The organism is Streptomyces sp. NPDC057638 (assembly GCF_042800315.1).
Lineage (GTDB): Bacteria > Actinomycetota > Actinomycetes > Streptomycetales > Streptomycetaceae > Streptomyces.
Genome location: NZ_JBHVHF010000037.1, coordinates 1 through 40788, shown reverse-complemented (window position 1 = coordinate 40788; position 40788 = coordinate 1). Strand labels below are relative to the sequence as shown.

General features: G+C 75.0%; 4 protein-coding genes. All 4 read left to right on the top strand.

All coding sequences use genetic code 11. The features are described 5' to 3' along the window. The first annotated feature begins 48 nt into the window (after window positions 1-48). Complete coding sequence (locus ACFVIM_RS08190) at window positions 49-12441, top strand: type I polyketide synthase (protein ID WP_384299839.1); 12393 nt, start codon at window positions 49-51, stop codon at window positions 12439-12441. Between the two features lie 13 nt (window positions 12442-12454). Next, on the top strand, window positions 12455-23155 hold the full coding sequence (locus ACFVIM_RS08185) for an SDR family NAD(P)-dependent oxidoreductase (RefSeq protein WP_384299838.1): 10701 nt from the start codon (window positions 12455-12457) through the stop codon (window positions 23153-23155). Window position 23156: 1 nt separating this feature from the next. Continuing rightward, window positions 23157-37418 carry a type I polyketide synthase gene (locus ACFVIM_RS08180; protein WP_384299837.1) on the top strand — a complete coding sequence of 4754 codons (14262 nt, stop codon included), beginning with the start codon at window positions 23157-23159 and terminating at the stop codon, window positions 37416-37418. Between the two features lie 74 nt (window positions 37419-37492). Beyond that, a partial coding sequence (locus ACFVIM_RS08175; protein ID WP_384299836.1) for a type I polyketide synthase occupies window positions 37493-40788 on the top strand: 3296 nt, incomplete at its 3' end.

Here is a 40788-nt window from a genome sequence, read left to right as displayed (position 1 = left end):
GGTCTGGACCGCTTCCTGGCCAGCGCCGCCGAGCTGTGGGTCCATGGCGTGGACGTCGACTGGTCCGCCGCGTTCCCGGACCCGCGACCGGAGCTGGTCGACCTCCCCACGTACGCCTTCCAGCGCCAGCGCTACTGGCTTCAGGACCAGAGTCCCGACACCGGGACCGCCGCCGACCCGGTCGACGCCGAACTCTGGGCGGCTGTCGGCAGTGGTGACCCGCAGGCGTTCGCCGAGGCCCTCCAGGTCACCCAGGAGGCGCCGCTGAGCGAGGTCCTGCCCGCCCTCGGCGAGTGGCGGGAGCGACAGCGCGGGCGGTCCGCGCTCGCGTCCTGGCGGTACCGGGTCGACTGGATCCCCGGCCCGGACGGCGCGCCGGCCACGCTCGGCGGACGGTGGCTGCTGGTCAGCGGCCAGGCCCCGCACGAGGACCCGGCCGTCGCGGCGGTGCGGGACGGCCTCACCGCGAGCGGCGCCGACGTGGCCGAACTGGTGCTGGCCGCCGGGTCCGACCGCGCCGACGTCGCCGCGCTGCTGGCCGGACACGGCGAGCTGGCCGGGGTTCTCTCCACCCTCGCGTACGACGAGAGCCCGCATCCGGACCACCCCGCCCTCACCACCGGACTCGCGCTGAACCTGCTGCTCACCCAGGCCCTCACCGAGCGCGACACCCCCGTACCCCTGTGGCTGTGCACCCGGGACGCCGTCTCCACCGGGAGCGGGGACCGCCTCACCCACCCCGTACAGAGCGGCACCTGGGGCCTGGGGCTCGTCTTCGGTCTGGAGCACCCGGACCGCTGGGGCGGTCTGGTCGACCTCCCGGAGACCGTCACGGCCGCCGACACCGCGCGCCTCGCCGCCGTCCTGGCGGCCGGGGGCGCCGAGGACCAGTTCGCCGTCCGCGCGGGCCGCGCCCTGCTGCGCAGGCTGCGCCGGGCCCCGGTGACACCGTCCGCCCGGCCCTGGCGCACCAGCGGAACCGCGCTGATCACCGGCGGTACGGGAGGACTGGGCGCGCACACCGCCCGCTGGCTGGTCGCGGCGGGCGCCGAACACCTCGTCCTCGTCGGCCGCCGGGGTCTGGAGACACCGGGCGCCGACGACCTGGTCCGCGAGTTCACCGAGCTGGGCGTCAGGGTCACGGTCGCCGCCTGCGATGTCTCCGACCATGACGCGCTCGCCGACCTGGTCGCGCGGGTGGAGGCCGACGGGCCCGCGATCAGGACCGTCGTCCACAGCGCTGGCGTCGGCCTGCTGGCGCCGCTCGCGGCGACGGACCTGACCGAGTTCGAGGCCGGGGCCGAGGTGAAGCTCGCCGGTACCCGCAACCTGGACCGGGTCTTCGACCGGGACGGCCTCGACGCGTTCGTGCTGTACTCCTCCGTCGCCGCCGTCTGGGGCGCGGGCGACCACGCCTCGTACTCCTCCGGCAACGCCTACCTCGAAGCGGTCGCGCGCTCCCGGCGCGCCCGGGGCCTGGCCGGTACCACCATCGCCTGGGGCATCTGGGCGGCCGACGACGAACGCGGCGGCATGGCCAACGACATCATCGCCACCCAGCTCAAGTGGCGCGGCATCCCCTTCATGGACCCCCGCGTCGCGATCGGCGGACTGGGGCAGGCGCTCGACGCCGACGCCGACTTCCTCGCCGTCGGCGATGTCGACTGGGAGCGTTTCGTCCCCGTCTTCACCGCCGCCCGCGAACGCCCCCTGCTCGGTGAGATCCCGGAGATCCGCGCCATCCTCGACCGCGACCGCCGGGACGCCCCGGCCGCCGGTGGTACGGGGGAGAACGGCGCGAACGCCCTGGCCGAACGGCTCGCGCCGCTCCCGGGGCAGGAACGCGACCTGGAGCTGCGCGCCCTGGTGCGCAAGCATGTCGCCGCCGTCCTCGGGCACGAGAACCCGGACGGTGTCGAGGACGCCCGCCCCTTCCGCGACCTCGGGTTCGACTCCCTGCTCGCCGTGGCGCTGCGCAATGCCCTGAACACCGCGACCGGGCTGCGGCTGGCGACCACGCTCGTCTTCGACTACCCGACGGTGACGAAGCTGGCGCGGCACCTCCGTACGACGCTCTTCGGCGACGAGGCGGCGGCCGTGGCGACCGTCGCGACCATCAACAAGGCCGTGGCCGCCACCGCCGACGAGCCGATCGCGATCGTCGGCATGGGCTGCCGCTTCCCCGGTGACATCGGCGGACCCGACGACCTGTGGCGGCTCGTCGCCGAGGGCGGCGAGGCCATCGGCGACCTGCCGCGCGACCGTGGCTGGGACCTGGAGCGGCTCTACAGCCCCGACCCGGACGAGGAGGGCCGCACCTACGCCCGCACGGGCGGGTTCGTCGCCGACGCCGGGCACTTCGACGCCGCCTTCTTCGGGATCAGCCCGCGTGAGGCCATCGCCATGGACCCACAGCAGCGACTCCTGCTGGAGACCGCGTGGGAGGCCGTCGAACAGGGCCGGATCGACCCGCACAGCCTGCGGGGCGGGGACTGCGGTGTCTTCGTCGGCGCCGCGCACGGCGGCTACGGCAGCCGGATGCGCACCCTGCCGCCGGGCGTCGAGGGCCATCTCCTCACCGGCACCGTGACCAGCATCGCCTCCGGCCGGATCTCCTACACCCTCGGACTTGAGGGGCCCGCCGTCACCCTCGACACGGGATGCTCCTCCGCGCTCGTCGCCCTGCACCTCGCCGTGCGGGCGCTGCGCGGCGGTGAGTGCTCGCTGGCGCTGGCGGGTGGCGCGTCGATCATCTCCGAGCCGATCGGCCTGGTCGGCTTCAGCCGTCAGCGCGGACTCTCCCTGGACGGCCGGTGCAAGGCGTTCTCGGACGAAGCGGACGGGATGGGCTTCGCCGAGGGCGCCGGGATGGTGCTGCTGGAGCGGCTGTCCGACGCGCAGCGCAACGGGCACCGGGTGCTGGCGGTGATCCGGGGCACGGCGGTCAACCAGGACGGCGCCTCCAACGGCCTGACCGCGCCCAACGGCCCCTCGCAGCAGCGGGTGATCCGGGACGCGCTCGCCGACGCCGGTGTGGCCGCCGGTGAGGTGGATGTGGTCGAGGCGCACGGCACGGGCACCTCGCTCGGCGACCCGATCGAGGCCCAGGCGCTGCTGGCGAGCTACGGCAGTGACCCGGCGCGGGACCGGCCGCTGTGGCTGGGGTCGATCAAGTCGAACATCGGTCACACCCAGGCCGCGGCCGGTGTCGCCGGACTGATCAAGATGGTGCAGGCGATGCGGCACGGTGTGCTGCCGAAGACGCTGCACGCGCAGACCCCGTCCACGCGGGTGGACTGGTCGGCCGGTGCGGTGGAGCTGCTGGCGCGGGAGCGGGAGTGGCCGTCGTCGGCGGACCGGCCGCGCCGGGCGGGCGTCTCGTCGTTCGGTGTGAGCGGCACCAACGCGCATGTGGTGCTGGAGGAGGCCCCGGCCGCTCCGGTGGCCCCGGAGAGCGCTCCCGCACCCGCCGTCGTGCCATGGGTGGTGTCGGCACGGAGTGCGGCGGCGCTGCGGGGTCAGGCCGCCGCGCTGGGCGCGGTGGGTGACCTTGATCCGGGCGCGGTGGGCTGGTCGTTGCTGTCGTCGCGTGGGCGGTTCGAGCACCGCGCGGTGGTCCTCGGTGCCTACGGTGCCGGGCTGACCGCCCTGGCCGGTGGCGAGCCCGCCGACCACGTGGTGCGGGGCGAGGCGGCTACTCCGGGCCGGACGGTGCTGGTCTTCCCGGGTCAGGGTGCCCAGTGGGTGGGGATGGCGGTGCGGCTGGTGGAGGAGTCGCCGGTGTTCGCGGCGCGGTGGGCGGAGTGTGAGGCGGCGCTGTCGGGCTTTGTGGACTGGTCGTTGAGTGAGGTCGTCCGGGATCCGGTCGCGCTGGAGCGGGTGGATGTGGTGCAGCCCGCGTCGTTCGCGGTGATGGTGTCGCTGGCGGCGTTGTGGGAGTCGTACGGGGTCACCCCGTCGGCGGTGGTGGGTCATTCGCAGGGTGAGATCGCGGCCGCGTGTGTGGCGGGTGTGCTGTCGCTGGAGGACGCGGCGCGGATCGTGTGTGTACGGAGCCGGGCCATCGGGGCTGTGGCCAGTGGGGTGGGGACGATGGCGTCCCTCCGCGTCTCCGCTGCCCGCGCTGAGGAACTGCTGCCCGAGGGTGTGTCGATCGCGGCGGTCAACGGCCCCTCCCAGGTCGTCGTGTCGGGTGCGGTCGGTGCGGTGGACGCGCTGGTCGCCGCGTGTGAGCGCGAGGGTGTCCGGGCCCGCCGGATCGCCGTGGACTACGCCTCGCACTCGCCCGCGATGGACGCCCTGCGGGACGAACTGCTGGGGGCCCTGGACGGTCTGACCCCGCGTGAGGGCCGCCTCCCGCTGTTCTCCACCGTCACCGGGGAGTTCGTGGACCCGCTGAGCATGGACGCGGGGTACTGGTTCCGTAATCTGCGCCAGCCGGTCCGGTTCGCCGACGCGGTCGAGGCGCTCGCCGCCGGAGGCTATGGCGCCTTCGTCGAAGCCTCCTCGCACCCCGTGCTGACCGCGGCCATCGAGGAGACCCTGGAGTCGTCGCGGGAAGCGGTCGTCACCGGTTCGCTGCGCCGGGACGACGGCGGTCTGGGCCGGTTCCTCGCCAGCGCCGCCGAGCTGTGGGTCCATGGCGTGGACGTCGACTGGTCCGCCGCGTTCCCGGACCCGCGACCGGAACTGGTCGACCTCCCCACGTACGCCTTCCAGCGCGAGCGCTACTGGCTTCAGGACCAGACCCCCGAGACCGAGACCGTCACCGACCCCGCCGACGCCGCCTTCTGGGCCGCCGTCGAGGGCGAGGACGCGGGTGCCGTCGCCGCCGCGCTGGCGGCCGAAGGAGTCGAGGACGAGCTGCGTTCGGTGCTGCCCGCGCTGTCGGGCTGGCGTCGGCGGCGCAGGCGGGACTCCGCGGTCGACTCCTGGCGGTACGGGGTCACCTGGAAGCCCCTGGGGGCGGTCGCGGGAACGCGGCGGCTCGACGGGGAGCGGTGGACGCTGCTGGTGCCCGGCACCCCGGGCGGGGACCCCGTGGGAACTGTCGCGTGGGCCGGGCTCATCCAGGGCGCCCTGGAGTCCCGTGGCGCCGAGACCCGGAGCGTGGAGGTCCACGGCTCCGGCCGGGAGGAACTGACCCATCTCTTCCGTGAGCTGACCGACGCGACCGCCGTCGTCTCGCTGCTGGCGCTCGCGCCCCACGACGGGCGGGCCCTGTTCGAGCGGGGTACGGCCGTCACCCAGGCGCTCGGCGACGCCGGGATCGGCGCCCGCCTGTGGACGGTGACCCGGGGCGCGGTCTCCGTCGGCGCCGCCGATCCGGCGCCCGACCCGGACCAGGCGCAGCTGTGGGGGCTGGGGCGGATCGCCGCCCTGGAACACCCCGGCCGCACCGGCGGACTGCTCGATCTGCCGCCGCACGCCGACGAACGCGCGGCCCAGCGGCTGGTGACCGCGCTCACCGAGCTGGACGGCGAGGACCAGACCGCGCTCCGCGCCACCGGCCTGTTCACCCGCCGGCTGGCGCGCACGCCGATGACCGGCGCCACCGCCGTACGGAACTGGCGCCCCGACGGCACCGTACTGATCACCGGGGGTACCGGTGGTGTCGGCGCCCAGGTGGCGCTCTGGCTGGCCCGCGAGGGCGCCCGGCATCTGCTGCTCACCAGCAGGCGCGGACAGAGCGCCCCGGGCGCGGCCGACCTGGCCGAGCGGCTGTCCGCGCTCGGCGCGACCGTCACCGTCGCCGCCTGTGACGCGGCGGACCGCGAGGCGCTGGCGCTGCTGCTGGAGACCTCCGTACCGCCGGAGCACCCGCTCACCACGGTCGTGCACGCGGCCGCCGCGCTGGACGACTGCCTGATCGACGCGCTCACCCCCGACCGCGCGGACACGGTGCTGCGGGCCAAGGTGGACGCCGCCCGTCATCTGGACGAGCTGACCCGGGACCGGGAGCTGGACGCCTTCGTCCTCTTCTCCTCGCTCGCGGGCACCCTGGGCGGCGCCGGTCAGGCCAGTTACGCGGCGGGCAACGCCTATCTCGACGCCCTCGCCGCCCGGCGGCGCGCCGAGGGGCTGCCCGCGACCTCCGTCGCCTGGGGCGCCTGGGACGGCGGCGGCCTCGCCAGCGGTGAGCTGGCCGACTCCCTGCGCCGCTCCGGGATGGGCCTGATGGCGCCCGACACGGCACTGGCCGCCCTCCAGCACGCCCTCGACCACGAACTGGCCTATGTGGCCGTCGCGGACGTCGACTGGTCACGGTTCGCGGCCAGCTGCACCCCGGACGGGTCCGGGCGGGTGCTCGACGACCTGACCGGCACCACCGAGCGGCGGCCGGAGACCGGGGACGGGGCGTCCGCCGGGAGCCCCGCCCCTGAGGGCTTCGCCGCCACTCTCGCCGACCGTTCGGCACCGGAGCGCGAACAGGCCCTGGTCGCCCTCGTCCGCGCCCAGGCCGCCGCGGTGCTGGGGCTCCCCGGAGCCGACGACGTCGCCGCCGACCGGGCCCTGAGGGACCTCGGCTTCGACTCCCTCACCGCCGTCGAACTGCGCAACCGCCTCAACGAGATCACCGGGCTGCGGCTGCCGGTCACCGTCGTCTTCGACCACTCGACGGCGCTGCGGCTCGCCCGCCACCTGGCGTCGAAGCTGTTCACCGAGGAGCCGCGCGAGGATGCCGACCAGTCCGCACGGGTCCCGGCGGTGGCCGGGGAGAGCGCCGACGACCCGGTCGCCATCGTCGCCATGAGCTGCCGTCTCCCCGGCGGTGTCAGCACCCCGGACCAGCTCTGGCGGCTGCTCGCCGACGGCGCCGACGCCATCGCGCCGCTCCCCGGCGACCGTGGCTGGGACCTGGAGTCCCTCTACGACCCGGACCCCGCGCGCCGGGGCACCTTCTACACCCGTGGCGGCGGCTTCCTGGAGGGAGTCGGCCTCTTCGACGCGCCGTTCTTCGGCATCTCGCCCCGGACCGCACCCGCCATCGACCCCCAGCACCGGCTGCTGCTGGAGACGGCCTGGGAGGCGTTCGAGCACGCCGGGATCGACCCGGAGACCGTGAAGGGCACCCCGGTCGGCGTCTACGTCGGCTCCAACTACGCCGACTACGGCTCCCGTGCCGCCGACGCCCCCGGAGAGTACGAGGGGCAGCTCGCCACCGGCAGCGCCAGCAGCGTCGCCTCCGGGCGGATCTCCTACACCTTCGGCCTGGAGGGGCCCGCCGTCACCGTCGACACCGCCTGCTCCTCCGCGCTGGTCGCCCTGCACATGGCGGCGCGGGCGGTGCGGGCGGGCGAGTGCGACATGGCGCTCGCGGGCGGTGTCACCGTCATCGCCAAACCCGATGTCTTCGTGGAGTTCAGCAGGCAGGGTGTGCTCTCCCCGGACGGACGCTGCAAGGCGTTCTCCGCCGACGCGGACGGCGCGGGCTGGTCCGAGGGCGTGGGCCTGCTGCTGGTCGAGCGGCTCTCCGAGGCCCGCCGCAAGGGCCATCCGGTCCTCGCCGTCGTCCGGGGCTCCGCCATCAACCAGGACGGCGCCTCCAACGGCCTGACCGCCCCCAACGGCCTCGCCCAGCAGCGCCTGATCCGCCAGGCCCTCGCCAGCGGCGGGCTCGGCGCCGCCGACGTCGACATGGTCGAGGCCCACGGCACCGGCACGGCCCTCGGCGACCCCATCGAGGCGGAGGCCCTGCTCGCCACCTACGGCCAGGGGCACTCCACCGAACGGCCGCTCTGGCTCGGCTCGGTGAAGTCCAACATCGGTCACACCCAGGCCGCGTCCGGCGCGGCCGGGGTGATCAAGGCGGTCCTCTCGATGCGGCACGGCACCATGCCGAGGACCCTGCACGCCGACGAGCCGTCGCCGCACGTCGACTGGTCGGCGGGGACGGTACGGCTGCTCACCGAGGAACGGGCGTGGCCGCGCGGTGAGCGGCCGTTGCGGGTGGGTGTCTCCTCGTTCGGGGTGAGCGGGACCAATGTGCACATGATCCTGGAGGAGGCGCCGCGCGACCTGGCCCCGGCGCGCGAGGAGACGGCGGCCGCGCCCGGCGGGACGCTCCTGGAGAGCGCCCCCGCCACCGGAGACGCGGCCGTCGCCCAGGCCGACGCCACCGCCGCCCGGGTCCCCTGGATCCTCTCCGCCCAGACCCCCGCCGCCCTCGCGGCGCAGGCCCGTCAGCTCCTCACCACCCTCACCGAGCGCCCCGGGCTCGACCCCGCCGACATCGGCCACAGCCTCGCCCGGCGCACCCGCTTCACCCACCGCGCCCTCCTGTGGGGCGCCGACGGTGACGAACTGCGGCGGCGGCTCTCCGCGTTGGCCACCCAGGAGCGGCTCACCGCGCCCTCGGTGACCGGCGCGGTCAGCGGCGGACGTACCGCGTTCCTCTTCTCCGGACAGGGTGCGCAGCGGCCCGGCATGGGCCGGGAGCTGTACGAGGCGTTTCCCGTCTACGCCGACGCCTTCGACGAGGTCTGCGCCCATCTCGACCAGCATCTCGACCGCCCGCTGCGCGATGTGGTCTTCGCGGCCGAGGCCCCCGAGCGCCCCGAGAGCCCCGAGAGCCCCGAGAGCACCGACAGCGCCGCGCCCGCCGGGGCCGCGCCGCTCGACCGCACCGAGTACACCCAGCCCGCGCTCTTCGCCGTCGAGGTCGCCCTCTTCCGGCTGCTGGAGTCCTGGGGCGTCACCGCCGATCTGCTGATCGGGCACTCGGTCGGTGAGATCGCCGCCGCGCATGTCGCCGGGGTGTTCGACCTCGCCGACGCCTGCGCGCTGGTCGCCACCCGGGGACGGCTGATGGGCCAGCTCCCGCCCGGTGGCGCGATGGTCGCCGTCGCCGCCACCGAGGACGAGGTGCTGCCCCTGCTGACCGACCGGATCGGCCTGGCCGCCGTCAACGGCCCGCGCGCGGTCGTCGTCTCCGGTGACACGGACGAGGCCGACCGGATCGCCGCCCACTTCGCGGCGGCCGGGCGCAAGACCAAGAAGCTGAAGGTCAGTCATGCCTTCCACTCCGCGCACATGGACCCGGCGCTGGACGCGTTCGCGGCGGCGGTCGCCGGGCTCAGCCCCGCCGAGCCGCGGATCCCGGTGGTCTCCGGTGTCACCGGCCGCGCCGCCACGGCGCGCGAGCTGAGCACACCCGCGTACTGGGTCTCCCAGCTCCGTGAGCCGGTGCGGTTCGCCGACGGTGTCGGCTTCCTCGGCGCGCAGGGCGTCACCCGGTTCCTGGAAGTGGGCCCGGACGCCGTCCTCGCCGCGCTGGTCGCCGACTGCCGTGACGACGACACATCCGGTACGGGGGAGGGGGACGCCCCCGGTGTGGTCGTCTCCACCCTGCGGCGCGGCCGGGGCGAGACCGAGGCACTGCTCACGGCCGTGAGCCGGATCCACGCCGACGGCGGCACCCTGGACCTCGCCGCCTTCCACCCCGGTGGCGCGCTGGTGCCGCTGCCGACCTACCCCTTCGACCGCCAGCGGTACTGGCTGGAGTCCACCGCCCGGCAGGGCGACGTACGCTCCGCCGGGCTGGAGGAGGTGGGGCATCCACTGCTCGGCGCGGCCGTCCCGCTCGCCGACGGCGGACTCCTGCTCACCGCCCGGCTCTCCCGGCGGAGCCACCCCTGGCTCTCCGGGCACTCCATCGGCGGGGCCGTGGTGCTGCCGGGTACCGCCTTCCTCGAACTCGCCGTCCAGGCCGGGGACCGCGTCGGCCGGGGCACCGTCGGTGAACTCACCCTGCACAGCCCGCTCGTCCTCCCCGAACACGGCGCCGTCAGCGTCCAGGTGCGGGTCGGCGCCGCCACCACCACCACCGACGACACCACCGGCCCCCGTGCCCTGACCGTCGCCTCCCGTGCGGACGGCGCCACCGACGACACCCCGTGGCGGACCCACGCCGAGGGCGCCCTGCTGCCCGACGCGCCGCCCATGGCGCCCGCGCCCGGGACCTGGCCGCCCGAGGGCGCCGTCCCCGTCGACCTCGACGGCTTCTACGACCGCCTCGCCGGGGCCGGGGCCGCGTACGGGCCCGCCTTCCAGGGGCTGACCGCCGTCTGGCGCCACGACGGCGAGATCCTCGCCGAGGCCGAACTCACCGAGGACGCCACCGGCTACGGACTCCACCCCGCCCTCCTGGACGCCGCCCTCCACACCATCGCCCACACCTCCACGGGCGAGCGGGGCCGGGGCGTGATGCCCTTCTCCTGGCGCGATGTGGTCCTCCACAGCGCCGGGGCGACCCGGCTGCGGATCGCGGTCACCGAGACCGGCGACCACGCGGTCTCCGTACACGCCTGGGACCCCACCGGACGCCCCGTCATCTCCGTCGCCTCCCTGGCGGTCCGGCCCGTGAGCGGCGCCGACGCGGGTGCCCTGACCGTCCCCGTACACGAGGCTCTCTTCCGTACGGAGTGGGTCCCGGCCCCGCGCACCCCCGTGGCCCCCGGCACCCGCTGGGCGCTCATCGGGCCCGCCGGGCGGCTCGCCGCCACCCTGGACGGCACCGCGCACCTCACCACCCACGCCACGGTGGCGGAGCTGCTCGCGGAGGTCGCGGCGGGCGCCCCGGTGCCCGACCGGGTGATCGTCGCCGATCCGCCCGCCACCGGGGAGCCGGACCGGGCCGCCCGTGAGGCCACCGGCCGGGCGCTGGAGCACGTCCAGACCTGGCTCGCCGACGAGCGGGTGGCGCGCTCCACGCTGGTCCTCCTCACCGAGGGCGCCCTCGCGGTCGACGCCGACAGCGAACTGACCGACCTCCCCGGCGCCGCCGTCCACGGCCTGGTCCGCGCCGCCGCCTCCGAGAACCCCGGCCGGCTCCTCCTCATCGACACCGACCCGGGCCCGGACTCGGCCGCCGCGCTGCCCTGGGCGCTGACCGTGGACGAACCCCGCGCGGTGGTACGGGAAGGGACGGTCCGGCTGGCCCGGCTGGCCCGGGTCGAGGCTGCCGCCAACGCCAACGCCCATGCCAACGCCAACGGCGATGCCAAGGCCGAGACTGACGTCGCCGACACCGAGGCCGGTCCGTACCCGGCGGAGACGGATCCCGCCACGGCCGCGTCCGCTGACGGCGTCACCTCGACGGACCCCATCTGGGACCACACCGGCACCACCCTGATCACCGGTGGCACCGGCACGCTCGGCGCGCTCGTCGCCCGGCACCTGGTCACCCGGCACGGTGTGCGCGCGCTGCTGCTCGTCAGCCGCCGCGGGCCCGCCGCCGACGGGGCGTCCGCGCTGCGGGACGAACTCACCGCGCTCGGCGCCCAGGTCGAGATCGCCGCCTGTGACGCCGGTGACCGGCGTGACCTCGCCCGGCTGCTCGACGGGATCGACCCGGCGCGCCCGCTGACCGGAGTGGTCCACGCGGCGGGCGTCGTCGACGACGGGCTGGTCACCTCCCTCAGCCCCGAACGGATCGACGGCGTCCTCGCGGCCAAGGCCGACGCCGCGCTCCATCTGCATGAGCTGACCCGGCCGCTCGGTATCACCTCCTTCGTGATGTTCTCCTCGCTCGCCGCCGTCTTCGGTGGCGGCGGGCAGGGCGCCTACGCGGCCGCCAACGCCTTCCTCGACGCGCTCGCCAGCCGTCGGCGCGCCGAGGGGCTGCCCGCCGTCTCCCTCAACTGGGGACCCTGGGCCGACCTCAGCACCATGACCGGCAAACTCGGCGCCGCCGACCAGGCGCGGATCGCACGCGGCGGAGTCCTGCCCCTGACCGCCGCCGACGGGCTCGATCTGCTCGACCTCGGCCGGGCGGCCGACGAGGCCGCCCTCGTACCCGTCCGGCTGGCGCTCGGCGAGTTCGGCGACCGGGACCGCGCCGACGTGCCGTTCCTGCTGCGTGGACTCGTCCGGGGCCGCCCCCGGCCCACCGCGGCCACCGGCGCCCCGGCCCGGACCGCCAGCACGGCCGCCGACCGGCTCGGCGCCCTGCCCGCCGCCGAGCGCTCCCGCGCCCTGCTGGAGCTGGTACGGGCCGAGGCGGCGCTCGTCCTCGCCTACGAGGGACCCGAACACGTCGACGTGGGCAAGGGCTTCCTCGCGATGGGCTTCGACTCGCTCAGCGCCGTGGAACTGCGCAACCGGCTCAGCCGGCAGACCGGGCTGCACCTCCCGGCCACCGTCCTGTTCGACTACCCCACCCCCGCCGCGCTCGCCGGACGGCTCGGCGAGATCCTCCCCTCCGACGAGGAGCGCGTCCTCGACCCCATCCTCGTCGAGCTGGACAAGCTCGGCGCCAACCTGCCCGGCACGGTCGCCGACAGCGCCCTCCGCGACCGGGTCGAACACCGCCTCCGCGAGCTGCTCACCACGCTCGCCGCCACCCCCGCCGACACCGTGACCACCTCCGTGGTCGAGGACTTCGAGGCGGCGACCGATGACGAGATCTTCCAGTTCCTCGACAGCGAGCTGGACACCTGAGGAGGGGGCGACCTTGACCGCGAGGACCGCCATGAACGAAGAACGGCTCCGCGACTATCTGAAGCGGGCCAGTGCCGATCTGCACCGGACCCGGCAGAAGCTCCAGACACTGGAGGCCAGGAGCACCGAGCCGATCGCCATCGTCGGCATGAGCTGCCGGCTGCCCGGGGGTGTCACCTCGCCCGAGGAGCTGTGGCGCCTCCTGGACGACGGCACCGACGCCGTCACCGGCTTCCCCACCGACCGGGGCTGGGACCTGGAGTCCCTCTACGATCCCGACCCCGACCGGCCCGGCACCTGCTACGCCACCGAAGGCGGCTTCCTGCACGACGCGGCCGACTTCGACGCCGAGCAGTTCGGGATGAGCCCCCGCGAGGCCCTCGCCACCGACCCCCAGCAGCGGCTCCTCCTGGAGGCCGCGTGGGAGGCGCTGGAGCGCGGCGGCATCAGCCCCGACTCCGTACGCGGCAGCCGCACCGGGGTCTATGTCGGCATCATGTACAACGACTACGCCACCCGGATCACCCGGCCGCCGCAGGGCATGGAGGGTCACCTCGGCAACGGCAGCGCGCCCAGCATCGCCTCCGGGCGGATCGCCTACACCCTCGGCCTCGAGGGGCCCGCCGTCACCCTCGACACCGCCTGCTCCTCCTCCCTGGTCTCGGTGCACCTCGCCAGTCAGGCGCTGCGCTCGGGGGAGTGCTCGCTGGCGCTGGCGGGCGGGGTGACGGTGATGTCGACCCCGGTCACCTTCGTCCAGTTCAGCCGTCACCGGGGGCTGTCGCCCGACGGCCGCTGCAAGTCCTTCGCCGACGCCGCCGACGGCACCGGCTGGTCCGAGGGGGTGGGCCTGCTGCTGCTGGAGCGGCTCTCCGACGCCCGCCGCCACGGCCACCATGTCCTCGGGCTCATCCGGGGCACCGCCGTCAACCAGGACGGCGCCAGCAGCGGGCTCACCGCGCCCAACGGCCCGTCCCAGCAGCGGGTGATCCGCGCGGCGCTGGCCAGCGCGGGGCTCACCGCCGCCGAGGTGGACGCGGTGGAGGCGCATGGCACCGGCACCACCCTGGGCGACCCCATCGAGGCCCAGGCCCTCATCGCCACCTACGGCGCCGACCGGCCCCAGGGCCGTGCCCTCCTCCTCGGGTCGCTCAAGTCCAACGTCGGCCACACCCAGGCCGCCGCCGGGGTCGCCGGGATCATCAAGACCGTGCTCGCCATGCGGCACGGCACCCTGCCCAAGACCCTCCATGTCGACACCCCGTCACGCCATGTCGACTGGGCGGGCGGCGGGGTGGAACTGCTCACCGAGGCCCGGCCGTGGCCGGAGACCGGGCGCCCGCGGCGCGCGGGCGTCTCCGCCTTCGGTGTCAGCGGCACCAACGCGCATGTCATCGTGGAACAGGCCCCGGACGTAGCAGCGGCCCCGGTGGACCCAGCGGGCCCGTCGGCGACCGGGTCCGGTCTCCGGATCCCCGTCCAGCCCCAGCGGGCGGGCGGCGCCTCCGCCGCCGGAACCGACGCGGCGACCGGCCCGGACTCCTCCGGCACCCCCGCGCCCCACGGCGACGCCCCGGCGGGACCCCCCGCGCACCCGGCGCGGCCTCCCCGTACCCTTCCCGCCGTCCTGTGGCCCGTCTCCGCGCGGACGGCCGACGGGCTCGCCGCGCAGGCCGCGCGGCTGCTCACCGGCGTCGCGGGACACCCCGCCGCCGACATCGGTCTCTCGCTGGCCACCACCCGGGCCGCGCTCGAACACCGCGCCGTCGCCGTCGGTGCCGACGACAGCGAGCTGTGCGCCGGGCTCACCGCCATCGCCGACGGCGACGGCGGCGAGCCCGGCGAGAACACAGTGCGCGGACGCGTCCTCGGCGGGCCGCTGGCCTTCATGTTCAGCGGGCAGGGCGCCCAGCGGGCCGGTATGGGACGGGAACTGTACGCCGCGTACCCGGTCTTCGCCCGCGCCCTCGACGAGATCTGCGACCACTTCGGCGGCGCCTCGGGGCCCGCGCTGCGCACCGCCATGTTCGACGACGAGGGGCCGCTCGACCGCACCGAGTACACCCAGCCCGCGCTCTTCGCCCTCGAAGTCGCCCTGTACCGGCTCCTCGCATCCTGGGGTGTCACCCCGGACCACCTCATCGGCCACTCGGTCGGTGAACTGGCCGCCGCCCATGTCGCGGGCGTGCTCACCCTCCCCGACGCCTGCCGGCTGGTCGCCGCCCGCGCCCGGCTGATGCAGGCGCTGCCCGGCCAGGGCGCGATGGTCGCCCTGCGGGCCACCGAGGAGGAGGTGACACCGCTGCTCGGCGACGGGGTGTCGATCGCCGCGATCAACGCCTCCGGCTCCCTGGTCATCTCCGGCGACGAGGGCGCCGTGCTGCGCGTCGCCGCCCGCTTCACCCAGGCCGGAACCCGGCGGCTCAGCGTCAGTCACGCCTTCCACTCGCACCAGATGGACCCGATGCTCGCCGAGTTCCGGGCCGTCGCCGAGAGCGTCGACCACCACAAGCCCCGGATTCCCGTGGTCTCCAATCTGACCGGCCAGGTGATGGAGGAGTTCACCGCCGAACACTGGGTGCGGCACGTCCGCGACACCGTGCGCTTCGCCGACGGCATCGCCACCCTCCGGGGGCTCGGCACCGCCCGGTTCGTGGAGGTCGGCCCGGACGGTCCGCTCTCGGCCGCCGTCGGCGACGACGTGCCCGCGCACTGCCTCGTCCAGCCCCTGCTGCGCCGGTCCGGGTCCGAGACCGCGCACCTGACCCGCGCCCTCGCCCTGCTGTGGGCGCACGGCGCCCCCCTCGACTGGGCCGCCTTCCACGACGGCACCGGCGCCCGCCCGGTCGAGCTGCCGACCTTCGCCTTCCAGCGCCGCCGCTACTGGCTCGACGCGCCCGTCTCCCGGCAGGGCCTGGCCGCCGCCGACCACGCCGTCCTCGCGGTGCGTCTGGACCGCGCCGACGCCGACGGCCACAGCTTCGGCGGCGAACTCTCGCTGCGCACCCACCCCTGGATCGCCGACCACCGCGTCGGCGACCAGATCCTCGTCCCCGGCACCGCCTTCCTCGAACTCGCCCTGAGGGCCGGGGCCCAGACCGGCCACCCCCGGGTCGAGGAACTCGTCATCACCGAGCCGCTGGTGCTCGGCGCCCGCGACCACCGTGCTATCCAGATCGTCGTCGGCCCCGCTGACACGGGCGGCGCCCGGACGGTGACCGGGTACGCGCGGGACACCGAGCGCGGCGACGACGCGCCCTGGACCGAGCACTTCACGGGCACCCTCACCCAGGAGCCGCAGACCGCCCCCGGCGGGGACCTCCCGGCGGACACCGCGTGGCCGCCGCCCGGTGCCGTCGCCATCGACACGGCCTCCCTCTACGGTGAACTCGCCGCCTCCGGCCTCCACTACGGCCCGCTGTTCCAGCGGCTGCGCGCCGCCTGGCGGCTCGGGGACCGGATCCTCGCCGAGGCCGACCTCCCCGAGAGCCACCACCTCGACGCCGAACGGTACGGACTCCACCCCGCCCTCCTGGACGCGGCCCTGCACACCGCCGCCCTGGACGGCGGCCCCGACGAGGGCGCGATCCCCTTCAGCTGGGCCGGGGTCTCGCTCCGCTCCAGCGGCGCCACCGCCCTGCGGGTCACCCTCACCCGGCCCACCCCGCGCACGCTCTCGCTCACCGCCACCGACCCGTACGGCGCCCCCGTCATCTCCGTGGACTCCCTGCTGGTGCGCCCGCTGCCGACGGGGACGGCCACCCCCGGGCGCGACGCCCTGTTCCGCGTCGAGTGGCGCGAACTGCCGCCGCTTGAGGCCGAGTCGCAGGCCGCCCCGCTGGAGATCGTGGACCTGCCCGGCGGCGGCCCCCTGCCCGCCGCCGTGGACGAGGCGGTACGCGTGGCCCTGCACCGCACCCTGCGGGTGCTCCAGGAGCGTCTGGACACCCCCGGGGACGACGACACCCGGGTGGTGCTGCGCACCCGGGGCGCGGTCCGGCTGCCGGGCGAGGAGGCCGGGACCGACCCGGTCGCCGCGGCCGTCCAGGGGCTCGTCCGCTCGGCGCAGTCCGAGAACCCCGATCGCTTCCTGCTGATCGACACAGATGACACAGACGAGCCCACCGCCGACGCCGCGCTGTCCGCCGCGCTCCTCGCGTACGACGAGCGCCAGCTCACCCTCAGGGACGGACGCTGGTACGGCCCCCGGCTCACCCGGGTCCCGGTGACCGACGAAGCGGCGACCGGGGGAGCGGACCGCGCCGGGGCCGCCGTCAGCGCCCTCCCGGCCGCCCCGGACGGAACGTCCACCACCGGGCCGGACGCGGCCCCCTCCAGCGACGGCCCCGCGCCCCGCGCCCGTACCGGCTCCGGGTCCTTCGACCCCGACGGAACCGTCCTCGTCACCGGAGCCACCGGCCAGCTCGGCCGGGCCCTGTGCCGCCATCTCGTCACCGCGCACGGCGTACGGCACCTGCTGCTCACCAGCCGCAGCGGCCCCCGGGCCGAGGCCGCCGCCGAACTCCTCGCGCTGGACGCCGAGGTCACCCTCGTCGCCGCCGACGCCGCCGACCGGGGCGCGCTCGCCGACGCCCTCGCGGCCATCCCCGAGGAACATCCGCTCACCGCCGTCGTCCATCTCGCCGGGGCGCTCGACGACGGGATCATCCAGTCGCTGACCCCCGAGCGGATCGACACCGTCCTCGACGCCAAGGTCAGCGGCGCGCTCCACCTCCATGAACTGACCCAGGGCATGGACCTGTCCGCGTTCGTGCTCTTCGCCTCCGCCGCCGGGACCTTCGGCGGCCCGGGACAGGGCAACTACGCCGCCGCCAACGCCTACCTCGACGCCCTCGCCGCCGAGCGCCGCCGGGCCGGGCTCCCCGCCCAGTCGCTCTCCTGGGGCCTCTGGGAGGGCCGGGACGGCATGATCGGCGGTCTCAGCGACGCCGACCTCGCGCGCGCCGGGTCGATCGGTGTGCTCAGTCTGAGCGACACCGAGGGCCTCGCCCTGTTCGACGCCGCGCTCGCCCGGCCCGAGCCCAACCTCGTCTGCGCCGCCCTGGACTTCGCCGTGCTGCGCCGCCAGCCCGCCCATCTGCTCCCCGCGCTGCTGCGCGGCCTCGTCCGGCCCGCCGCCGCAGCCCCCTCCCGTACCGCTCCCGCCGCCACCGCCCGGCCCCACGCCATGATCGATCTGGTACGGGCGCGGGTGGCGGCCGTGCTGCGGTACGGCTCGCCGGGCGCGGTCGACACCGAGCGGGCCTTCTCCGAACTCGGCTTCGACTCCCTGATGGCCGTCGAACTCCGTAACCGGCTCAGCGAGGAGACCGGGGTCAGACTGCCCGCCTCCGCGATCTTCGACCATCCCACCCCCGCCGCGCTCGCCCGGCACCTCCAGGAGCGCGCCGACGCGCGGACGGCCCCCGCGCCGCCCCCCGCGACCACCCCGGCACGCGCCGTCACCACCGACGAACCCATCGCCATCGTCGGCATGGCCTGTCGGCTGCCGGGGGGTGTCACCTCGCCCGAGGAGCTGTGGGAGCTGGTGGAGCGCGGCGCCGACGCCGTCGTGCCGATGCCCGACGACCGTGGCTGGGACCTCGCCCAGCTCCTGCACCCCGACCCCGAGCGCCCCGGCACCAGCTACGCGGGCGAGGGCGGCTTCCTCGACGGCGCCGACCGCTTCGACCCCACCCTCTTCGGTGTCTCACCGCGCGAGGCGCTCGCCATGGACCCCCAGCAGCGGCTGCTGCTGGAGTCCTCCTGGGAGCTGTTCGAACGCGCCGGGATCCCGCCGCGCTCCCTCAAGGGCAGCAGCACGGGTGTCTTCGTCGGCCTGATGTACACCGACTACCCCATGCTGGTCCACGGCCGTGACCACGAGCTCGAAGGCCATCTCGGCAACGGCACGGCGGCCTCCATCGCCTCCGGCCGGATCGCCTACACCTACGGCCTGGAAGGCCCCGCCGTCACCGTCGACACCGCCTGCTCCTCCTCGCTGGTGGCGCTGCACTGGGCCGTCGGCGCGCTGCGCTCCGGCGAGTGCTCGCTGGCGGTGGCGGGCGGCGCGACCGTGATGTCCACCCCCACCGTCTTCCAGGAGTTCAGCCGCCAGCGCGGGCTCGCGTCCGACGGCCGCTGCAAGCCGTTCGCGGACGGGGCCGACGGCACCGGCTGGGGCGAGGGGGTGGGCCTGCTGCTGCTGGAGCGGCTCTCCGACGCCCGCCGCCACGGCCATCGCGTCCTCGGGCTCGTCCGGGGCTCGGCGGTCAACTCCGACGGCGCCTCCAACGGCCTCACCGCGCCCAACGGCCCGTCCCAGCAGCGGGTGATCCGCGCGGCGCTGGCCAGCGCGGGGCTCACCGCCGCCGAGGTGGACGCGGTGGAGGCGCATGGCACCGGCACCCCGCTCGGCGACCCGATCGAGGCCCAGGCCCTGCTCGACACCTACGGCCAGGAGCGGCCCGCCGACACCCCGCTGCTCGTCGGCGCGCTGAAGTCCAACATCGGCCACACCCAGGCCGCCGCCGGGGTCGCCGGGGTCATCAAGACCGTGATGGCGATGCGCCGGGGCGTCCTGCCGGGGATCCTCCATCTGGACGCCCCCTCGTCCCGGGTGGACTGGGAGACGGGCGCGGTCCGGCTGCTGGAGCACAACCGCGCCTGGCCCACCACGGACCATCCGCGCCGCGCGGCCGTCTCCTCCTTCGGGATCAGCGGCACCAACGCGCATGTGATCCTGGAACAGCCGCCCCAGGAGCCGGACGAGCACCAGGGCCACCAGCGGGGCCAGGCCCCGGCGGCGGACTCCGGCGCGGATGCCCTGACGGCGCCGACCATCGAGACGGCTCCCGGCGCCAGCGGGGCCGGGACATCCGCGGCGACGGCCCCCGGCACCACGGGGGCCGGGGCGCTCTCCGAGCCCGCCCCCCTGGTCGCGTGGCCGCTCTCCGAGCCCGCCCCCCTGGTCGCGTGGCCGCTCTCCGCGCCCTCGCCGCTCGCCCTGCGCGCCCAGGCGGAACGGCTGCTGCGCCACCTGGAGACCCCCGGCGACACCCCGGCCGACGGCACGGATCCGGCGACGGCACCCGGCCTCGCAGGGGCTACGGAGTCGGTGAGCGTCCTCGTGACGGCCACCGGCCCCGCCGGGGGTACGGAGTCGGCGGGCGACCCGCTGACCGCCTCCGCGAACGCCCCGGCGACGGCCCGCCCCGGTGCCGGACCCCGTCCCACCCCCGCCGACATCGGCCACTCCCTCGTCACCACCCGCTCCTCCTTCGACCACCGGGCCGTCGTCGTCGGCGCCGACCCCGGGGAACTGCTCGCCGGAGTGCGCGCGCTCGCCGCGGGCGAACCCGGGGCCTCCGTGGTGGAGGGCGTGGCCCGGCCCGGGGCCAAACCCGTCTTCGTCTTCCCCGGGCAGGGCTCCCAGTGGGCCGGGATGGCCGCCGGGCTCCTCGACACCTCCCCGGTCTTCGCCGCCGAGATAGCGCGCTGCGAGGCCGCGCTCGGTGTGTACCTGGACTGGTCCCTGACCGATGTCCTGCGCGGCGCCCCCGGCGCCCCCGGCCTGGACGGCGATGACGTGGTCCAGCCCGCCACCTTCGCCGTCACCCTCGCGCTCGCCGCGCTCTGGCGGTCCTACGGTGTCGAACCCGCCGCCGTCGTGGGCCACTCCCAGGGCGAGATGGCCGCCGCCTGCTTCTCCGGCGCGCTGTCGCTGAGTGATGCCGCCCGGGTGGTGTGCCTGCGCGGACGCGAGGTCACCGCGCTCGCCGGACGCGGTGGACTGCTCTCCGTCGAGGCCACCCCCGAACGGGTGACGGAACTCCTGGAGCCCTACGCCGGACGGCTCTGCCACGGCGCGGTCAACAGCCCCCGCGCCGTGGTGGTCTCCGGCGACGAGGACGCCCTCGGGGAACTGGCCGCCGAGTGCCGCGCGAGCGGGCTGCGGGTCAAGCGCGTCCCCATCAACTACGCCTCCCACTCGGCCCACGCCGACGCGCTGGAGGACCGGCTGATGGAGGTGCTCGGCCCGGTCCGGCCCACCCTGCCCACGGTGCCGTTCCTCTCCACGGTGACGGTCGACTGGGCCGATGAGGACCTGCCGCTCGACGCGGGGTACTGGTTCCAGAACCTGCGCCGGACCGTCCGCTTCGCCGACGCCGTACGCTCCCTCGCCGACCAGGGATTCGGACCGATGATCGAGGTCAGCGCCCACCCGGTGCTCACCTCGGCGGTCCTGGAGACCCTCGCCGACCGGGACGGCGCCGCCGCCGTCGGCACCCTGCGGCGCGGGGACGGCGGACCGCGCCGCTTCCTGCGCTCGCTGGCCGAGGCCCACACCGCCGGGGCCCCCGTCGACTGGACACCCCTGTTCGCGCCCACCGGGGCGCGGCGGGTCGATCTGCCCCCGTACGCCTTCCAGCGCCGCCGGTTCTGGCCCGACACCGCCGCCACGGCGACGGCGGCCGTCACCGACCCGCAGGAGGCCGAGTTCTGGAGCGCGGTACGGCGCCAGGACGCGGAGGCGGTCGCCGCCCGGGTCGGTGCCGACGCCGGTGACCTCGCCTCCGTCCTGCCCGCGCTCTCCCGCTGGCACGGTGAGCGCACCACCCGCGCCACGCTCGACCGCTGGCGCTACCGCACCACCTGGGTGCCCGTCCGCCCGGCCCGCACCCCCGAACTGACGGGCCGCTGGCTGCTGCTGCACTCCGGAGACGGCCCGCACGCCCCGCTCGGGGACGAGATCGCCGACGCGTTGACGGCCGGGGGCGCCGACATCGTCCGGCTGGCCCTGACGGAGCCGCTCACCGATGCCACCGCCACGGCCGTCGCCGACCGGATCCGCGCCGCCACCGGACCCGGTGCCCCGCTCGCCGGAGTGCTCTGCCTCACCGGCCTGGACGAGACCCCCGACCCCGCGCACCCCGCGCTCACCCAGGGGCTGGGACAGTGGCTGACCACCGTCAGGGCACTGGCCGCGCTCGACAGCGGCCTCCCCCTGTGGACGGTGACCGTCCGGGCCGTCGGCACCGGCCCCGACGATCCGCCCGCCCATCCGGCGCAGGCCCTGCTGTGGGGCGCCGGCGCCGTCCTCGGCCTGGAACTGCCCCACTGCACCGGCGGGCTGATCGACCTGCCCGGCCCGCTCGGCCCGGAAGGCGCCGCACTGCTCCGTACCGTCCTCAGCGGAGTCACCGAGGAGGAGCACCTCGCGATCCGCTCCACCGGCCTCATGGCACGGCGGCTGGTGCGCGCCCCCGCCGGGGGACCGGCGACACCGTGGCGGCCCCGGGGGACCGTACTGATCACCGGAGGCACCGGGGCCATCGGCGGGCATGTCGCCCGCTGGGCCGCACGGTCGGGTGCCGAACGGATCGTGCTGGTCAGCAGGCGCGGCGAGGCCGCCGAGGGCATGCCAGAACTGCGGGCGGAACTCCTCGCGTCCGGCGCCGAGACCATCGCCGCCGCCTGCGACCTCACCGACCGGGAGGCCCTCGCCACCCTCATCGCCAAACTGGAGGTGGACGGCCCCCCGATCCGGGCGATCCTGCACGCGGCCGGGACCAACGGCGCCGAGCGCCCGCTCGGCCTGCTCACCCCCGGTGACCTGGCCACCGTCCTCGGCCCGAAGGTCGAAGGCGCCCGCCATCTCGCCGCGCTCGCCGGGGAACACGCCCTCGACCTCGACGCCTTCGTCCTCTTCTCCTCGCTCACCGGAACCCTCGGCGACACCGGGCGCGCCCCCTACGCCGCCGCCAACGCCTTCCTGGACTCCTTCGCCGCCGAGCGGCGCGCCGCCGGTCTCCCGGCGCTCTCCCTCGCCTGGGGCACCTGGGACGGCGGCGGCATGGCGGAACACAGCTCGGCCACCGTCCTGCGCCAGCTCGGCTTCCACCATATGGACCCCGAACTCGCCGTCGGCGCCCTCGCCGACGCCGCCGGGACCCCCGACGGGGACCTGATCGTCGCCGACATCGGCTGGCGCTCCTTCGCCCCCGCCTACACCGCCGCCCGGCACCGGCCGCTGATCGACGGCGTCGCCGACGCCCGCCAGGCGCTCGCCGTACCGACCCCGTCCACGACCGCCGAGGAGGACGGCGACCTCGCCTTCGTACGGGAGCTGGGAGCGGCCGAACCCGCCGAACGTCAGCGGCTGCTGGTCGACCGGGTCCAGCGGGAGGCCGCCGTCGCCCTCGGCCACACCTCCGCCGCCGAGATGCGGATCGACCGGCCGTTCAAGGAACTCGGCTTCGACTCCCTCACCGTCATCACCCTGCGCAACCGGCTCGCCGCCGTCACCGGGCTGACCCTGCCCACCACCCTCGTCTACGACCACCCCACCTTCGACTCCCTGGCCCGCCATCTGACGGCCGAACTGTTCGGGACCGACGGCACGGGCGCGGGCCGCGACACCGCGCCGCAGAGCGCCGAGGAGGCGGCGACCTGGGCCACCCTGCGCACCATCCCGCTGCGCCGGATGCGCGAGACCGGCCTCCTCGACGCCCTGCTCGCCCTCGCCTCCGACCCCGGGCACCCCGATCAGTCCGGCGCCCCCGGTCCGGCCGCCGGGTCCACCGGCGGCGCCGACGACACCACGGACACCGACCAGTTCGACGACATGGACCTCTCCGACCTCGTCGCCCTCGCCCTGGGCGACGCCACCGACACGGGCAGCGGCACTGACCACCTCTCACGGGAAAGCTGACATGACGGCACCTTCCGACAAGATCGTCGACGCGCTGCGCACGGCGCTCCGTGACAACGAACGCCTCAAGCAGCACAACCAGCGTCTCGAAGCGGTCGCGCGCGAACCCATCGCCATCGTCGGCATGGCCTGCCGCCTCCCCGGAGGGGCCGACACCCCCGAGAAGTTCTGGCGGCTGCTCGCCGACGGCGTGGACGCCGTCGGCGACTTCCCCGACCGGCCCGGCTGGGACCTGGCGACCCTCGTCGACCCCGACCCGGACCGGCGCGGCACCACCTATGTCAGCCAGGGCGGCTTCCTCCACGACGCCGACCGCTTCGACGCCGGTTTCTTCGGGATCAACCCCCGTGAGGCGCTCGCCATGGAACCCCAGCAGCGGCTGCTGCTGGAGACCGCCTGGGAGGCCCTCGAACGCGCCCGTATCCCCGCCGCCTCGCTCCGCTCCACCGCCACCGGCGTCTTCGTCGGCGCCACCGGCCAGGACTACGCGCCACTGGTCCACCAGTCCGGGGTGGAGACCGAGGGCTATATGGCCACCGGCACCCACTCCAGCGTCGCCTCCGGACGCATCTCGTACACCCTCGGTCTCGAAGGCCCGGCCGTCACCGTCGACACCGCCTGCTCCACCTCCCTCGTCACGCTCCACCTCGCCGCCCAGTCCCTGCGCAACGGCGAGTGCTCCCTCGCCCTCGCGGGCGGCGCCACCCTGATGGCGAGCCCCGCCACCTTCCTGGAGTTCAGCCGCCAGCGCGGCCTCGCCGTCGACGGCCGCTGCAAGGCGTTCTCCGACAGCGCCGACGGGACCGGCTGGGCCGAGGGCGTCGGCATGCTGCTGCTGGAGCGGCTCTCCGACGCCCGCCGCAACGGCCGCCGGATCCTCGCCGTCATCCGGGGCTCCGCCGTCAACCAGGACGGCGCCTCCAACGGACTGACCGCGCCCAACGGCCCCTCCCAGCGCCGTGTCATCCGCGAGGCCCTCGCCAGCGCCGGGCTCACCCCCGGTGAGATCGACGCGGTCGAGGCCCACGGCACGGGAACGACCCTGGGCGACCCCATCGAGGCCCAGGCGCTGCTCGCGAGCTACGGCAAGGATCGGGAACGGCCGCTCTGGCTGGGGTCGGTGAAGTCGAACATCGGCCACACCCAGGCCGCCGCCGGGGTCGCCGGGCTGATGAAGATGGTCCTGGCCATGCGGAACGACCTGCTCCCCAAGACCCTGCACGTGACGACTCCCTCGTCCCATGTCAGCTGGTCGTCCGGGGCCGTCGAACTGCTCACCGAGGCCCGGCCCTGGCCCGCCTCGGCCGACCGGCCGCGCCGCGCGGGCATCTCCTCCTTCGGCATGAGCGGCACCAACGCCCACGTCATCATCGAGGAGGCCCCGGCCCCCGCCGAAGCCCCGTCCCCGGGCCCCGCCCCGGACGTCCTGCCCTGGCTGCTCTCCGGCCGCACCGCCGCCGCCCTGCGCGCCCAGGCCGGTGCCCTCACCCCGCTGCTCCCCGGCGCCGACCCGGCCGCCCTCGGCTGGTCCCTGGCCGCCTCCCGCGCCCGCTTCGAACACCGCGCCGTCGTCCTGCCCCCGTACGGTCCGGGTCTGGGCGCCCTCGCCGCGGACACCCTCACCGCCGGTGTCGTCCGGGGCCAGTCGGGCCCGGTCGGCCGGACCGTCCTCGTCTTCCCCGGGCAGGGCGCCCAGTGGGCCGGGATGGGCGGCGAACTGCTCGACACCTCGCCCGTGTTCGCGGCCGTCGTGGCCGAGTGCGAGAAGATCCTGGACGGTCTGGAGGGGCCGGACACGGTCGACTGGTCCCTCACCGACGCCCTGCGGGACGGCACCGGCCTGGACCGGGTCGATGTCGTCCAGCCCGCCTCCTTCGTGGTCATGGTGGCGCTGGCGGCCCTGTGGGAGTCCTACGGCATCACCCCGGCCGCCGTCGTGGGCCACTCCCAGGGCGAGGTCGCCGCCGCCCATGTGGCGGGCGTGCTCTCCCTGCACGACGCGCTGCGCGTGGTCGTCGCCCGCTCCGCGGCCATCGCCTCCCTCGGCGGGACCGGCGCGGTCGCCTCGCTGCGCGCCCCGGCCGCACGCGTGCGGGCGCTGCTGCCCGACGGTGTCTCCATCGCCGCCGTCAACGCGCCCGAACAGCTCGTCGTCTCCGCGACCGCGCCCCTGATCGAGCGGGTCCTCGCCGGGTGCGAGCGCGAGGGCGTGCCCGCCCGCCGGGTCGCCATGGACTTCGCGTCCCACTCGCCCGCGATGGAGCCGCTGCGGGAGCGCCTGCTGGACGCGCTGGAGGGCATCACCCCCCGCGCCGGGCGGATCCCGTTCCTCTCCACCGTCACCGGGGAGTTCACCGACCCGCTGACCATGGACGCCGACTACTGGTACCGCAACCTGCGCGAGCCCGTACGGTTCGCGGACGCGGTGGAGCGGCTCGCCGCCGACGGCTACGGCGTCTTCGTGGAGGCGTCCTCCCACCCCGTACTGACGGCCGCCGTCGAGGAGACCCTGGAGCGGTGGGAGCACGCCGCGGAGCCGGGGACGCCCTCCGCCGCGCCCGCGTCGGCGGCCGCCGGACCCGGCGCCGCCGACGACCAGCAGCGCGTCATCACCGGCACCCTGCGCCGCGCGGACGGGGGCCTGGCCCGCTTCCTCGCCAGCGCCGCCGAGCTGTGGACGCGGGGCGTGGACGTCGACTGGTCCGCCGCCTATCCGCAGCCCCGCCCCCAGCTGGTCGACCTCCCCACGTACGCCTTCCAGCGCCGCCGCTACTGGCCGGAACCCGCGCCCGTGGCAGCGGAGACATCCGCCGCCGACCCCGCCGACAGCGCGTTCTGGACCGCCGTGGAGAGCGCGGACACCGACGCCCTGGCCGCCGCGCTCGGCACCGACACCGCCCTGCTCGACCCCGTCCTGCCCGCGCTCGGGACGTGGCGCCGCCGTCGGCGCGAGCAGCACACCGCCGACGGCTGGCGCTACGAGGTGGTGTGGCGGCCCCGGCCCACGGGCACGCCCGGCACCTCCGCCACATCGGGCACCTCCGCCACATCCGGCACCTTCGTGGGCACGGCACCCGAGCCCGACGCCACCACGCCCCCCGCCCCCGGCCGTCTCGGCGGCACCTGGCTGGTCCTCGTGGGCCAGGCGGACGCCGAAGGCGCGACGGCGACCGCCGTCACCACCGCCCTCGGCGAACGGGGCGCCACCGTCCACACCCTCGTGGTCGGCGACACCGACGGCGACCGGGAGACACTGGCCGTACGGCTGCGGGAGAGCGCGCCGGAAGCGGCGGGCGTGCTGAGCCTGCTCGCGCTCGACGAGCGGCCGGACCCGCGCCACCCCGCCCTCACCCGTGGTCTGGCCACCACCATGGCGCTCACCCAGGCCCTGGGCGACGCGGGGATCACCGCTCCCCTGTGGATCGCCACCCAGGGTGCCGTCTCCATCGGCCGCTCCGACCCCCTGCGCACCCGCCACCAGGCGATGGTCTGGGGATTCGGCCGGGTCGTGGGCCTGGAACACCCCGACCGCTGGGGCGGGCTGCTCGATCTGCCCGCCACCCTGGTCGCGCGCGACGCCGAACGCCTGGCCGCCACCCTCGCCGACGGAGCCGAGGACCAAGTGGCGCTGCGCGGTTCGGGAGCCTTCGTACGGCGCCTGATCCGGGCCACGCCGGGGCGGCCCGAGCGCCGGACCTGGCAGCCGCACGGCACGGCCCTGATCACCGGCGGAACCGGAGGCATCGGTTCGGCACTGGCCCGCTGGTTCGCCACCCACGGCATCGACCACCTCGTCCTCACCGGACGCCGGGGCGCCGACGCGCCCGGTGCCACCGCACTCCGCGACGAACTCACCGCACTCGGCGTCGGTGTCACCCTCGCCGCCTGCGACACGGCCGACCGAGACGCCCTGGCCCGCGTCCTCGACCTCGTCCCGGACGCGCACCCGCTCACCACGGTGGTGCACGCGGCGGGCGTCGGCCAGTTCCAGGAACTGGCCGACAGCACACCCGAAGACCTCGCCGACGTCCTGGCGGCCAAGGTTCTCGGCGCCGCCCACCTCGACGACCTCCTCGGCGACCGCCCGCTCGACGCGTTCGTCCTCTTCTCCTCCATCGCCGCCACCTGGGGCAGCGGCGGCCAGAGCGGCTACGCCGCCGCCAACGCCCACCTCGACGCCCTCGCCGAGCACCGCCGCGCGCGCGGAGCGACGGCCACCTCCATCGCCTGGGGCGCCTGGGGCGGCGCCGGTCTCGCCACCGACGCGGGCATGGCACGCCACCTCCAGGCCCGGGGCATCGGCGCCATGGACCCCGCGCTCGCCATCGCCGCGCTGCGCGCCGCCGTCGAACGCGACGAGACCCTCGCCGTCGTCGCGGACATGGACTGGGAACGCTTCGCGCCCCCCTTCGCGGCGGCCCGCCCCCGGCCCCTGCTGGACGAACTCCCCGAGGTGCGCGAGGCCCTGGCGCCCGGCGCCCAGAGCGGCCAGGACACCGAGGCGGACACCCTGCGCCGCCGCCTCGCCGTCCTCTCCCCGGCCGAGCGGCTCCGTGAACTCCTCGACCTCGTCCGGGTCCACGCCGCCGGAGTCCTCGGCCACGACGACGGCCCGGCGGCCATCGAGGCGGGACGCGCCTTCCGCGACCTCGGCTTCGACTCCCTCACCGCCGTCGAACTCCGCAACCGGCTGGCCTCCGTCACCGGTCTCACCCTGCCCGCCACCCTGGTCTTCGACCACGCCCAGCCCCGGCCGCTCGCGCGCCATCTGCACCAGCTGCTCTTCGGCGACCAGGAACCGGCCGCCGACGGTGACGGTACGGACGGCCGCGCCCGGCCCGTGGACGACGAGCCCATCGCCATCATCGGTATGAGCTGCCGACTGCCCGGCGGCGTCAGCTCACCGGACGACCTGTGGCGGCTGCTCGCCAGCGGCAGCGACGCGCTCTCCCCCTTCCCCACCGACCGCCACTGGTCCCTGGAGGGCCACCCGGCGGGCGTCGGCGGCTTCGTCCACGACGCGGCCGGGTTCGACGCGGGCTTCTTCGGCATCTCGCCGCGCGAGGCCCTCGCCATGGACCCGCAGCAGCGGATCCTTCTGGAGGCGGCCTGGGAAGCCCTCGAACACGCCGGGATCGCCCCGGACTCCACCCGTGGCTCGCGCACCGGGGTCTTCGTCGGCTGCACCGGCCAGGGATACGGAACCGGCTCCGCCGTCCCCGACGAGGTCAAGGGCCATCTGCTGGTCGGCAACTCCACCAGCGTGGTCTCCGGCCGGGTCGCCTACGCGCTGGGCCTGGAGGGCCCGGCGATCACCCTGGACACGGCCTGCTCCTCCTCCCTGGTCGCCCTCCACTGGGCCGGCCGCTCGCTGCGCTCCGGCGAGTCGTCGCTGGCGCTGGCGGGCGGCGTCACGGTCATGGCGACGCCCGGCGCCTTCGCCGAGTTCGAGCGCCAGGGCGGCCTCGCGTCCGACGGCCGCTGCAAGGCGTTCTCGGATGACGCGGACGGTACGGGCTGGGCCGAGGGCGTGGGCCTGCTGGTGCTGGAACGGCTCTCCGACGCGCGGCGCAACGGGCATCGGGTGCTCGCTGTCGTACGGGGCTCCGCGGTCAACCAGGACGGCGCCTCCAACGGCCTGAGCGCCCCGAACGGCCCGTCGCAGCAGCGGGTGATCCGCGACGCGCTGGCGAGTGCCGGTGTGACCGCCGCTGAGGTGGACGTGGTCGAGGCCCACGGCACGGGCACCTCCCTCGGTGACCCGATCGAGGCGCAGGCCCTGCTGGCGAGCTACGGCAGTGACCCGGCGCGTGAGCGCCCGCTGTGGCTGGGCTCGGTGAAGTCCAACATCGGTCATACGCAGGCGGCGGCCGGTGTCGCGGGCGTGATGAAGATGGTCCTCGCCCTCCAGCGGGAGTCGCTGCCGAAGACGCTGCACGTGGGTACGCCGTCCTCGCATGTGGACTGGTCCGCGGGCGCGGTCGAGCTGCTGACGGAGGCCCGTCAGTGGCCGGTGTCGCCGGACCGGCCCCGCCGGGCCGGAGTGTCCTCGTTCGGCGTGAGCGGGACGAACGCGCATGTGATCGTCGAGGAGGCTCCGGCGTTCGCCCCGGCGGAACCGGAGCCCACGCCCGCCCCGGATACTCCGCGGCTGCCGGTGGTGCCATGGCTGCTGTCGGCGAAGTCCGCCGACGCCGTGGCCGCGCAGGCGGCCCGGCTGCGCTCCGCCCTGGGCGGGAACCCGCTGGATGTGGGGCTCTCGCTCGCGGTGACACGGACGGCGCTGGACCACCGGTCGTTCGTCGTCGGAGCCGACGGGGATGAGCTGGCTACCGGCCTGGACGCGCTGGCGTCGGGCCGGGTACGCGCCTCCGCCGCCGGATCCGGTCTGACGGGTGTGGTGTTCTCCGGTCAGGGCGGTCAGCGGGTGGGGATGGGCCGTGAACTGGCCTCCGTCTTCCCCGTCTTCGCCGAGGTACTGGAGGAGGTGTGCGCCCAGTTCGATGTGGTCCTGGACCGTCCGCTGAAGGAGATCGTCTTTGACGACACGGAGGGTGTTCTGGGTCTGACGGGGTGGGCGCAGCCCGCGCTGTTCGCCGTCGAGGTGGCGCTGTATCGCCTGACCGAGTCGTGGGGTGTACGCCCGGACTATCTGGTCGGGCACTCGGTCGGCGAACTGGCCGCCGCTTACGTGTCCGGGGTGGTGTCGCTGGAGGACGCGTGCCGTCTGGTGGCGGCCCGCGCAAGTCTGATGCAGGCCCTGCCGACCGGTGGCGCCATGTGGGCGGTCCGCGCGTCCCTGGACGAGGTCACCCCGCATCTGGTCGACGGCGTCTCCGTCGCGGCGGTCAATGCTCCCGGTCAGGTGGTCCTCTCCGGCACCCGTACGGCGGTCGAGCAGGTCTCGGCGGCGCTCACCGACCGTCAGGGCCGCTGGCTTGAGGTCAGCCATGCCTTCCACTCGGACCTGATGGACCCGATGCTCGACGCCTTCCGCGACATCGCGTCGACCATCGCCTACGACCGCCCGCGCATCCCGATCGTCTCCACGTTGACCGGCGAGCCGGTCACCGCGTTCACGGCGGACTACTGGGTGGACCAGGTCCGTGGCACGGTCCGGTTCGCGGACGCCATCACCCGCCTCACCGGCCTCGGCGTCACCCGGTTCCTGGAGCTGGGCCCGGACGCGAGTCTGGTCGGCGCCATCAGCGAGACCGCCGACGAGGCCCTGGCCGTCGGACTTCTCTCCCGTAAGCGTGCGGAGCCGGTCACGGCTGTCACCACCCTGGCCCGGCTCTGGGCCGATGGCGGGACGGTCGACTGGGCCGCCTTCTACGCCCCCACTGCCGCACAGACCACCGACCTCCCCACCTACCCCTTCCAGCACCAGCGCTACTGGCTCAACGGCAACCCCGCCGAGCTGATGGACCCGGCCGACCGCTGGAGCTATCAGGTCGACTGGCGCGCCATGGACCTTCCCCCGTCGGGACGGCTCCCGGGGCGGTGGCTGGTGGTCACTCGGAGCACCGGGGCGGAGACCGGGGCGGACGACCCGCTGGCGCCGAGGGTGGTGGACGCGCTGCGCGCCGCCGGTGCCGAGCCCCTGACCCTGGCCGTCGGACCGGACACCGACCGTGCCACGCTCGCCGGAGCACTGCGGGAGCACCAGGGCGCCGCCGGAGTGGTCACCCTGATCGCCTCCGGCGCGCACCACGGGCCGGGCGCGGAGGCGGTCGCCGCGACCGCCACCCTGGTCCAGGCCCTCGGTGACGCCGGGGTCCCCGGCCGCCTCTGGGCCGTCACGACCGGCGCCGTCTCCATCGGCGCCCTGGACACCCCCGCGCGCCCGGAGGCGGCGGCCGTCTGGGGGCTCGGCCGGGTCGCGGCCCTGGAGCACCCGGACCGCTGGGGCGGTCTGGTGGATCTGCCGCCGGTGCCGGGGGACCACGAGGTCAGCGGGCTGATCGGGCTGCTGGCGGGAGCGTCCCCGGAGGATCAGGTCGCGCTCCGGCCGGGCGGGTCCTTCGCCCGCCGGCTGGTCCGGGCCCGCGTACCCCGCCCCGCCGACGGCCAGAACGGAGCCCTCACCGGCACCGTCCTGGTGACCGGCGGTACCGGCGCCCTGGGCGCGCATGTCTCCCGCTGGCTGGTGGACCAGGGAGCCGACACCCTCGTCCTGGTGAGCCGCCGGGGCCCGGACGCGCCCGGCGCGGAGGCGCTCCGGGCCGAACTGGCCGAACGCGGGGCCACGGTCGTCCTCGCGGCCTGTGACACCTCGGACCGTGACGCGCTGGCCCGGCTCCTCGACGGCCTGGACGCCGACGGCGTCCGTATCGACGCGGTCATCCACGCGGCGGGCGTCGTCGACGACGGACTGCTGCACACCCTGAGCCCGCGTCAGCTCGAAGCCGTCTGGGACGCCAAGGCCACCGCCGCCCACCACCTCCATGAGCTGCTGGCCGACCGCGAACTGTCCGCCTTCGTCCTGTTCTCCTCCTTCTCCGGCACGTTCGGCGCCGTCGGCCAGGCCGGATACGCGGCCGCCAACGCCTATCTCGACGCGCTCGCCGAGTTCCGTACCGCCGCCGGACTGCCCGCGCTCTCCGTGGCCTGGGGCCCGTGGGCGGGCGGTGGCATGGCCGCGGACGCGGCCCTCACCGAGCGGATGGTGCGCAGCGGTCTGCGGCCGATGGACTCCGCGCCCGCCCTGGACACCCTCGCCCGCGTCGTCACCGGCCCCGCGCCCACGGCGGTCGTCGCCGACGTCGACTGGGCCAGGCTCGGCGCCGAACGCGCCACCGGGGAGCGGCTCCCGCTGATCGCCGAACTCGTCCCGGCCACGGAACCGGCCCGCGCGTCCGTGATCCCCGGCGCCGAGCCCGCGCTCTCCCGCGAGGTGCGGACGCTGCCCCCGGCCGCCCGGCACGCCGCCGTCCTCGAAACGGTCCGCGCCCAGGCCGCCGACGTCCTCGGCCATCCCGGCATCGAACCCGTCGCCCCCACCGCGTCCTTCGCGGAGCTGGGCTTCGACTCGCTGCTCGCCATGGACCTGCGCACCCGGCTCAAGGCGCTGACCGGGCTCGCGCTGCCCGCGACCCTGCTCTACGACCAGCCCACCGCCGACGCCCTCGCCACCCATCTGGCCGAGCGCCTCTCGGGCGGCGGCACCGGACCCGCCACCGCGACCACCGCCGGGGCCGTGGTCGCGGACGGCGAACCGATCGCCATCGTCGGCATGAGCTGCCGCTTCCCCGGCGGCGTGGACACCCCCGAGGACCTGTGGCGGCTCCTCACCGACGGCGCGGACGCCATGACCGCCTTCCCTGAGGACCGGGGCTGGGACCTCGCCTCCCTCTACCACCCGGACCCCGACCACGAGGGCACCTGCTATGTGAAGGAGGGCGGCTTCCTGCGGGGCGCCGCCGACTTCGACGCCGACCTCTTCGGGATCAACCCCCGTGAGGCCCTCGCCATGGACCCGCAGCAGCGGCTCCTCATGGAGTGCTCCTGGGAGGCCCTGGAACGCGCGGGCATCGACCCCAGGTCCGTACGCGGCAGCCAGATCGGCGTCTTCGCCGGAACCAACGGCCAGGACTACCCGGCCGTCCTGCACCGCTCCCGCGAGAACCTCGGCGGCTATGTCGCCACCGGCAACGTGGCCAGTGTGCTCTCGGGCCGGATCTCCTACTCCTTCGGCCTGGAAGGCCCCGCCCTCACCGTCGACACCGCCTGCTCCGCCTCCCTCGTCGCCCTCCACCTCGCCGTCCAGGCGCTGCGCGCGGGCGAGTGCGAGGCCGCCCTCGTCGGCGGGGCCACGGTGATGACGACACCGAGCGTGTTCGTGGAGTTCAGCAGGCAGCGCGCGCTGTCGGCCGACGGCCGCTGCAAGGCGTTCTCCGACAGCGCCGACGGCACCGGCTGGGGCGAAGGCGTCGGCGTGGTCCTCGTCGAGCGGCTCTCCGAGGCCCGCCGCAAGGGCCATCCGGTCCTCGCCGTCGTCCGGGGCTCCGCCGTCAACCAGGACGGTGCCTCCAACGGGCTCACCGCCCCCAACGGCGCCGCGCAGCGGCGCGTCATCCACAAGGCCCTCGCCGACGCGGGAGTCCCCGCCACCGAGGTCGACGCCGTGGAGGCGCACGGCACCGGCACCACCCTCGGCGACCCCATCGAGGCCCAGGCGCTCCTCGCCACCTACGGCCAGGACCGCCCCGACGACCAGCCCCTGTGGCTCGGCTCCATCAAGTCCAACCTCGGCCACACCCAGGCGGCGGCGGGCCTCGCCGGAGTCATCAAGATGGTGCTGGCCCTGCGCCACTCCACACTCCCCGCCAGCCTCCACGTCACCGAACCCTCCACCCATGTCGACTGGGCCTCCGGCGCCGTCCGCGTCCTCGCCGCCCCCCGCCCCTGGCCGGTCCTGGACCACCCCCGGCGCGCGGGCGTCTCGGCGTTCGGCGTGAGCGGTACGAACGCCCACGCCATCCTCGAAGAGGCACCGCCCCTGGCGCCCGCGCCACACGAGGGCCCCACCGACCCCGTACCGGCCGTCACACAAGACCCGCACGCGGGAGATCAGCACCCCGACGGACCGCGCCGAGAACGCGACACCACAGAGGCGACCGACACCCAGGACACGCGCCCCGAACGCGACACCACGGAGGCGCGCCCCGCACCAGTCGTCCCCTGGATCCTCTCCGGCCGGACCCTGGCGGCCCTCGCGGCCCAGGCCGACCGGCTGCGCGCCACTATGGAGGCGTACGACGCGGAGCGACGCCCCTCGGTCGCGGACGTCGCCTGGTCCCTCGCGACCACACGCGCCTCCCTGGAGCAGCGCGCCGCCATCACGGGCACCACCGACGACGAGATGGTGTCCGCCCTCGCCGCCCTCGCCACCGGACAGGAGACGCACAACCTGGTCACCGGCGCGGCGGGCGCACCCGGCAAGACCGTGTTCGTCTTCCCCGGACAGGGCTCCCAGTGGGTCGGCATGGCCGTGGAACTCGCCGAGAGCGCCCCCGTCTTCGCCGCCAAGCTCGCCGAGTGCGAGGACGCCCTCGCGGAGTTCACCGACTGGCGGCTCACCGACGTCCTGCGCGGCGCGCCCTGCGCACCGACGCTCGACCGGGTCGACGTCGTCCAGCCCGCGCTCTTCGCCGTCATGGTGGCGCTCGCGGCGCTCTGGGAGCACTCCGGGGTACGCCCCCACGCCGTCATCGGCCACTCCCAGGGCGAGATCGCCGCCGCCCATGTCGCCGGGGCCCTCACCCTGCGCGACGCCGCCCGGGTCGTCTGCCTGCGCAGCCAGGCCCTGATCCCCCTCGCGGGCCAGGGCGGCATGGTCTCCCTCATGCTCGCCGCCGAACCGGCGGCCGAACTCATCGCCCCCTACGGCACCCGGCTCGCGGTCGCCGCCGTCAACGGACCCGCCTCCGTCGTCGTCTCCGGCGACGAGGACGCCGTCGACGAACTCCTCCGCGACTGCCAGGCGCGTGACATCAGGGCCCGCCGGGTCCCCGTCACCTACGCCTCCCACTGCGCCCACGTCGACCGCATCCACGACGACCTGCGCACCGCGCTGGGCCCGATCACCCCGCGCCGCCCCGACATCCCGCTGCTCTCCACCGTCACCGGCACCTGGGCCGGTGACGGCGACCTGGTGGACGCCGAGTACTGGTTCCGCAACCTGCGGCAGCCCGTGATGCTCGACCCCGCCGTCCGCGCCCTCCTCGCCTCCGGGCACCGCACCTTCATCGAGATCAGTCCCCACCCCGTCCTCACCGTCCCCGTCCAGGAGACCCTCGACTCCGCCGACACCACCGCCGGACGGCTCTTCGTCGGCGGCTCCCTGCGCCGCGACGACGGCGGCGCGCGCCGCTTCACCACCTCGCTCGCCGAAGCCCATGTCTCCGGCGTCGACCTCGACTGGACCGCCGTCTTCGGCGACGCCCGTCCGCGCCGGGTCGAGCTGCCCACGTACGCGTTCCAACGGCGTACGTTCTGGCCGCGCCCCGCCGAGGAGACCGCGACCACCAGCGGCGACCCCGTCGAGAGCGCCTTCTGGGAAGCGGTCGACGGCAGCGGCGCCGACGAACTCGCCACCACACTCGGCGTCGACCGGACCGCGCTCACGGAGGTCCTGCCCGCACTCGCCACCTGGCGCCGCGCCCGGCGCGAGGCCGCCACCCTGGACACCTGGCGCTACCGCGTGGAGTGGCGGCCGCTCGCGCCCCAGCACACGCCGGACCCGGCCCGGCTGAACGGCACCTGGCTGCTGCTCAGCCCGAGCGCGGCCCAGGACGCCCCGCTCCCCGGCTTCCTCACCCGGGCGCTCGGCCGGCCCGGCACCGACATCGTCCGGATCGACCTCGACCCGGTCACGGCCACCCGCGAGACACTCACCACCCTGCTGCGCGCCCACACGGCGACGCCGGTCACGGGAGTCCTCTCCCTCCTCGGCACCGACGAGGGCACGCTCCCCGGCCGCCCCGCCGTCCCCGTGGGCGCGGCCGCCACACTCCAGCTCGCCCAGGCCCTGGCCGACGCCGAGCTCGACGCGCCCCTGTGGCTCATCACCCAGGGAGCCGTCCGCACCAGCCCCGCCGACCGGCTCACCAGCCTCGGCCAGGGGCAGGTGTGGGGCCTGGCCCGGGTTATCGGCCTGGAGGACCCCGACCGCTGGGGCGGACTGGTCGACCTCCCCCAGACCCTCGACGACACCGCCGCCCACCGGCTGCGGCACGCGCTGGGCGGCGACTCCGGTGAGGACCAGCTCGCCATCAGGGACCGCGCGCTCCACGCCCGCCGCCTGGTCCACGCCCCCGTCGGCGACCTGCCCGCCACCCGGCAGTGGCGTCCGCGCGACACGGCCCTCATCACCGGCGGTACGGGTGGCCTCGGCGCCCATGTCGCCCGCTGGCTCGCCGCCTCCGGCACCGAACACCTGGTGCTCACGAGCCGCCGCGGCCCCGACGCCCCCGGCGCCGGGGAGCTCCGCGCCGAGCTGACCGCCCTCGGCGCCCGCGTCACCATCGCCTCCTGCGACACCGCCGACCGTACGGCGCTGACGGCCCTGGTCGAGAGCGTACGGAACGGGGGCGACCGGATCCGTACGGTCGTCCACGCGGCCGGAGCGGTCCAGGCCACCCCGCTACGGGAGATGACCCTGGAGGAGTACGCGGAGGTGGCGGCGGCGAAGACGCTCGGCGCGGCCCACCTGGACGAACTCTTCGGCGCCGCGGCCCACGGCTCAGCAGGAGCCGGTGATTCCGCCGGGCCCGGCACGGGCCAGGACACCGCCACCGACCACGCCGTGGACCACTTCGTCCTCTTCTCGTCCAACGCGGGCGTCTGGGGAAGCGGCGGGCAGGCCGCCTACGCCGCCGCCAACGCCTACCTCGATGTGCTCGCCCAGCGCCGACGTGAACGCGGACTCACCGCCACCTCCGTGGCATGGGGAGCCTGGGGCGGCAGCGGTATGGCCGCCACCGCCGAGGCCGAGGAACAACTCAGCCGCCGTGGCGTCCTCCCGCTCGCCCCCGACCGGGCGCTCGCCGCCCTCCAGCAGGCACTCGAACACGACGAGACCGTCCTGACCGTCGCCGACGTCGACTGGGAACGCTTCGCGCCGAGCTTCGCCGCCGCCCGTCCGCGCCCCCTGCTCGCCGAACTGCCCGCGGCCCAGAAGGCCCTGCGCGCCACGGCCGGCGAACACGGCACCGCCGAGCACACGGAGACCGACCCGGGCGAGCGGCTGCGCGCCCTGCCGTCCGCGGAGCGCGACGCGGCCCTCGCCGGCCTCGCGCGCACCGCCGTGGCGGCCGTACTCGGCCATGACGACCCTCAGGCCCTCGATCCGGGCCGGGCCTTCAAGGACCTCGGCTTCGACTCCCTGACCTCGGTCCAGCTCCGCAACCGGCTGACCCGGGCCACCGGGATCACCCTGCCCGCGACCCTGGTCTTCGACCACCCCACCCTGCTCGACCTCACCGCCCTGCTGAGGGGCAAGTTCGCCGGTGAGGACGGGGACCGACGCACCCCCGAACAGTCCGTGCTCCAAGATCTCGACAAGCTTGAGGCGGGAATTTCAGCTCTTTCCCCAGAGCACGACCTCGAAGCCGTGCAGGCGAGGCTGCGCAGCCTAATCTCAAGCCTGGGCGACAGGAAGTCCGCAGGAGCAGGAACCGGCGAACCGGTGTCCCGACAGCTTGAGGAAGCGTCGGACGACGAGCTGTTCGATTTCATCCGCAGGGAGTTCGGCAGGTAGGTCTTCCCGGCCTCACGCGCTGGAGCGCCAACACTGCCGACCCCTTGGCGACGCCAACAGGAGACGGTCCGTAAGTGAACGAGGACAAGCTTCGTGACTACCTCAAGTGGACGACGGCCGACCTTCACGAGACGCGCCAGCGTCTGCGTGAGGTAGAGGAGGCCGCCCGGGAGCCCATCGCCATCGTGGCGATGAACTGCCGCTTCCCGGGCGGGGTCCGATCGGCGGACGATCTGTGGCGGCTGGTGGCCGACGGGGTCGACGCGGTGGGCGACGCACCCCTGGACCGGGGATGGGACCTGGCCGGACTGGCCGGGGTCACCACCCCGGACCACGGGGCGGACACCGACGGCCCCTCCGCACCGGCCACCACCCCTGACGACCCCTCCGCGCCGGCCACCACCTCCGCGCGGGGCCCCCAGGGCGGATTCCTCCACGACGTCGCCGACTTCGACGCCACGCTGTTCGGCATCGCCCCGCGCGAGGCGCTGGCGATGGACCCGCAGCAGCGGATCCTCCTGGAGGTCGTCTGGGAGGCCCTGGAACACGCGCGCATCGCCCCCCTCTCCCTCAGGGGCGACCGCGTCGGCGTCTTCGTCGGCGGAGCCGGCTCCGGCTACGACCGCTACCTGGCCGATGCCGCCGACACCACCGAGGGCGTCGACGGCTATGTCATGACCGGTAGCTCCGGCAGTGTCCTGTCCGGTCGGGTGTCGTACGCGCTGGGTCTTGAGGGTCCCGCGGTGACGGTGGACACGGCCTGCTCGTCCTCGCTGGTCGCGCTGCATCTGGCGGCGCAGTCGCTGCGTTCGGGCGAGTGCTCCCTGGCGCTCGCGGGCGGTGTGACGGTCATGTCCACCCCCGCCGCCTTCCTTGAGTTCGGCCGCCAGGGCGGCCTCGCGTCGGACGGCCGCTGCAAGCCCTTCTCGGATGACGCGGACGGTACGGGGTGGGGTGAGGGCGTCGGCGTCCTCGTCCTGGAGCGCCTGTCCGACGCCCGCCGCAACGGCCACCAGGTTCTGGCGGTCGTGCGGGGCTCCGCCGTCAACCAGGACGGCGCGTCCAACGGTCTGACCGCCCCCAACGGCCCGTCCCAGCAGCGGGTGATCCGTGACGCGCTCGCCAACGCCCGTCTGGGCGCGGGCGATGTGGACGTGGTGGAGGCGCATGGCACGGGCACCTCGCTGGGTGACCCGATCGAGGCGCAGGCGCTTCTCGCGACCTATGGGCAGGACCGGGAAGAGCCGTTGTGGCTGGGTTCGATCAAGTCGAATATCGGTCATACGCAGGCGGCGGCTGGTGTCGCGGGTGTGATCAAGATGGTGTTGGCGATGCGGTACGGGCGGATGCCCCGGTCGCTGCATGTGGGGACTCCGTCGTCCCATGTGGACTGGTCGGCCGGTGCGGTGGAGCTGCTGGCGGAGGCGCGTGACTGGCCGTCGTCGGAGGACCACCCCCGCCGGGCGGGCATCTCCGCGTTCGGCGTGAGCGGCACCAACGCCCATGTGATCCTGGAGGACCCGCCCGGTGAGGAGACCGCCACGAGCGACGTGGCGGTGCCAGAGCCGAGTGTGTCGCTGCCGGTGGTGCCATGGGTGGTGTCGGCGAAGTCCGCCGACGGTGTCGCGGCGCAGGCCAGTCGCCTGCTCGGCCTCCAGGACGCGGATTCCCTCGATGTGGGCTTGTCGCTGGGGGCGACGCGGGCGGCCCTGGAGCACCGCTCGGTGGTGCTGGGCGCCGATGGCGCGGAACTGCGCTCCGGCCTGGACGGGCTGGTGGCGGGCCGGGTGCGGCCGTCCGTCGCTGGTTCCGGTCTGACGGGTGTGGTGTTCTCGGGTCAGGGTGGTCAGCGGGTGGGGATGGGCCGTGAACTGGCGGCGGTGTTCCCGGTGTTCGCTGAGGCGCTGGAGGAGGTGTGTGCCCAGTTCGACGGGCTTCTGGGCCGTTCGCTGAGGGATGTGGTGTTTGAGGACGCGGACAGCGTTCTGGGTCTGACGGGGTGGGCGCAGCCCGCGTTGTTCGCGGTGGAGGTCGCGCTCTATCGCCTGACGGAGTCGTGGGGTGTGCGCCCTGACTACCTCGTCGGGCATTCCGTCGGTGAACTGGCCGCCGCATATGTGTCGGGTGTGGTGTCGCTGGAGGACGCGTGCCGTCTGGTGGCGGCGCGAGCGTCCCTGATGCAGGCCCTGCCGACCGGCGGCGCTATGTGGGCGGTCCGTGCCTCGCTGGAAGAGGTGACCCCGCATCTGGTCGAGGGTGTCTCGGTCGCGGCGGTCAACGCGCCCGGCCAGGTGGTCCTTTCCGGTACCCGTACGGCGGTGGAGCAGGTCGCAGCGGCCCTCACCGATCGTCAGGGTCGCTGGCTTGAGGTCAGTCATGCCTTCCACTCCGGTCTGATGGACCCGATGCTCGACGCCTTCCGTCAGGTCGCGTCGACCATCACCTACGAACGCCCGAAGATTCCCGTGGTGTCGACCCTGACGGGTGCCCTCGTGGAGGAGTTCTCGGCGGACTACTGGGCGGATCAGGTTCGTGGCACGGTTCGGTTCGCGGACGCCGTTTCCCGTCTGACTGATCTGGGTGTGACCCGTTTCCTGGAGGTGGGCCCGGACGCGAGTCTGGTCGGTGCCATCAGTGAGACGGCCGAGGGCGCTCTGGCCGTCGGACTTCTCTCCCGTAAGCGTTCGGAGCCGGTCACGGCTGTCACGACGCTGGCCCGGCTGTGGGCGGACGGTGGCACGGTTGACTGGGCGGCCTTCTACGGCCCCACCACCGCACAGACCACCGACCTCCCCACCTATGCCTTCCAGCGCGAGCGCTACTGGCCACGGCCGAGTAAGGCGGCCCTGACAGAGGCCACCGAGGTCCATCCCGACGCCGAACTCTGGTCCGCGCTGGCGAAGGGCGATGCCGCCGGGTTCGCCGCCGAGCTGGGGCTCGAACTGGACGCACCGCTGAGTGAGGCCCTCCCCGCCCTGTCCGACTGGCGCAGGCGCAAGGACGAACGCTCGACCACGGACAAGTTGCGCTACGAGGTCTCTTGGGTACCCGCCGGTGTCACCACTGGTCTCACGGTGTCCGGTACCTGGCTGATCGTTGAGTTCGAGGGTGTGGTGGGTGGCTGGTCGGAGGCTTTGGCGGGTGAGTTGGTGGCGCGTGGTGCTCGGGTGGAGTGGCTGCGTGTGGGTGTGGGTGAGCTGGATCGGGACGCGCTCGCTGGGCGTCTGGCGGGGTTTGAGGACTGTGCCCGGGTGGTGTCGTTCCTGGGTCAGGATGAGCGTACGGATGTGGATGTCTCCTGCGGGGTGCCGTTGGGGTTGCTGGGGACGACGGTGTTGGTGCAGGCGCTGGCGGACCGTGGTGTCGCGGG

Bases quoted from the DNA above. Each gene is read 5' to 3' on its own strand.
- ACFVIM_RS08180 (WP_384299837.1), top strand. From the start codon at position 23,157: ATGACGGCACCTTCCGACAAGATCGTCGACGCGCTGCGCACGGCGCTC.